The sequence below is a fragment of the Helicobacter cynogastricus genome (genome assembly GCF_900197855.1).
Taxonomy (GTDB): Bacteria; Campylobacterota; Campylobacteria; order Campylobacterales; family Helicobacteraceae; genus Helicobacter; species Helicobacter cynogastricus.
Genome location: NZ_FZMQ01000008.1, coordinates 1 through 45,019, shown reverse-complemented (window position 1 = coordinate 45,019; position 45,019 = coordinate 1). Strand labels below are relative to the sequence as shown.

Annotated in this window: 37 protein-coding genes and 1 rRNA gene; 5 read left to right on the top strand and 33 right to left on the bottom strand. The window is 45.9% G+C overall.

The genetic code is table 11. The features are described from left to right. The 9 genes from C6H00_RS04895 to flhA form a co-directional block, all read right to left on the bottom strand. The coding region (locus C6H00_RS04895; RefSeq protein WP_158655731.1) for a hypothetical protein at window positions 1–323 on the bottom strand (323 nt) is incomplete at its 3' end. Then, window positions 320–634, bottom strand: a complete 315-nt coding sequence (locus C6H00_RS04890; RefSeq protein ID WP_104749901.1) for a thioredoxin family protein — start codon at window positions 632–634, stop codon at window positions 320–322. The genes C6H00_RS04895 and C6H00_RS04890, both read right to left, overlap by 4 nt. 14 nt (window positions 635–648) lie before the next feature. Continuing rightward, the gene (locus C6H00_RS04885; RefSeq protein WP_104749900.1) at window positions 649–1,473 is read right to left on the bottom strand and encodes a 4-hydroxy-3-methylbut-2-enyl diphosphate reductase; all 825 of its coding nucleotides are present in this window, start codon (window positions 1,471–1,473) and stop codon (window positions 649–651) included. Next, complete coding sequence (aroA, locus tag C6H00_RS04880; protein WP_104749899.1) at window positions 1,454–2,773, bottom strand: 3-phosphoshikimate 1-carboxyvinyltransferase; 1,320 nt, start codon at window positions 2,771–2,773, stop codon at window positions 1,454–1,456. The genes C6H00_RS04885 and aroA overlap by 20 nt, the downstream gene beginning before the upstream one ends. After that, window positions 2,770–5,073, bottom strand: coding sequence for a YtpR family tRNA-binding protein (gene ytpR, locus C6H00_RS04875; protein WP_199769190.1), 2,304 nt, complete (start codon window positions 5,071–5,073; stop codon window positions 2,770–2,772). Before ytpR ends, aroA begins: the two co-directional genes overlap by 4 nt. Next, window positions 5,073–6,071 carry a phenylalanine--tRNA ligase subunit alpha gene (gene pheS / locus C6H00_RS04870; protein WP_104749898.1) on the bottom strand — a complete coding sequence of 333 codons (999 nt, stop codon included), beginning with the start codon at window positions 6,069–6,071 and terminating at the stop codon, window positions 5,073–5,075. The genes ytpR and pheS overlap by 1 nt, the downstream gene beginning before the upstream one ends. A 6-nt stretch (window positions 6,072–6,077) precedes the next feature. Continuing rightward, window positions 6,078–6,758 (bottom strand): hypothetical protein, encoded by a 681-nt coding sequence (locus C6H00_RS04865; protein WP_104749897.1) that lies wholly within the window; start codon window positions 6,756–6,758, stop codon window positions 6,078–6,080. An 11-nt stretch (window positions 6,759–6,769) separates the two neighbouring features. Next, window positions 6,770–7,864, bottom strand: a complete 1,095-nt coding sequence (locus C6H00_RS04860; RefSeq protein ID WP_104749896.1) for a DHH family phosphoesterase — start codon at window positions 7,862–7,864, stop codon at window positions 6,770–6,772. Between the two features lie 8 nt (window positions 7,865–7,872). Further along, window positions 7,873–10,071, bottom strand: coding sequence for a flagellar biosynthesis protein FlhA (gene flhA / locus C6H00_RS04855; protein ID WP_104749906.1), 2,199 nt, complete (start codon window positions 10,069–10,071; stop codon window positions 7,873–7,875). Window positions 10,072–10,176: 105 nt separating this feature from the next. Between flhA and rpsO the strand changes: the two genes are divergently transcribed. Continuing rightward, a complete protein-coding gene (gene rpsO, locus C6H00_RS04850; RefSeq protein WP_104749895.1) occupies window positions 10,177–10,449 on the top strand; it encodes a 30S ribosomal protein S15 in 273 nt (90 codons plus the stop codon). Further along, complete coding sequence (locus C6H00_RS04845) at window positions 10,449–11,699, top strand: O-antigen ligase family protein (protein WP_104749894.1); 1,251 nt, start codon at window positions 10,449–10,451, stop codon at window positions 11,697–11,699. Before rpsO ends, C6H00_RS04845 begins: the two co-directional genes overlap by 1 nt. Here C6H00_RS04845 and C6H00_RS04840 read toward each other — a convergent pair whose 3' ends face one another. The 15 genes from C6H00_RS04840 to glyS are packed head-to-tail and all read right to left on the bottom strand — an operon-like array spanning window position 11,700 to window position 27,901. Continuing rightward, window positions 11,700–12,743 (bottom strand): sensor histidine kinase, encoded by a 1,044-nt coding sequence (locus tag C6H00_RS04840; protein WP_104749893.1) that lies wholly within the window; start codon window positions 12,741–12,743, stop codon window positions 11,700–11,702. It abuts the gene before it with no gap. Between the two features lie 2 nt (window positions 12,744–12,745). Then, window positions 12,746–13,048 (bottom strand): hypothetical protein, encoded by a 303-nt coding sequence (locus C6H00_RS04835; protein ID WP_013469404.1) that lies wholly within the window; start codon window positions 13,046–13,048, stop codon window positions 12,746–12,748. Further along, window positions 13,045–14,082 carry a flagellar basal body P-ring protein FlgI gene (locus C6H00_RS04830; protein WP_104749905.1) on the bottom strand — a complete coding sequence of 346 codons (1,038 nt, stop codon included), beginning with the start codon at window positions 14,080–14,082 and terminating at the stop codon, window positions 13,045–13,047. The genes C6H00_RS04835 and C6H00_RS04830 overlap by 4 nt, the downstream gene beginning before the upstream one ends. 24 nt (window positions 14,083–14,106) lie before the next feature. After that, window positions 14,107–14,940, bottom strand: a complete 834-nt coding sequence (gene lgt / locus C6H00_RS04825; RefSeq protein WP_104749892.1) for a prolipoprotein diacylglyceryl transferase — start codon at window positions 14,938–14,940, stop codon at window positions 14,107–14,109. Further along, a complete protein-coding gene (locus C6H00_RS04820) occupies window positions 14,937–15,680 on the bottom strand; it encodes an RluA family pseudouridine synthase (protein WP_104749891.1) in 744 nt (247 codons plus the stop codon). Before C6H00_RS04820 ends, lgt begins: the two co-directional genes overlap by 4 nt. Continuing rightward, window positions 15,664–16,836, bottom strand: coding sequence for a lipid IV(A) 3-deoxy-D-manno-octulosonic acid transferase (gene waaA, locus C6H00_RS04815; RefSeq protein WP_456077563.1), 1,173 nt, complete (start codon window positions 16,834–16,836; stop codon window positions 15,664–15,666). Before waaA ends, C6H00_RS04820 begins: the two co-directional genes overlap by 17 nt. After that, window positions 16,826–17,551: a zinc ribbon domain-containing protein gene (locus C6H00_RS04810; protein WP_104749890.1), complete on the bottom strand. Its 726-nt coding sequence runs from the start codon at window positions 17,549–17,551 to the stop codon at window positions 16,826–16,828. The genes waaA and C6H00_RS04810 overlap by 11 nt, the downstream gene beginning before the upstream one ends. Next, on the bottom strand, window positions 17,548–18,300 hold the full coding sequence (locus C6H00_RS04805) for a Nif3-like dinuclear metal center hexameric protein (protein WP_104749889.1): 753 nt from the start codon (window positions 18,298–18,300) through the stop codon (window positions 17,548–17,550). The genes C6H00_RS04810 and C6H00_RS04805 overlap by 4 nt, the downstream gene beginning before the upstream one ends. Continuing rightward, window positions 18,294–19,199 carry a glycine--tRNA ligase subunit alpha gene (glyQ, locus tag C6H00_RS04800; RefSeq protein ID WP_104749888.1) on the bottom strand — a complete coding sequence of 302 codons (906 nt, stop codon included), beginning with the start codon at window positions 19,197–19,199 and terminating at the stop codon, window positions 18,294–18,296. Before glyQ ends, C6H00_RS04805 begins: the two co-directional genes overlap by 7 nt. A gap of 9 nt (window positions 19,200–19,208) precedes the next feature. Further along, window positions 19,209–20,144 carry an NAD(P)H-dependent glycerol-3-phosphate dehydrogenase gene (locus tag C6H00_RS04795; RefSeq protein WP_104749887.1) on the bottom strand — a complete coding sequence of 312 codons (936 nt, stop codon included), beginning with the start codon at window positions 20,142–20,144 and terminating at the stop codon, window positions 19,209–19,211. A gap of 37 nt (window positions 20,145–20,181) precedes the next feature. Continuing rightward, on the bottom strand, window positions 20,182–20,454 hold the full coding sequence (locus C6H00_RS04790; protein ID WP_104683035.1) for a DUF3240 family protein: 273 nt from the start codon (window positions 20,452–20,454) through the stop codon (window positions 20,182–20,184). After that, window positions 20,454–23,516, bottom strand: a complete 3,063-nt coding sequence (locus C6H00_RS04785; RefSeq protein ID WP_104749886.1) for an efflux RND transporter permease subunit — start codon at window positions 23,514–23,516, stop codon at window positions 20,454–20,456. Before C6H00_RS04785 ends, C6H00_RS04790 begins: the two co-directional genes overlap by 1 nt. After that, complete coding sequence (locus tag C6H00_RS04780) at window positions 23,516–24,574, bottom strand: efflux RND transporter periplasmic adaptor subunit (RefSeq protein WP_104749885.1); 1,059 nt, start codon at window positions 24,572–24,574, stop codon at window positions 23,516–23,518. Before C6H00_RS04780 ends, C6H00_RS04785 begins: the two co-directional genes overlap by 1 nt. Next, on the bottom strand, window positions 24,571–25,860 hold the full coding sequence (locus tag C6H00_RS04775) for a TolC family protein (protein ID WP_233704425.1): 1,290 nt from the start codon (window positions 25,858–25,860) through the stop codon (window positions 24,571–24,573). Before C6H00_RS04775 ends, C6H00_RS04780 begins: the two co-directional genes overlap by 4 nt. After that, window positions 25,835–27,901 (bottom strand): glycine--tRNA ligase subunit beta, encoded by a 2,067-nt coding sequence (gene glyS, locus C6H00_RS04770; RefSeq protein WP_104749884.1) that lies wholly within the window; start codon window positions 27,899–27,901, stop codon window positions 25,835–25,837. The genes C6H00_RS04775 and glyS overlap by 26 nt, the downstream gene beginning before the upstream one ends. A 102-nt stretch (window positions 27,902–28,003) precedes the next feature. Between glyS and C6H00_RS04765 the strand changes: the two genes are divergently transcribed. Together C6H00_RS04765 and gpmI are read left to right on the top strand one after the other, a co-directional pair. Then, the gene (locus tag C6H00_RS04765) at window positions 28,004–28,810 is read left to right on the top strand and encodes a hypothetical protein (protein WP_104749883.1); all 807 of its coding nucleotides are present in this window, start codon (window positions 28,004–28,006) and stop codon (window positions 28,808–28,810) included. Then, window positions 28,811–30,298 (top strand): 2,3-bisphosphoglycerate-independent phosphoglycerate mutase, encoded by a 1,488-nt coding sequence (gene gpmI / locus C6H00_RS04760; RefSeq protein ID WP_104749882.1) that lies wholly within the window; start codon window positions 28,811–28,813, stop codon window positions 30,296–30,298. A gap of 939 nt (window positions 30,299–31,237) precedes the next feature. Here the strand turns inward: gpmI and C6H00_RS04755 are convergent. The 9 genes from C6H00_RS04755 to C6H00_RS04715 all read right to left on the bottom strand — a co-directional run bounded on the left by C6H00_RS04755 (window position 31,238) and on the right by C6H00_RS04715 (window position 42,777). Continuing rightward, the gene (locus C6H00_RS04755) at window positions 31,238–33,604 is read right to left on the bottom strand and encodes a hydantoinase B/oxoprolinase family protein (protein ID WP_199769189.1); all 2,367 of its coding nucleotides are present in this window, start codon (window positions 33,602–33,604) and stop codon (window positions 31,238–31,240) included. 10 nt (window positions 33,605–33,614) lie between these two features. Beyond that, window positions 33,615–35,756, bottom strand: a complete 2,142-nt coding sequence (locus tag C6H00_RS04750; protein ID WP_104749881.1) for a hydantoinase/oxoprolinase family protein — start codon at window positions 35,754–35,756, stop codon at window positions 33,615–33,617. A 9-nt stretch (window positions 35,757–35,765) separates the two neighbouring features. Then, window positions 35,766–36,185: an acetone carboxylase subunit gamma gene (locus C6H00_RS04745; RefSeq protein ID WP_053941622.1), complete on the bottom strand. Its 420-nt coding sequence runs from the start codon at window positions 36,183–36,185 to the stop codon at window positions 35,766–35,768. 10 nt (window positions 36,186–36,195) lie between these two features. Further along, window positions 36,196–38,106 carry a hydantoinase/oxoprolinase family protein gene (locus tag C6H00_RS04740; protein ID WP_104749880.1) on the bottom strand — a complete coding sequence of 637 codons (1,911 nt, stop codon included), beginning with the start codon at window positions 38,104–38,106 and terminating at the stop codon, window positions 36,196–36,198. A 57-nt stretch (window positions 38,107–38,163) separates the two neighbouring features. Continuing rightward, window positions 38,164–38,781 carry a 3-oxoacid CoA-transferase subunit B gene (locus tag C6H00_RS04735; RefSeq protein WP_104749879.1) on the bottom strand — a complete coding sequence of 206 codons (618 nt, stop codon included), beginning with the start codon at window positions 38,779–38,781 and terminating at the stop codon, window positions 38,164–38,166. Then, on the bottom strand, window positions 38,782–39,477 hold the full coding sequence (locus tag C6H00_RS04730; protein ID WP_104749878.1) for a CoA transferase subunit A: 696 nt from the start codon (window positions 39,475–39,477) through the stop codon (window positions 38,782–38,784). 9 nt (window positions 39,478–39,486) lie between these two features. Beyond that, window positions 39,487–40,671, bottom strand: a complete 1,185-nt coding sequence (locus C6H00_RS04725; protein ID WP_104749877.1) for a thiolase family protein — start codon at window positions 40,669–40,671, stop codon at window positions 39,487–39,489. A 112-nt stretch (window positions 40,672–40,783) separates the two neighbouring features. Further along, window positions 40,784–41,455: a potassium channel family protein gene (locus C6H00_RS04720; protein WP_104749876.1), complete on the bottom strand. Its 672-nt coding sequence runs from the start codon at window positions 41,453–41,455 to the stop codon at window positions 40,784–40,786. Next, window positions 41,452–42,777, bottom strand: a complete 1,326-nt coding sequence (locus C6H00_RS04715) for a TrkH family potassium uptake protein (RefSeq protein ID WP_104749875.1) — start codon at window positions 42,775–42,777, stop codon at window positions 41,452–41,454. The genes C6H00_RS04720 and C6H00_RS04715 overlap by 4 nt, the downstream gene beginning before the upstream one ends. A gap of 415 nt (window positions 42,778–43,192) precedes the next feature. Here C6H00_RS04715 and C6H00_RS04710 point away from each other — a divergent pair. After that, window positions 43,193–45,019, top strand: a 23S ribosomal RNA gene (locus C6H00_RS04710); the annotation flags it as partial.

Here is a 45,019-nt window from a genome sequence, read left to right as displayed (position 1 = left end):
GGGGGGGGGGGTAGAGAGCGCAAGATGAGAGAGCGAGGACCGGGAGTGTGCACAAATTGCTCAGGAAAACGAGGACCGGGGGTTTTTCCTTGCGCTAAAGTTTTGTTAGCCAAGATAAAATCTTGGTTGTCAAGAGGGGCGATCTCAGAAAAAACGCGAGTTTTTTGAGGGTGATAAATAGGGTTAAAATGACTTGGACGAGGAGGAGTCTTTATAAGAGCGCGTATAAAAGCGCGTACAATGTTATAAAAATAACGCAAAACACCATAGAGGGGGGAGGGCAAGAAATGCTTTAGCGATAGAACAAATGTGTTAAATCTCATAGGAGTGCCTTGATCGCATTTTCAATAGGCCCACGACTTCCTGGCTCTACCAAGCGATCCCCAACTTCTGTACCATTTTTATAAAAAATCAAGGTTGGAATACGCCTAATGCCCAGCTCCTCTTTGAGATCCTCGCTTGCATCAAAATCCACCTTATAGAAATTCACACGGCCCGCGTAATCCTTGGCTAATTGTTGCATAATGGGTTCTATCCTACGACAATCCGGACACCAAGAAGCCCCCACATCAACCACCACAATCCCTTCTTGAACTTTTTGTTTGTAGTCCGCACTGGTAATACTAGCAATCATCTGATCTCCTTTGTTTAAATTTGAGCAATTTGAGTTTTTACTTTTTCAATGATCCAATCTGGAGTGGAAGCTCCTGCGCTAATCCCGCAGAGTTTTTTACCTCTAAACCACTCTAGGTTGAGGTCGTTAAAATCCTCTACCAAGTAGCTATCCGTGCAAAATTCTTTAGCGATATGAAAAAGTTGCTTGGTGTTTGAAGAGGTCTTGCCCCCCACAATCACCATAATATCCACTTCTTGGCTGAGTTCTCTGACCGCCTCTTGGTTATCAAAAGTGGCGTTGCAGATGGTGTTAAAAATGCGCACCTCCGCACAGCGCGCGATGAGAAAACTCGCAATTTCTAAGAGTTTAGGAGTTTGTTTGGTAGTTTGAGACACTAGCGCGATTTTTTTGCCCAATTTTTGGGTCTGCAACTCCTCTAAGGAGCTTACCACTAAGGGGGGCGTGCTAGAATAACTAATCACCCCTTTGACCTCAGGATGATCGGCATCTCCAAAGAGCACGATCTGATAGCCTTGTGCGCTCATTTTCTCTACAATCTGCTGGGGTTTGATCACATAGGGACAAGTCGCATCAATGATCTGTGCACCCTTGTCTTTAAGCTTGGCTAAATCGTTTTTAGGGATTCCATGCGTGCGGATGATCACGCTTTTATGGAGTTCAATGCCTTCTACATCTTCTTGTACGCGCACATTGTAATCTTGTTCTAGGCGTTTGATCTCTTTGGGGTTGTGGATGAGCGAGCCTAGAGTGAGACTATTTTTATTCTTTTGGGCAATCTCAATGGCGCGCTTCACCCCAAAACAAAAGCCATAATTCTTAGCCATTTTCACTTGCATAAACTTCCTTAAGGGAGGTAATACCTCTTAAAATCTCTATAAAATTGGGGAAGGAAACCCCCATACAATCGGCATTTTTCAATCTGCCCCCACAAGCGAGCAACGCCACTGCAAGGCTTAACGCAATGCGGTGATCTCCAAAACTCTCTAGGGGCTCTTGAGGGCTTTTAAGATACCCCCCTTTAATGCCAAAACCATCTTCGTAAGCTTGGCATTCTATGCCCATTTTGGCTAAATTACTTAAAGTAGTGGCGATTCGATCGCTTTCTTTGACGCGCAATTCTTGAGCATTGCGCACGTGGCTAACTCCTTTAGCCACACTCATCGCCACTGCTAGGGCGGGCAATTCATCAATGAGCGAGGGGATATTTTCTGCAATCTCAAAGGCTTTTAGAGGGCGGTGTTCCACATAAATATCTCCCACAGACTCGATCTGCGCGCTATGTGGGTGAAACTCCACATGCAAGCCCATCTTTTTTAACACTTGAAAAGCCTCTATGCGCGTGGGATTAAGCAGGACATTTTTTAGTAATACTGCGCTTTGAGGCACGAGCGCGGCCGCTAGGGCAAAGTAAAACGCGCTAGAAGGGTCAACAGGGATTGTCCAAGAAAAAGACTCTAGGGGTTTTTGCAGGGGTTCTAGGGTGATGTGCTGATCACCAATTTGGATATTTGCGCCCAAAGCCTCTAGTATGCGCTCAGTGTGATCGCGACTCAAAGAGGGCTCGCTAAAAATAAGAGAGTCTTTGGCCTGCAAGGCAGCTAAAAGCAACGCGCTTTTAACTTGAGCTGAAGAGAGAGGGCTAGAGTATTTGAGTCCACTTAAAGGCGTGCTAAGAATGCTCAAAGGGGCTAGGGTGTTTTGTACGCGCGCGCCAATGCGCGCGCCCATTTGTTGCAAGGGGGCGATCACACGCCCCATAGGGCGTTGACTTAAAGAAGAATCGCCCACTAAGATATAATGATTTTTCTGGTGTTGGCTACTAGCAAGCAAACCGCTAAAAAGACGCATGGTTGTGCCTGAATTGCGGCAATTTAGGGGCTTGGCAGGCTCGCTAAATTGTAAAAAGCGTTTAGGGGGGGTGAATTTCAGGGTATTTGCGCGCGCTTGCACCCTAAGCCCTAGAGCTTTAGCAATATTAAGAGTGCTTAGGCAATCCTGCCCTCTGAGAAAATTTTGTACATAACAAGGTTTTTGGCAAAAAAGCGCGAAAATCACGGCACGATGACTCAAAGATTTATCAGCGGGCAAGTGTTCTAAGATCAGATCAAAGGCAGGGGCGGGGGTGATGTGTATCATTTGAGTTTGGCCTTAAAATCGTGCTCTAGCACGCCTAAAGCTTGCTGCGTGATAGCCTGTAATTGTGTGTCTGTCAAGGATTCTTGGGATTGGATTTTTAAGCGCAGACTCAAGGCGATCTGTTCAGAATTTTCCGTGTAAATGTCTAGGGGGAAGACCTCTTTTAAATGCGCAATACGCGCCCCTAAAAGACATTGCTTAAGGGCACTAAAAGAGCAATTTTTATCAACGATCAAGGTCAAATCTCGAAAGCTGGTAGGGAGCTTAGAAAAGCTTTGTGCTTGGTAGGGCTTTTGTTGCAAAGCTGTGCGATCTATTTCGGCAATAAAACCCTCTAGCAAGTCCTCTTTTTGCACCAATACCGGATTGATCGCTCCTAATACTCCAATCCTGCGCCCCTCTTGGATCAGCCACGCGCTTTGGTAGGGGTGGTAGACAATCTTTAAATAGGCATGCTCTTGGGTTTGCTCTTGCATGATGGGTTCTAGCTCAAATGCGCCAATCACGCTAGAGAGGGCATGGGCAAAGGCGTAAAAGTCCCATATCTGCCCCTTAGGGTGGGGATAGTGGGGCAGAGTTTTAAGCGTGGTGGTTAAAAAGGCAAGGCTTTGGCTTTCCTCACGCTGGGCATTATAAACACTCCCTAGCTCAAAAAGAGCAATACTCTTAAAGCCTAAGTTTTTATTGCGTGCAACAGCTTGCAAAAGTCCAGGAATTAAAGAAGTGCGCAAGGTGCTCATGTCAGCATTAATAGGGTTGAGCAGGTCTAGGTTTTCTTGCAAAGTGGGGTAACCCAACACCTCTAAATACTCTTTTTTGGCAAAGAGATAATGCGCCACCTCTTTAAAGCCCAAAGCCAAAGCTTTTGTGGCTAGAGCTCTCTCAAAGCGGTAGCGGGCATAATGAGGATTGGCGTTATTAGTTTCTGTGGTATGCAAAAGGGCTTTAGGGGCGTTGTCAATACCCACAAAGCGCAAAATCTCCTCAGCGATGTCATGCACGCCTTCAATGTCATGGCGGTAGGGGGGAATGTGCAGAGTGAGCGCATCCCCTACTACTTCTACCCCAAAACCCAACCCCTCTAAGATCGCACACACGCGCTCTAAATCCACTTGCATGCCCAACACTTGGGTGATCTCTTGGGGCGTGATTTGAAGAGCTTGAGGGACTAGCGTGCTTATAGACGCGCTAGTCTGTAAGCTAGCCTTTGGATAAAAGCGCGCGAGCAACAAGGCTAGCCACTCTAAGCCCTCTTGCACCTGTGGGTTGCTCCCGCGCTGGGTGCGGTGGATGAGGGCGAGGGTGGTCTCTTGGGGTTGCTTGTGCAGGCTTTGGCATAAATGGCCGGGTTCTATAAAACTGGCTTCTAGCAAATAGGGGGAGATTTGGGGGGGATTGGGAGGGGAGCTTACCCCAATAGTAGCTAGAGTCTTGTTAGCATGTTGAGTGTATAAAAAACCCTCTGAAGACATGCGCACTTCTAAAGACACATTTGGGTAGGCCTGCAAAATCACTCCGCTTAAATAAGTGGCGTATTCAAGCAAATTGGCGATCAAACTTTCTTGCAAATTATGTTGCAAAGCTAGAGTAAGCGCGATTTCTAGGGGTAGAGTGTGTTCCTCTAACTCTAAGGTAGCATATCCCAACGCGCAGGGGGGCAGGCTTGCAGGGAGAGTGGGGGAGGTTTTCAGGGAGCTACAAGAGAGTTTGGGGGGCTTTTTCAAGCGCAGGGCATAGAGCGCGCTAATTTCGCGTGCGATGCCCAAAGCACTTAAGCAGTCTCCCCGATTAGGAGTGAGGGCGATCTCTAAAAGCGCGCCTTTAAAAAAGGGCAAATCTTTTAGAAGGGTACCTAGTTTTAAGGGTTCATCTCTATTTAAACTGCTATCTAAAATCAAAATCCCTTCATAAAGCTTGGGTAAACCTAGCTCAACACTCGAGCAGAGCATGCCAAAGCTTTCCACCCCTCTAAGCGTGCTAGGCTGGATATTCAAGCTGCACGCGCTCAAATGCGCCCCGGGCAAAGCTAGCGCGACAAATTGCCCCGCGCACACATTTTTAGCCCCACAGACAATTTGAAGAATTTCACCCCCTCTATCCACTTGGCAAATGCTAAGTTTCTGCGCATTAGGGTGGGGCTCTTTGCTAATCACTTGAGCGATCACCACCTCTTGAGGCAGATCAAAAAAGTGTACACCTTCTACTTCCAAGCCCACACGACTCAAATCCGTGCACAGGGCAGATACATCGGGCAAATCCCCCTCTAAAAAGTCCTGTAAAATATAAGTGTTGAGCAACATTAAAAAGCCTCTAGCAATCTCAAATCGGTTTCAAAAAGACTTCTTAGATCGTTGATTGCGCAGGTGAGCATGGTTAAGCGTTCAATGCCCAATCCAAAAGCATAACCACTCACCCCCTTCAAACCCGCATGTTTAAAGACATTAGGGTGCACACAGCCTGCCCCTAAAATCTCTAACCAACCGGTGTGCTTGCACACTTTGCATCCTTCTTGAGCGCAGAACACACAGCTGATATCTACCTCTGCGCTAGGCTCGGTAAAAGGGAAAAAGCTAGAGCGCCAGCGCACATGGACATCCCCAAAGAGATGGTGTAAAAAGTCCTCTAAAACCTGTTTGAGATGCCCAAAATGCACCCTGTGTTCTAAATCCACAACCAATCCCTCTACTTGGGAAAACATGGGGGTGTGCGTGGTGTCATAATCGCGCCGAAAAGTAGGGCCCACTCCAATCATCTTAATAGGAGGTTTTTGGGTCTGCATGGCATGGATTTGAGTGGGGGAAGTGTGGGTACGCAAAAGTTTATGATCTTTAAAATAAAAGGTGTCTTGCATGGCGCGCGCGGGGTGGTAAGCGGGCATGTTGAGCGCGTCAAAATTATAAAACTCTTCTTCTACTAATGCCCCCAAGTGCAATTTAAAACCTAGCTGGGTGAAATAAGTGATGATGCGATCTTTAGTATAACTCAAGGGATGCCCCAAACTCGCGCTAGATTGGGTATAGGCCAGCGTGGGGTCGATCTTTTCTGCTTTTAGGCGCGTTTCTAATTCGCAATCTTGTAAAATCTGTTTGCGTTCCGCGTGTGCGCGAGTAAAAGCTTCTTTAAAGTGGTTGAGCTCTTGGGCTTTTTGGGCTTTTTCCTGTCCGCTTAGATTCTTGAGCTGGGCAAATTCTTGAGTGAGGATTCCCTTTTTGCCTAAAGCCTGTAAACGCAGGTCTTCTAGGGCTTTGAGAGTAACAACGCTAGAAACCTGTTCCAAAAGAGTGTATAAAGTTTGCAAGTAAGCCTACCTGATATCTAGTTTAAAAGTATGCACATCCTTATTGAGCGCAATCTTAACCACAATTGTTCCAGGAGTAATGTGCTTAGGATCAATCACCACAAAGCCTCCTCTAGCCTTGCCATCGGGTTTTAAGGTGGAGCGTCTTAAATAGTTAATCGCCATGATTTTAAAAGCTTGGCGTTCATCTTGCATGATCGCTTGGGTCTGCGCATCATCCATCATCATAAAGGGTACGCCCATCATCATGTCATAGGCCAAGAAAGCCCCTTGTCCATAATAAAACATAGGTGAGGGAATATTGTCTCCTGTGATGGGCGTAGAGGGCACGGCGATATTAAATTTTTGCAACACGGGATCAAAATCATAACTTGATCGCACCATCTGTCTGAAATTGAGTACAGGAAGATTTATTTGTCCCTCAGTGGCCGTAATGTGGCTACTATCAAAGTCAACCGGACTACCACCAGTAATCTGTGCTCCTACATAAATCACTAGGGGGGGATTGTCTAGTCCCTTAAGTTGTTTTTGTGCCACCTCAACTTGTACTTTGGAATTTGATTGGCTGGAGGTGAGCACTTGCACCCCGTTATTATACCTAGTTACATTTTCAGGAATCACGCTGTATTTCGTGCACCCTGTAGCCAACCCCAAAGCTAAACAAGAAGCGACAACCCATGACCTCATGAAGACTCCTTTTAAATATTAAAACCAAACCGATTGGCAAAAAAACTATCAGAACCGCCCTCGTTTTTTCGCGCAAAGACCCCCTCTAATTGTTCTTTGATGTCATAATAGCTAAAACTTTCTTTAAAACCCTCAATTTTGCCCCCACTGGCGTTTTTATGCCCTCCGCCATTGAAATACTGCTTGCTAATGCTACTTACATCGCATTTATTATTAGAACGCAAGCTCACGGAACCTCTAAAACTCACATCAATATAAAAATCAAATTCGGGATTTTCGCGTAAAAAGAGATTGGCTAAAACGCTAATGCCTCCCATGTTGTAGCTCAAAAACCCTCTTTTACCATCGCAAAGCACAGTACAAATCTCTTTATTTTTAGAGAGTAGAGCAACTTGAGCGTTAGAGGCGATATTATCCATAGTTTCCATATCAGGGTTCCCTCCTAAAGCAATCTTTTTAAGCTTAAAGAGATCATTGTCAAATAAAACCGCGCCTCTCTCTTGATGGATATAGGCGGGCACATGTTCTAAAAGTGCGAATTTATAGGCGCGGTTTTGCGCATCAAACATGGAGCGGTTGAGCTCATGGGTGCTTGCAATCATGCGCATACACACCTTGCCCAGTTCAAAACCAAAACCCTCTTCTTGCCAAATATCAATAGAATTAATCATCTCCACCATGGGAGCGAGCTTTTCTAACGCGTCCTCTTGAAGGGGCTTAAAACGCTCTTTAAGGGTTTCATAGGTGATTTTAGAGGCACTCCTTTCTACATCCAGATGATACCAAGAATAGGCCTGCGCAGCATCTTGTCCGGTGATATGGTGATCTAAGAGCAAGATTTCTACTTCTCTACCCTGCAGGCGCAACGCTTCGCATTCCTTTTGCAAAAACTCCGCCTCACCTAAAGTGAGGTTGAGATCGGTAACCAAGATCAACGCCTTTTGAAGAATGGGCTTGTTAAGCGCATTGATAATTTCCTTGAGTCGTGCGGAGACTTCCTTGCCATAGTTGGCGTTGTAATAACTGATTTGCTCAAAAAAATGGCGGCTGATAAACTGGCAACCATAGCCGTCTAAGTCAGTATGGGATAGGTGAAAGACCTGCATGAATTTCCTTAAAAATTAATATTAATTGTGCCCAAAACTTCGTATTTGGCATTGGTGTCTAGCTCGGCATGGCTTAAGACCACAATGTCAATCTTGAATTGTTCCATTTTAGTAGAGAGGGGGCGGCGCAACTCCGGATCAACAATGAGAATCACCGGAGCAATCCCGCGTTGTAAAATTTTCATCGACTCAGCAGAGATATTTTCAATGAGTTGCTGCATTTCGGTCGCGTTTAGCAGTAAGAATTTTCCCGAGGTCTGATCTTTGAGCTTATTGAGCAAAAATTGCTCGGTGGCTGTGCCTAGGGTGAGTAATTTAAGCGTGCCGTCCTCAGATTTAAAAATATTAGTGATGACTCTAGAGAGGCGCGCGCGCACCTGTTCGGTCAAGATGGTGATGTCATTTTGCACGCTAGGGGCGATGTCAGTGATAGTCTCTAAAATGGTGAGCATGTCCCTAATGGGGATTTTCTCATGTAAGAGTTCTTGCAACACAGAGCGAATCACTCCAGTAGGGATTTTCTTAGCCTCCTCAACAATGGCAGGGTAGTCATTAGCCAAGCGTTCTAAAAGGGATTTGACTTCATCTTTTGTAATAAACTCTTCGGCGTAATTTTTGACCAGCTCGCTAGTGTGTGTGGCAATCACCGTGGAGGGGTCAATGATGGTATAACCCTGAATGATCGCCTCTTCTTTGTCTTTGGGCTCAATCCAAAGCGCGTCCATGCCAAAGGCGGGCTCTTTGGTAGGAATGCCTTCAATTTCCTTTCCTGCAAAGCCCGTATTCATGGCCAAGAAACGATCGGGCATCACGCTCCCATCTCCAATACTCACTCCTTTAAGCTTGATCTCATAGTGGGTGGGGGGGAGTTGGAGATTATCTCTAATACGGATTTGAGGCATTAAAAAGCCGTAATCACTGGCAATTTTCTTACGAATGCCACGAATGCGCTCGAGCAAATCCCCCCCCTGCTTGACATCGGCTAGGGAGATAAGTTGGTAACCCAATGCCAACTCCAAAAACTCAATTTTAAGCACCTCATTAATGGCTTGCTCTTCTTCTTTTTTGATTTCCTCCGCGCTTTTTTGGGGGCGCGTTATGGGGGCTTGCTCTACCTGTGTAGTAACTCTAGTAGAGAGATCTACCCCCGTTTTTTTACTCAACCACTTTTCGAACTTACTAAAGAGGTTGTCTTTGCCTTCGCGTGAAATCAGCCACGCAATGAATAAAAACAAACTCCCCACAAAGGCAAGCGAAAAGGTAGGCAAGCCGGGCACGCTCGCAAAGAGCAATAAGATACAGCCCACAATGACCAAAGTCTTACTTTTATCGGTAAGTTGGGTGATGAGCTTGCTAGCAAAATTCTCTTCTTCGTGCTGAGTGGTGCGTGTGGCGACAATGCCCGTAGCCGTGGCGATGATGAGCGCAGGAATTTGTCCCACCAAGCCATCTCCAATGGTTAAAATCGTGAAAGTAGAGGCACTATAAGACATGGTCATGTCCCTCTGGAAGACTCCTACCAAAAAACCCCCGATAATATTAATCAAGGTGATGATAATTGAAGCGATCGCATCGCCCTTAACAAACTTGCTTGCTCCATCCATCGCGCCGTAAAAATCCGCCTCTTGAGTGAGGGCCGCACGGCGTTTTTTGGCCTCATCGCTATCAATGAGCCCGGAGTTTAAATCCGCATCGATGGCCATTTGTTTTCCGGGCATCGCATCCAAAGCAAAGCGCGCGCGCACCTCAGTAACCCGCGTAGAGCCATTAGTTACTACCAAAAGATTAACCAGCACCAAAATACTAAAAATGATCGTCCCAATAACATAATTCCCACTGACAGTAAATTCCCCAAAGGCACTAATAATATCGCTGACCGCACTAGGTCCTTTGTAGCCCTCTGTTAAAATCATGCGTGTGGTGGCGACATTGAGCGCGAGGCGATAAAGCGTTACGATGAGCAGCAAAGTAGGGAAGGCGCTAAAATCGGTGGGCTTGGTGATGTAAAGTCCGATTAAAATAATGAGCACAGAAAGGGCGATAGAAATAGTGAGCAGAAAATCCAATAAAAAGGGAGGCAGAGGCACGATGATGATCCCCAAAATGGCGATCACAAAGGCGACCACGGTCAAATCTTTAGAGCGAGACAGCTCCCTAAAAAAAGGAAAGGCTTTTTTTAGAAGACCCTTTTGTTTGTCGCGCGCCAACTCTACTCCCTGCTTGTAAATTTGCACTATTTTACAATTTTTCGTGTAAATTTTGACTTTTTAGGTTATAATGCCCACTTATCTAAATTCCTATAGGAGGTCTCCATGGCTTTAAATACGGAGAAAAAACAAGAAATTATTAGGCAGTTTGCCCGTCAGGAAAATGACACGGGTTCTTGTGAAGTGCAGATCGCACTTTTGAGTCGTAGAATTGCGGATTTAACCACCCATTTAAAACATAATCCCAAAGATCATTCCAGTCGTTTAGGGCTTCTTAAGCTAGTGGGGCATCGCAAAAATCTTCTTAAATACCTTAAAAACACTCATCATGATCGTTACATGGAGCTTATTGGCGCGTTAGGTATTAAGAATCGTTAATGCCTTGGGTTTCTCATGCCTTTAGTTTTCTCTTTTCCCTATTTTTCTTACTCTCTTTTAAAAGGGCTGGTGCTCACGCCCTGATCGTTGTACTTGTGCTCAGTGCGCTTGTTTATTATTTTACCTGGAAACCCCCCTTAAAACTTTCTAAGGGTCTTAGATGGTTAGCACTGGCATGTGTACTTATGTTCTTAAGCGCACTGCCTCCTCTCTTTATTCAAGGCGATTTGGCTAGTTGGCGTTACAATTTGCCTACCTTAGAAATGCCTTTAATCTATGTTTTTGGGGCGGTTATTTTGGTGTGTTTGAGTGGGGCTAATTTAAATCTCAAGCAAACATGGATTTTTCAAAGCATGGCAATCGCTTGCGCGCTCAATGGAAGCATCGCCCTGATTCAAAGGATTTTTTTGGATATAGGGCGGGTGAGTGGTTGGAGTAGCATCATGGCTTTTGTTGTGCTCACCAGCATCGCCATTTTTGGGTGCTATATCTACGCACTTTATTCTGAAAAACGCCATGAAAAGATACTTTTTAGTGTAGCCCTCTTGTTAGGTTTTGTGGTCGTGCTTTTCAGCGGAACTCGCAGTGCGATGACCGCCTTTTTTGTCGGTTTTTTCGCCCTTTCTGTGTTGGTGTTGTATGTCCAAAAATCCTTGCGCGCCTTACCCTACATGCTAGCCATTATTTTAGGTTTTGCTAGTTTGTTTGCTCTTGATCATTTCCTAGAAAACCGAGGGGTTTTACAAACTGCTAGGTCAGCCACCGATTCGTTTAGCTACGATCTCAAACTCTATGCCCAAAAAGACCCTAATACCAGCACGGGTCTACGCCTCGCGCGCTGGAAAGTTGCTATTGCTATTATGCGTCTTTCGCCTATTTTTGGCATGAGTCCGAGCACCAAGTGTAAACGACTATCCGAGATTTTAGCTTTGGCGCATTCCTATAGAAAAGCAGAAGATATTAATTGTGCGGAAAAGTATGAAAATGAGATTCTCAACACTTTGGCCGGTAGGGGTTTAGTGGGTGTGGGGGTGCTTCTTTTATTTTGGGCAGTGGTGTGGCTTTTTTTTTGGCGACGAGTCACCATTAATCCTCAAGTTTCTTTGCTTGTGTTAAGCATGTTGGTCTTTTACATGGTGTTTGCTATGGGTTTTGATCCCTTCTCCTTTTTTACTGAGGGGAGTTTTTTTATAGGTATTGTGGCTTTGGGTGTTATAGCTACACAATCTGCCAAGCCACAACGCGCCTGATTAGTGATTTTCTCCCTTAGAGGATTGCTCCAAATCCCTTAAAAAGCGGATTTCAAAAATTTTCTCTTCTGTATCTAGCAAGGTGATCTTGCCTCCATGCGCTTCTACAACTTGCAAAGAGAGGGCCAAGCCTAAACCATTGCCCTTTAACTTGGTGGTTTCAAAGGGCTCAAAAAGCAATTCTTTATCCAACACTTCCTTGCCATCATCTTGAATATGGCACACTATCCACTCTCCCTCTTCAAAAATCCGCACCTCAATCACCCCCTCATCTTGAGCTCCCTCTTCAATGGCATCAATGGCGTTATAAAGGAAATTTTGCAAGGCGATACTCAGTAAGCTCAGGTCGTAGTGCGCGCTGATGGGAGCGATCTGCGTTTTTAGGGTGATCTCTTTAGTGTAGGTGTATTGATTGAGTGCTTCTGTGATCTCATCTTCAAGTAAACTTAGACTTTGGACCACCCTATTAGCATGCACACCTTTAGAAAAAAGCAAAGTAGCCTTGATAATGCGCTCCACACGCCAAAGGGATTTTTGTAACTCAAAGACAATGGGTTGTATTTTGGGGTCTACTTTTTTGAGTAATACCGAAGTCAGCAGAGAAATAGAGCCTACAGGGTTACGGATTTCATGGGCTAAATGGGCGGAAATCTTGCCCATAGAAACTAATCTCTCTTGGCGTTTTTGCTTGGTAATGTCTGTAGCAGTGATGATCTCTTTACCCTGTATCTTATTATGCTGAAAAAGGTAGTTTTTGCCCTCGTGTTCGATTTCTGTATTAAAATCCAACGCCCGCGCTTTTTCAAAGATGTCTTGATTCTCTAGTGCTTTACTATTCTTATAGAAAAAACTCTTATTTTCATTGAGCACCCAAATGGCTTGGGGCAGAATCTCAATCACCCACTCATATAGGGCTTTATAATCTTTAAACTCCTTTTCAACGCGATAACTCTGCAAAATAAACTCATTGAGCAAAGCCAAGAGCTCTTGGCGATCGCCAATCTTATGTAAAATTCCCTCTTCTTCATGGTTGTCAGATGCCACTCTCAACCTTTCTTCTGCTCTTCTTGTGCCTTAAGAAAATTAAAAAGAAGTTCGCTATAGCCAAAGTGTCCGCTGAGTTGGTTAGATAGAGAATCTTTGTACATAGACTCGTAAATCTCGCTCCCGGCTTGTTTGGGGTAGAGAGGGTTATCTAATTTGAGAGCCGTATCGAGCATAAATTTGAGCAACAAGGACTCAAAGGCATCGGTTTGCTCCTTAAGCTTGCTATCATCACCCTTTAACTTTTTAGCATCGAGTTTATTGGCTAGGTAGCTGTTATAAATATCTAAGTTATTTTTAATCATATGACCTCCATTTCTGCACTGATGGCCCCCCCTTTTTTCATCGCCTCTAAGATGGAGACAATCCCCTTAGGACTCACCCCAATTTTTTGTAAGGCTTTGACCACGCTTGCAATGGTCGCTTTTTGCGCACTTAGGATATTTTCTTTTGTATCAAACATGGTTTCAGGCCCTAGCTTTTGAATATCCTTTTTGGCCTTGCCCTTCTTGGGCTCTAAAAGCTCATTAGTGATTTTAATGGTAACATCCCCACTGGTTACCACCACCGGGTGCACCACAATGTCCACTCCAGCAACAACGGTGCCAGATTTTTCATCGATAATAATCTTATTTTGGTGGCTGTAATTGATATTCACCTCTTGAATCAAGGCTAAAAACTCCACCATTGTAAGGTTTTCGGGTTTTTTAAGTTTGATAGTTTTGGGATCGATAGCTAGGGCTACCTTTTCTTTAAAGGTTCTATTGAGTGCTTCTTGGATTTTAACCGCGTTTTTAAAATTAGGTTTTTTAAGACTCAAGGTCATACCATTTTTATGGTAGAGATCGTAAGAAACTTCGCGCTCAATGGTCGCTCCATTGATGATGATACCCGAGAGTTGATTAGCCGAGTTGCCCAAACTCACGCTTCCTTGAGCAATAGCATAAATGTTTCCATCAATGGCTGTCAGGGGAGTCATCACCAAAACCCCATGATTGATAGATTTAGCATCCCCTATAGAAGAGATTTGAATGTCAATTTTATCCCCCTGCCGTGCAAAAGAGGGCAAGGACGCGGTGATCATCACCGCAGCCACATTTTTAGAAGCGATATCATTAGGCGAAACTTTAACATTCACGCTCTCTAGCATATTGGCGATAGACTGCATGGTGAATTTAGAGCCGGATTTATCCCCCGTGCCATTCAAGCCAATCACAAGCCCATAGCCCACCAGCTGGTTATCGCGCACACCCACGATGTTAGCAATGTCTTCGATCTTTTCTGCTTGCAAACTCCCCAAGCAAAGCACAAACACCAAGAAGTATTTTAAAAATTCCATGCCAGACATTCTAACTAAACTTACTTAATCTTTTTTCCACGCAACATAACCCCACAGCCCTAAAGAAATCCCGGCCATCACTAGGCTTAAAATTTGTCCCATGCTCAGATGCCAAAAATAATACCCCATTTGCACATCTGCTTCGCGGTAATACTCAGAGACAAAGCGCGCAAGCGAATACCCCAAACCATAGACCACCATGAGCATGCCCGGAGCAGAAGTAAATCTTTTAGCCACCATCACCACAAAAAAGAGCACTACCCCCTCTAAAAAAGCCTCGATGAGTTGGCTAGGGTAGCGCAAAACCCCATCGACTAAAATCCCAATCTTCTGCCCAAAAGCATCCCCTTGAGGGACAACGCGCCCAAAGAGCTCTTGATTGAGAAAATTGCCAATGCGCCCAAAGACATAGCCTAGTGGCAAGGAAATGGCGATGAGATCCAGATAGATCAAAAAATTCTGCTGTTTGATCTTGCTAAAAAGCAAAGAAGCGATCAAAAACCCCACCAAACCCCCATGGTAACTCATCCCACGAATCCCTACAAATTCTCCCTCATAAAAGGGGTTAAAAATTTGCCAAGGGGCTTTGAGATAGTAGAGTGTGTTGGGGTCATAAACTAAAATATAACCCAAGCGCGCCCCCAAAATCACGCCCACTTCTGCATAGAGAAAATAACTCTCAAAAAGAGACCTAGAGACGGGAAAACGCACGGGGTCTTTTTTGATAGCGCGCAAAGCCACAAAAAAAGCTATAAGCAAGGCACTCACATAGGCAATTCCATACCAATGAACATTGATCCCAAAGAGACTAAAGGCGATCGGACTAAAATGGCTATAAATTGTGTTCCAAAAGCTCAAGGGGCTAACTCCTCTTCAAAATAAAATGGGAGCGGGGCTTCTATTTGGTGGTCTAAAATCTTTAAGCGGTGGGCATGCAAGAAAAAATATTGATGAGACCTGCCCCCATAGAGCACATCCCCCACAATGGGACAACCCAGCGCGCTCAAATGCGCGCGGATTTGGTGCGTGATCCCAGTTGTAATCACCACTTTAAGCAAGGTTTTATTTTGGCATTGCTTCAGGGGGGTGATTTTTGTGCAAGCAGGGCGACCAGCAGGATCGAGCAAGGTTTTTACAAAACCCTTATGATCTTCTGTATGGCTCTTTTGCACTTTTAAGGGCATGCGCAGAGTTTGGGGCTTTTTAATCACACCCTGCACTAAAGCGATGTATTCTTTATACACGGCTCTTTTTTTAAAGGCTTCTAAGCCTTGCGCGTGGGCGTGGTTTTGGGCTAGGGTGAGCACTCCGGTTGTGGGCAAATCTAGGCGGTGTAAAAGTTTGTAGGGGGGGTGTTGTTTTTCTAAAGCGTAGCTATTCACTCCAGCAGGCTTATTTAAAAATAACCAGTCTGTATCTTGATAAAGAATTTGCACCTTAGAGTTTTGCACCTCAAATTTGCTCTGCAGAGGGCATAATTGGCGCGCGAGTGTGAGTTTACACCCCCCTAAACACACACGCCCCAAATCGATGAGTTTTTTCGCCTGTTTGTGTGAAATGCCCATTTGTGCGCTTAGAAGCTTATAGGCTACTTGCATAAATTGCCTTACTCAGTGTTTGGATCGAATGCCCTTGTTGGTCAATGTAGCTAGGGCTTAGTTGATCGACACGCTTTAAAGTTTCTTCTAAGGCGTTTTGCTCGATCAAAACATAATTTTGCACGCAAGCAAAAAGGGCTTGTTGGTTAAAAATGTGCTTGCCACTAATAAGTTTGGTGTGAAAAAAGGCAGGCTCAAGCGGGTTATGCCCCCCCACAGGGACGAAAGAGCCCCCCAAGATCACCACATCAGCAATAGCATAAAAATCATTGAGCACCCCTAGCGCGTCTACAAGTAGAATCTGCTTGCTCCAAGTAACCCCTTCTTGCAAGAATGTCGCAAAATCAAGGTTTTGACTTTGCAAGAGTTCTTTAACTTTTAAAAAACGCTCAGGGTGGCGCGGAACAATAGCCAAAAAAGCCGAAGTTTGCAGAGCAAGAAAAGCCTTTAAAATCAGAGTCTCTTCGCTCGGGTGCGTGCTTGCTGCTAAAAATAGAGGTTTAGGGGGTTTTGGGTGGTGCGTGGTGATTTTGGGGGTGTTAAAAAGCTTGAGATTGGGGAAAATTTTGAGGTGTTGTGCACCCAGTGCGCGCAATCTCTGTAAATCTTGGGGGGTTTGGGCGTAGATTCTATCTATCTGCTTGAAGAGTTGGGTGTAAAAAGCCCTAAAGCGTTGGTAACGCCCATAGGAGCGCGTGGAAATGCGCGCATTGAGCAAGAATGTTTGCGCCCCCACTTGTTTAGCCAAACTAAACACCTGATACCATAACTCAGCCTCAGTAACCACAAGACTTTGGAGGCGATCTAAATCCTTGCGCCAAAGCCATAATAAAGTCTCAAAGAGCAAAAAACGCACTTGGATATGGGAGTTGTTGGCATAAGTGTTGCGCGCAAGATTGTAGCCGGTTTGGGTGGTAGTGGTGAGTAGAATGGGGGTTTTGTCAAAATTAGCCAACAGAGGCTCTAAAGATTTGATCTCACCAAAAGAGCAGGCATGAAACCACAAAATGGGCTTAAAATCCAACGCATGCCCTTTGGCAAAAAAACGCGCTGTTAAAGAGTGTTTGTATTTAGCGCGCAAGCGTAAAAGCGCGATAAGGGGCAAAGCGATCGCATGGGCGATACACAACACGCCCAAATAGACTTTATTGAGAATTAGCGCTCACTTCGCGGTTAGCATAAAGAATGCGCCCACAATGTGGGCAGGTTAAAATGTCTTGACTGCGCAAAATTTCGGCGTAAGTTTTATCATTGATACGGATAAAACAACCCCCGCAGGCTTGCTTGCGCACATGCACCACGCAAGTATTGCCCGCCCAACGGCGAATCCTCTCGTAAAAAGCGATGAGCTTGCGATCCATTTTTAAAACCAAATTTTGCTTGTTTTGAAAAATCTCTTGCTGTTGCGCTTTGATGGTCGCCGTGTCCTCCTCTACGCGTTGCTCAAGCGCGCTAATCTGCTCTGCTAACTTTTCTAAGTCCTCTTTTAACTTCTCTTGCAACCTGTTTTTATGCGCGATCTCATTTTCTAGCCGTTCGATCTCTTTGTTAGCTTGATTAGCCCGCTCTTTAGTGATGTCTTCCTCAATGCTCAAAGAGCGCAATTCGCGCTCAGACTTGATTTGGGCAATCTTTTTTTGAATGCTATCAATCTTGGCGTTGATCTCATGGAGGGTTTGCTCATTTTTGTTAATTTGGAGCTTTAAGCCTCCTTTTTCTTCTTCAAGGGCACTATACTCGGCTTGTTGTTTTTGGCGTTGGGCGAGGGCCTTATCTAAATCCGTGCGTTTGGCTTGAATCTGTGGCTCTAAAGCCTCGATATCTTTATCTAAATGCGAAATTTCAATAAGTTGCTTGAGATGTGCGTTCATGCCATGCCTTTAAAATCGAAGGGGTTTTTGCAATCGTGCAGTCTAACATGCTTTGCCTGAGTTTGCAACCAAGTTGCTAGCAGAGAGTGCAACAAGGGCACAAAATATTTTTCACTCTCATAATGCCCTACATCAATCACACTCACGCCCATGCTCTTTGCTGCCATCGCGTCATGGTGCTTGACATCCCCGGTGATCAGACAAAGACCTTTGGGGATATGGGTTAAATCCTGCAAATAAGACGCGCCTGCCCCACACACGATTGCCACATGTTCGATGTTGTGATCCGCGCACACATAGCGCACATAGGGGAGCTGTAGCCTCTCTTGGACGTGGTGGAGTAAATCCTCTAATTTAATGGGTGCGATCGCACCCATTAGAGCAAAACCCTCAGACTCAAGGTTTTCAAAACCTAGCAAGCTAGCAAAATGGGCGTTGAGGTGGGTTATATCAAAATTAGTATGGAGTGCTATGAGCGCGCAGGATTTTTGAATAAGAGGGGTGGCGATGTTGTAGGGATAGAGAGTGGGGTTAAAATTCTTGAGCACCTTGAAAAATAGGGGGTGGTGGGCAAGAATGCAGGTCTTGGGGGGGACTTCTAGGGCGAGCTCTAAGGTGGCTTCTAAGCTGATCACTACTTGCTCAAAGGGCGCGCTCAAATGCCCTAGATTGATCCCGCTATTATCCCATGGGGCTTGCAACTCAAAGGGGGAGAGTTGGTTTAAGAAGTTGAAAAGATGGGCTAACATGGGAGTAGGGGCGCGCTAAAATCCCCATTTAAACGCTCTTGTCTTTGATCTTCTTGGGACTTGTAGAGGGTAGCGCAGGCTTTGACTAGAGTGCGGATTTTTAAGATAAATTCCTGTCTTTTAGCCACAGAGAGGGCTTTTCTAGCGTCCAAAACATTAAAAAAATGCGTGCTTAGGATCACAAAGTCATAGGCGACTAAACTCAAGCCCTGATCTAAACAACGCTGGGCTTCCTGCTGGTTTCTCTCAAAACTCTCGAATAAAAAATCCAAATTGGCATGTTGAAAATGGTAATGGCTAAACTGGTATTCGCTCTCGGTGTGCACTTCTTTATAGTAGATGGGTTTGCCCTCTCTATAGCTCCACACAATGTCTAGGACACTTTGAGCCTTTTGTATGTAGGTGGCTAATCTCTCTAGCCCATAGGTAATTTCAACTGGGGTCGGATGGCAGGGCAGACCGCCCACTTGTTGAAAATAAGTAAACTGGGTGATCTCCATGCCATCTAGCCACACCTCCCAGCCCAAGCCCCAAGCCCCCAAAGTGGGCGACTCCCAATTATCCTCCACAAAGCGAATGTCATGCTCTCTAAAATCAATCCCTAGCACTTCTAAACTTTTAAGATAGAGCTCTTGAATATTGAGCGGGCTGGGCTTGATGAGGACTTGGAACTGGTAATAACTGCCTAAGCGGTTGGGGTTTTGGGCATAACGCCCATCGGTAGGGCGGCGTGAGGGGGCGACATAGGCGACACTCCAAGCCTGGCTATCCAAACTTCTAAGTAGAGTAGCTGGGTGGAAAGTGCCCGCCCCTGCTGGCAAGTCGTAGGGCTGGAGCACTAAAGCCCCCTGATCCTGCCAAAAATCCTGCAATGTTAATAGAATGCGTGAAAAAGTCATGGCAAACCTTTATGATCGTTGTAAAAGTGCCCCCATGCTCTCTAGGGGGTTTTTGCCCTGCAAGAGGGCATAGAGTTCTGTAGCAATGGGGGTATAGATATTTTCTTTAGCCGCAATTTGGATAATTGCCTCCGTAGTTTTAACCCCCTCAGCCACTTCGCCTAATTCTTGTAAAATCGCCTCAAGGCCCTGGTGTTTAGCAAGCCCTAATCCCACGCGATAATTCCTAGAGAGCACGGAGTTTGCGCTCAAAAACAGATCGCCCGCCCCTGAGAGCCCTAGAAAAGTCTGTGCCTTGCCTCCAAAATGCGTCCCAAAACGGCACATCTCCACTAACCCCCTAGAGAGTAAGGAAGCCTTAGCACTCTGTCCTAACTCCAAGCCATCACACACTCCTGCTGCAATGGCGATCACATTTTTATAAGCCCCAGCGATCTCGCCCCCGATAATGTCTTCTTGGATGTAGGTGCGCATAAAACTAGGGAAAATCTTGGCATAGGTTTGTGCTAACTCTGCATTTGTGGAGTGCAGGGCTAGCGCGCATGGCAGGCTTGCGCTCACATCCTTAGCAAAACTAGGACCAGCTAGAAAACAAAGATTTTCAGAGGGTAGAAAACTTTGAGCAATGTCGCTCACAAAAGCCCCCCCAAGCTCAATCCCCTTACACGCCATTAAAACCCGCGTGTTAGAGGGGAGCTTAGTTTGCTCAAACCAAGCGCGCAGGTGTTGCACGCTGATAGCTACCACACACAAAGAGGCTTGAAGAGCTTCTTGCAGATCGCATTGTGTGATGAGAGAATGCCCCTTAAGCACCAAATTTTTATTTAAAGGGAGCAAAACCTCGCTTAAATCCCGCCTAGAGACAATTTTAGTCGGGGTTGTGTGCCCAAAGGCAAAAGCCAACGCCCGCCCCCAAGCCCCGCCCCCAAAAACTACAACACTCATGCATGTCCTTTAAAAAGTGCCATTCTAGCATAGCTTGCTAAATTGCAATATTGGAGAAAAGATAGGGCGCGCTTTGAGGATAAAGTTTTTTGATCTCTGTGGCTAATTGCCTAGCTTCTTGCTCGGGCAAGAATAAACGCACCAAAGCGCATTCCTTGCGCCCGCTCACTTGCTCGCAAATATTCATCTGTGCTTGGGGTGTGCCATAGACAAAGGCGGGCAAGAGGTAAAAATGCGTGTAGCCTTTCTCTAAGAGATAATCTAGCAGGCTATCTTGCACAGAGGAGGGGGTGTAGATTTCTAATAACATCAAATGACCTTGATTTTTTTAGCAAGTAACATAAACATGGGTGGGAGCAAGAGTAGAGTTAGCGTGCTTGAGGTAACAAGCCCCCCTAAAACAACGATTGCTAAGGGTCTTTGCACTTCTGAGCCCACCCCATGGGAGAAAAGAAGGGGGATAAGCCCCAAGCCGGCAATGCAAGCAGTCATAAGCACGGGGCGTAAACGCCTTGTTGCTCCCATAAAAACCACCTCATCAAGGCGTTTGCCCTGCATCAATAAATCCTTAAAATACCCCACCATCACCACGCCATTGAGCACGGCAATTCCAAACAGGGCGATAAAGCCCACACTAGCAGGCACTGAGAGATAGGCATGGCTGATAAAAAGGGCAATGAGTCCGCCTGTGGTGGCAAAGGGGATATTACAAAGAATGAGCAGAGCTAAAGGGACATTTTTAAAGGCAAAAAATAGAATAAAAAAGATGGCTAAGATACTTAGGGGGATGATGGTTGCCAAGCGTTTATTAGCCCGCTCTTGGTTTTCAAACTGCCCACCATAGGTGATGTAGTAATTAGGGGGCAAGTGGACTTGATTGTGAATTTTAGCCTTGATCTCACTCACAAAGCTTCCTAAATCGCGTCCCACAACATTACTGCGCACCACGCTTAGGCGTTTAGCATTCTCGCGCACAATGGACACTGGCCCATCCACTTCTTGCAGTGTCGCAATGGAGGTAATAGGAACAGGGACATCGCGGCTAGAAGTCATCTCCAAGCTTTTAAGTAAAGTGATATTAGTTGCGACATCTTGGTTTTGGCGAATAATCACAGGCGTGCGCGAAATGCCCGTAGGGATGAAGGCAACTAACAACCCCTCCAAAGAGGATTTGAGAAATTTAGCAAACTCATCGCTAGTAATCCCCACATTAGCCATCGTGTCCCGATTGGGTTTGATATAAAGGTAATTAATACCCTTATTGAGCTCTGTTAGCACTTCACTAGACCCGCGCACACTTTTAATGATTTCTACAATCTGTGCGCTAAGGGCGTTGAGAGTGGGGATGTCATTGCCAAAGATTTTCACCGCCAAATCCCCACGCACCCCTGTAAGCATCTCAGAGATACGCATCTCAATAGGCTGGGTAAAGGTAAAGTTAACCCCTTTAAAACCCTCTAGGGCGTTGAGAATTTTTTCTAATAACGCCTCTTTACTAGGCACGCTCCATTGATCTTTGGGGATGTAGGAAATAAACATATCTGTTTGGTTGAGCCCGCCTAAATCTAGCCCCAGCTCATCAGAACCCGTGCGCCCCACTACAGATTGAATCTCTGGAACGCGCGCTTTGAGGGTTTTTTCAATGTCCAAAATTAAGGCGCGCGATTGGGCTAGAGAGATGGAGGGGATGCTCTCAATGGTGAGCACGGTATCCCCCTCATCTAAATTAGGCATAAAAGCTTTCCCCACAAAAGCAAAAAGAGACAAACTAGCCACCATAAACACCAACGCCCCAATGAGCATGCGCTTAGGGTTATGTAAAGCAAAGTTTAAAAGAGGGGTGTAAGTTTTGTGCAAAAAGCGCACTAGAAAGGTTTCTTGGTGTGGCTGGCTTTTGAGCACTAAAGAACTCATCACGGGTATAATGGTGATGGAGAGAATTAAAGTTCCCAAGAGCGCAAAGACAATGCTTAGAGCCAAAGGTCTAAACATCTTGCCCTCAATGCCTTGCAAGGATAAAATGGGGATGAAAAACACGATGATAATGATGATCCCGCTCACCACAGAGGGGGCGATCTCTTTGCATGCCCGATACATCGTGTTTAATTTAGGGCTTGTCTTGTTGTGGCTAAGTTTTTCAAAGGCGTTTTCAACCACCACCACCGCCGAGTCAATGAGCATGCCAATGGCGATGATGAGCCCCCCCAAACTCATCAGATTTAAGGAGAGACCGCTTAATTTAATCCCAATAAACGCCACACTCAAGCTCAAGGGCAAGATCACCCCCACAGCCACACTTGCCCTAAAATTGCCTAAGAATAAAAAGAGGGTAGCGATGATGAGCACGATCGCCTCAATAAAAGTCTTGCCCACGGTGCTAATTGCCTTGTGTGTAAACTCAGAGCGATCGTAAAAAACATGGATATGCACACCTGCTGGCAGTAGGGGCTTGATCTCATTGTCTATTTTAGCGCGCACGCGCTGGATAATATCCCTAGAATTTGCCCCCTTTAAAGAAAGCACAAGCCCTTCAGTGGTCTCTCCCACTCCATTTTTGGTAACAAAACCCAAGCGGGTGCGATGGTGAGCGATCACCTTAGCAAAATCTTTAATGTGCAGATGCCCCATTGTGGTAGGGATGGTGATATGAGCAATCTGCTCAGGGGTGCTAGCCATCGTTTGGATTTTGACTAAAAAAGTCTCTCCCTCCCGGTCAACCCGCCCCGCCCCGCTATTGCTCAAATTAGCTCTAAGCGCGTGTTCCAAATCGCTAATGCTCACACCCAATCTAGCCATATCATTTAAATCCGGAACCACAACAAAGGCGCGACTAAAGCCACCTATGGAATTTACATCGGCTACTCCCGGAATGGTGCGCAGTAAGGGGCGGATCACAAAATCTAGCAAATGGCGTTTGCTTGCTCCATCTAGGCTACCATCAATGGTAAACATAAAAATATCTGAAAGAGGGGTTACAATGGGCGCGATACCTCCATCCACCCCCTCAGGCAAATCGGGCAAGACCAGGGCTAGTTTTTCATTTACCATGTTGCGGGCTAAATAAATGTCCATCCCCTCTTCAAAATCAATGGTGATGTCGCATACAGAGTATTTAGAAGTGCTTCTAAGGGATTTCTCCCCTTGTAGCCCCAAGAGTTCTAGCTCTAGGGGACGCACCACATTATTTTCCATCTCTTCAGGCGAGCTACCCGGAAGTTTGAGAATGATTTTGACTTGAACCGGGGCCATATCCGGGAAAGCGTCTATGGGCGTGTTTAAAAAGCTATAAAATCCAAAACCCACAAGGGTTAGAGCACACAAAATCACCAAAAGGCGTTGTCTTAAACAAAAGGCAATGAGGCTATCTAGCATTAATCCTCCCCAAAATGATTCAAAATACCCTTGAGATTGACCAACGCTCCGGCGGCAATTTTGCCATGCGGATCAATTTGCCCCTGCTTGATGAGAAAGGCATGGCTACGCTCTTCGAGCACTTTTACAGGGGTAGGTAAAAAGCCCGCAGGGGTGCGCACAAAGATCAAATAATCCTGATCGTTTTTAATCAATGCATCTGAGGGGATTAAAAGCGAATTAGCGGGTCTAGCCCCCTCTATAAAGAGTTCCACCATCTCACCCACATGGTAATTTCCTTTGATGCGTGCAGTGGCTAAGATAGTGTTGGAATTTTTATCTAACACCACAGAGACACTTTGCACATGTCCGATGGGTTGAGCGTTTTTATTGAGCACCACCGCGCCCTGCTTGATGTATTTAGAAAGATCCACAGGGATACTAATGCGCGCAACCAGATCGTTATTTTCAGAGATACGCATAAAGGGCGTGAAAGCGCGGATACGCTCCCCCAACATTTTAGGGGCTATGGAGAGAATGCCCCCTTGCCTTGCTACAATTCTAAACCCATAGCTCCCTTTAGGGTGCTTGGCATCGATGCCAAAACTCTTAAAGGTATTTTCTAGTTGGGCAACTCTTAGGCGAAGTTCTTCACTAGCTAGGTGGCTAGTTTGGTATTCTCTCTTGGAGATCACGCCTTTTTTATAGAGCTGTTTGTCTTTGGTGCTGACATCTAGGGCGACCTTGAATTTATTTTGATTATTTTGGAGCTCAAAATAAAGATTGCTCAGATCGATCGAGCTGATCTCACAGATGAGATCGCCCTTTTTCACCCGTTCGCCCTCACTCTTGTAAATGGCGACCACACTCGCATTAAAACTCAAACTTTGCACAACCGCGTGTTTGAGATTGAGATTGTCAAAATCAATGCTGGCATTAAAGGGTAATCCTCTTGAGCCTAAATCTTGATCAAGAGAGATGACTTGGACATTCAGATTTGCAATTTCTTTAGGTGTGAGCTTGATCTCTTCATAGGCGTGCAAAAACAGCGCGCAAATAAAAATGAGGGCCTTTTTCAATGTATATTTCCTATTATGGTCAGACTTTCCCCCAAAGTTTCCTCTAAGAGCGCGGTGGTGTCTACATATTTCATCTTGGCTTCTGCTAGAGCGATGAGAGCATCCATATAGGCATTTTGATAAAAAAGGTATTCAAAGAGACCAATTTTTTGAGCTTCATAAGCAACACGCCCCATCTCCATTAACTCTTTTTTATTGTCAATGGCTTGGATTTGGATACGCATATAGCGTTCTGTTGTCTTGAGCTGGTTGAGGTAGGCGTTGGCGTTAATATGAATATTGCGCTTTGTAACTTCATTTTGTGCCCGCGCTCCATTTTCTAGGGCTAAAAACTTGCGCTTCATATAAATATTCTTAGGTGTGAGGGGGAGGGGAATAGTAAATTCCATTGAGAGATTAGTCGCTGAGTTATAACTCTCTGCACCCAAACCAAATTCAAAATTTTTAAAGACATCGCGATTAGCTAAGTTGGCGTTCACGCGGTAATCTTTGGCACTCAAATCCAAGACCTGCACATACAAAGACCGATCTAAAATGCGCTCTAGAGCATGTTCGCCCAAATGCACATAGTCAAATTTGAGCTCAGGGATTTTAACCACATGAGCAGAATCGACAAGATCGCTAAAGGGAGCATCGTCCTCAACGGGTGCGACAATAGCTAGCAAGGTGTGCAGCAAGCGTTCTTGATTGATGATGAGGTTTTGAATATTGATTTTGGCAAGCTTAGATTCCAAATAAGAATTTTTGAAGTTAATATAATCCTTTTTAGACATACTCCCGGCAGCGACCTTGCTCTTAGCAGCTTCAAGTTGGGAAAAAAAGATCGCCTCTCTTTGGGCGTAAATTTTATGCTTCTCAATATTGAGCGTGTAATTGAGATAGAGTCGTTTTGCCCCAATGAAGGCAAGATTACGACTAAGCTCGTAACTCTTGCGGTATTGCACATTTTTAATGGAGAGACTTCGGGCTAAAAGACGGCTAACCCATGGAAGTTTTGGCTTGATCATTAAAACCGTGCGGGGCTGGGCTTCGGCGATGCCTTGAAAGTTGCGCACAATGGAGGTTTCCTGACTAATAAAAGGAAAATCCCAAGAATTGGTGGATTTTTGTTCCTCTAACAGACTAATAAAGGTCGCTTTCTTTTGGATCAAATCAAGCGAATTATGTTCTACGCGTTTAAAAAATTCTGCAATAGAAAAAGTGCGCGCGCTCAGGCAAAGGGAATACAACCCGCATAAGATGAGAAAGCGAATCCACACTCTAAAGGTCTTTAATGTCCGCCACATTCAAGAATGCATGGTAAATTAGTGCTAATAAGCCCTTGCGGTTATTCTGCACCTGCAAGTTTGGATCATTAACAAGCACCCTTTCAAAGAAACTTTCTAGGGGTTGTTTGAGATGGCTGAGGGCTTTGAGCTTATCTAAAAAATTGCTAAATTCCATGCGCACGATGTTCTCATAAGTTTCATAGAGAGCATGCTCACTAGGGTCTGTAAAGAGCGCGGGGTTAGTTTGGGGCAAGGTGTCTAATTGCGTGATATTGGCGACTCGCTTAAAAATAGCCACTAAATCAGCTGTATTTTCTTGGGCAAAAAAGGCATGCAGGGCTTGTACTTTGTGAGCAATTTGGCAGACTCCATAATTTTCACTTTTAAGAGTTTGAAGTCCCTTCAAAACAGCTTTATAAAAAGAGGGATTAAAGTCGCCTAGCACATGTGTAAAACGCTCTAAGATGAAGTCTTGCAAGAGTGTCCACTCAAAGGGGGCATAAAAGCGCGCGATCGCCTGCAAATCCCCGGATAAATTGAAATCTAATTGGTAATGCAAGCAGATACGCAAGATTCCATTGCAAGCACGGCGCAAAGCAAAAGGGTCTTTAGAACCTGTGGGGATTTTGCCCACGCTAAAAAGAGATAAAAGGGTATCTAATTTGATAGCCAATGCGCTTAAAGCTGCTAGCAAACTAGAGGGCAGGGGCGCGTTTTCAGAAGTGGGGAGATATTGCTCTTGGATGGCTTGGCACACTTCTTGGGGGTGGTTGTGGTGTTTGGCATAATATCCCCCCATGACCCCCTGTAATTCGGGAAACTCATAAACCACTTCGCTACACAAATCCGCTTTGGCTAATTCTAAGATTTTTTGTACAAGGGGGCGCATAGACTCCTCGCCATAGCGATCCACTAGCCACGCGCCCACGCGCTGCTCTCTCTCTACCTTATCTTTTAAGCTACCAAGCCCCTGCATAAAGGAAATTTGCTCTAACTTAGAGCTCACTACCTCCCACTCTAAAGAAGTTTGCAAATCGTTTTGATAAAAAAAGATCGCATCACTCAAGCGGGCTTTTAAAACCTTTTCATTCCCCGCTATAATTTGGCTAAAATCCCCCTTGCTTGGCAGATTACTCACAACCACAAAACCATGGTGCAAGCTAGAATCTTTGAAAGTGGGGAAATAGCGTTGGTGGGTTTGCATGGAGGTAGTGGCGATCTCAGCGGGGAGTTGTAGAAAATGCGCCTTAAATTGTCCATAAAGCGCGGTGGGGTAGGCGGTGATAGCTATGATCTCCTCTAGCAATTCAGGATCGACCTCAACGCGCATATCATGCTGACTCTCTAGCGCGTGGATTTGATCTAAAATTCTAGCCCGGCGTTTTAGAGGGTCTAAGATAACAAAACCCTCTTCTAGGGTTTTAAAATAAGTAGAGATGTCCGGGGTGTTATGGTAGTCAAACCCCTTAGAGAAGTGTAGTTTAGTCGCGCGTTTAGCACTACACCCATAGGTGCTTGTGCATGCTGATAAATCAATGTCCTCTGAGCCAAAGATTACACAGAGATTATGAATGGGGCGAATAAAACGCGCTTTGAGTGCGCCCCAAGCCATGCTTTTTCCAAAATCCAGCGCGCCTAAAAAATGCAACAAAATATCATCTAATAGAGTGGCTGTAGGAATGGGCTGCGTGCGCTTGGTGGCGTATAATACTTCTTTGTTATTTTTCATGCCCACCTCAAGATTGGGGGGTAGGTTGAGCTTGGCATAGAATTTAAGCCCAACGGGGTTTAAAGTTCTAGTTCCTTCTTTTTCTATATTTGTGCCGATGTCCAAAGGGGGACCAAAAAATTCCTCTGTAATGCTAAGCGTGTGAGTTGGGAAGCTAGGCGCGTAGAGCACTAATCTAGTGGGCGTGTAAAAGACCTCTAAAGCCGTGCTACCTAACCCATGTTTCTCTAGGGAATCGTAAAACTTCTGGGGGATATTGGGCAATTCATGCAAGAGCGGTTTAGCAGGCATTTCTTCAACTAAAATTTCTATGAGTAGGGCTTGGTCCAAGCGGTCTCCTCTTGATTTGGCGATAAGTAAGGGCAGTGCTTAAAGGGTTTTTGTAGTATTATATCCAAATTATGGAAACAAGTATGCTTAATAGGGGTTGGGATGGATAGAGTGCATGGGTGGCGGGGTGTGTTGTTAGGGCTTTTAGGTTTTTGTAGTTTGCTTGGAGCTCAGAGGGCAGACTTGGCTGAATGCAATGATCCCATGAAGTTTAACGATAAACAAAAGGACATTGTAGTTTACGCCTACCGCTACGGCTTTAAGCAAGAATTGGGCTATGAGATGGCCGCTATCGCTTGGAAAGAATCGTGTGCCGGCATGTACCGCGTAAATTTTGGTGATCCAAGTGCAGGAATTTATCATGCCTATATTCCTGCAGTGATCAAGCTCTACAACGAGCGGGACACCCGCTTTATGCAAAATGTTTATGGGGATATGCTGATTCGCGATCGGGCTTTTGCCTCCAAAGTGGCGTTAGATATGTTGGTGAGTTGGCGGCGCACCTATAAGGGCAATTTAAAAGACATGATCAAGTCTTACCATAAGGGCTTGCGCTGGCAAAAAAACGACTATTTGAATCAAGTAGCTACAGAATATTACCAAGATATTTTGGCTAAAATCAAGGTGTTGCAGGGTGTGATGCCTGCCTTAGAGCAAAGCGTAGATGCCCACAATAACCCCGGAGCTAAACACCTCACTTATGCGCAAAATCATCGCCCTATAGAGATTCGTCCGCAGAGCAAGAACACCAAAAAACGCCCCTCTTCTCCCAAACACAACACACATAAAAAACCCACGCCTCCCCCTCCCCCTCCCCCTCAAAAGATCGAAACTAAACCTCAACCCGAACCGGTCAAAAAGCGTAAAGACGATTCTATTTTCTTACTCCAAGAAGATCCGGTGTTTTAAATGCAAAAGACTTTGTTGATTATCACCGATGGTATTGGTCATAACCCCTTTGCTGAGGGCAACGCTTTTTATCATGCTAAAAAGCCTGCTTACGATTGGATGTTTGCAAATCTCCCTCATAGTCTGCTTAAAACGCATGGCTTAAGTGTGGGCTTGCCCTCTGATCAAATGGGTAATTCAGAGGTAGGGCATATGTGCATTGGAGCGGGCAGGGTACTAGATCAAGATTTGGTGCGCATTTCTAAAGCCTTTGATCAAGAGCTCTTAGAAGATAATCCAGCTTTTAAATATGTGATTGGTCAAAGTGAGGTAGTGCATGTCTTAGGACTCATGAGTGATGGAGGCGTGCATGCCCACATCGATCATCTCATGAGCATGGCCCTCTTGTTGGAGCGATCGGGCAAAAAGGTTTGGTTACATTTGATTAGTGATGGGCGTGATGTTCTCCCTAAAAGTGCTTTAGAATATCTGACACTCGTGGAGGGCATTTGTAATGAAAATATTACCATTGCCACTCTTTCAGGGCGTTTTTTTGCTATGGATAGAGATAAACGCTTTGAGCGCACTCTAAAGGCTTATGAGAGCATCGCCCATGCGCGCAACAAAAGCACTCTCAACCCTGAAGAGTACATTCATAACATGTACGCGCAAAATATCAGTGATGAATTTTTTGAGCCGGCCAGTTTTGGCAATTATGCAGGCATGTTTGATGGAGATGGTTTGATTATGATCAATTTTCGAAGCGATCGCGCCCGCCAGATTATCCAAGTGTTGGGGGGAGATTTGGAAGTCTTTGAGGGTCTTTGCGAGTGTGGAGCTGGTGCGCCCGAGTTGAGCATAGCTACCATGACTTCTTATAGCACTTCTTTTAATTATCCGGTTTTATTTCCTAAAGAGGAAATCAAGGAATGCCTAGCCTCTATAGTGGCTCAAGCGGGTTTGAGCCAGCTTCATACGGCCGAGACAGAGAAATACGCCCATGTAAGCTTTTTTATTAATGGAGGCGTAGAAACCCCTTTTAAAAATGAGCAGCGAGTCCTCATCCCCAGCCCCAAAGTGAGCACCTACGATCTCTGCCCACAGATGAGTGCCCCTGAAGTGGGGGAGGCTGTGCGCGCTGGGATGCGTGCAGGCAAGGACCTTATTATTGTTAATTTTGCTAATGGAGATATGGTGGGGCATACGGGCAATTTAGAAGCAGCAATCAAGGCGGTAGAAGCACTAGATACAGAGCTAGGGCAGATTTTAAACTTAGCTCAAGAGCTAGATTATGCAATGTTGCTGACCAGCGACCATGGGAATTGTGAGCAAATGCGCGCTAAAGATGGAGGCATGCTGACCAATCATAGTACTTTTGAAGTCTATTGTTTTGTGTTAGGGCGGGGAATCAAGCAGATTAAAAACGGGGGGTTAAACAATGTGGCGGCTAGCGTGTTGAAATTGATGGGTTTACCTGTCCCTAAGAGTATGGATGCTCCGCTTTTTTAAATAGGTGGCATATCCTAAGCAGTTTTTATTATTTTGTGGTGATTTTCTATTTAAGTTTTATTTATGTAACCCGACTACAATGTTGATCTCGGTTTTTATGCTATGCTTTGGGAGACTGCATGCCGTTTTTCTCCTCGAACAAATACCAAGTCAGGATTATTCAATAAAAATTTTTTAGACTAGGGGCTATGCCCTCTTCAGGGATTTATGACTATGCTTTGCCCAACACGCTTTTTAAGTAGATTAAACAAAGAGAGATTGGAAAATTTGTTTCTCTTTGACAATGTAATTTCTGCCTTTGGCAGTACTGCGCTCGTTTCGCAGACTCTTCTAATCGTCTAATCGTCCAATGCGCGCAAAATCTCCAAGTGGTAACTTGTGTTGCAAAGAGTGTAAGAGAGCGTTTTTTCAAAAAGCATCAAGCCCAACGGTGCAAACTTTAATATTTTTTATAATGGCATTCCTGTTTTATAATCAATGTTATTAAAATAAAAGATATTGGCATAACCTACGCCACACTCATGTTTATACATGACACAATCACATTTATCTTGCTTTTTGGCGTGTAAGTTATTTCTCAAGACTTATTCATAATGGGAAAATCTTGTATGTAAATGTAATCTTATTGAAGTCATGTGTGAGTAAAATCTTAAGGTACTCTATTTTGTTCTAAACTATCTCTACCTACACTTGGGTTTATGAAGTGTTGGTATTCCCTTAAAAAACTTTCATGTAACAAGATGCCATTGTAGAACCAAAGATATCATGTAGAACGATTACAAGTTTTTCCACATCACGAGATTCAATGCGGGGTAATACACTAGGATTGCCACTCTCACAAAATAACAATCGACTTAAACACCCTTTCTCGTGCGTGCTTCGGATTTTAGATAACAAGATTGACCGTCTCCACCGAGTAGCTACGCGGTGGATATGATTTTATACCAACTTGGGGCTAACCCCGCCCTCGTATTTAATCTCCAACTCCTCCACCCTTTTTTCTAGCTGGGCGATTTTGAGCACATGGCGGTTGGGCACGACCACTAGGGGAATTTCATGCACCTTGCCCTTAATGCGTTTGGGTCCATGGTGATCCCATACAGTGGCGATCAACTCTTCAGGGTTTTCTTCACCCCAAGAGCCGTAATAATAAAGGTCTTTAGGCGGTTCGTCCTTGACATGTTTTTTCACAAACTCATCATAGGGCAGACCTCTTTTTAGGCGGGCTTTGCGCTCATCCGCGCGTAGCTTTTTAGTCGCCTCTTCATCTACAACAAAGGTTTCTTTATCCCACACGACTTTATAAATTTCAGAGGCGACATGCTCAGAGATGCGCCCAATTTGCAAATCCTCCATCACTAGCTCAGGGTCGCGCTCTAAAACATCCCCATAGCCGCCCCCACAGCCCTGGGCAATCATATACAACTCGCCCTCTTGGGAGCGGTCAAATTGCAAGCCCATGTGATAGGTGGTATAAACCCCGCCTTTAAAGGGGCGTTCATTCATCACGCGCTCCATCGAGAGGTCAAACTCTTCAGGGTTCTTTTTGATGATCTCAAAAATATTGATCCCTTTGACCATGGCTAGAGGGTAGGTTGCACACCCATAGCCCCCAAAGAGTCCGGGCACGCTAGAAAACTTCGCCCCAGAGGTTACGGTCATAAAGCCCCATTCCGGCGTGTTGCGCGCAGCTACGATCATCTCATAGCCCATGCCTCCGCGGTATTTGCCAAAGCCCTGATTATCGCGCACCACGCGCTTACTCACTAGTTGCAAAAAGGGCACTTCTTCTTCCATGACCTCTTGCTCGCCAATGTCTGCCATTGCGCAAAACAGAGGCGCGACCGCGTCCTCGCCATCTCTAAAGGCCTTAGCTCCCCCGCCCATGCCATTTAAATCGGCGCACAGGTTGCCCACCTGCTCGCCATGTTGGGTTTCCCCGCCCCAAAGAAAGTCATTAATTTGGTTAAACCAAGGGGCAAGCACATTGGCGTATTTGGTGTGCATGGAAAATTGCAATTTGGCATAGGCGATTTGCAAGGCACTAAAGGCGCGGAAAGAGGCTTGCAGGTTTTGCCCATTGGGCGCGTCATAAGAGCAATCCCCCCAAGTACCCTCATCTGAGATGATCTCAATGGGAGAGAGCGCACCGGTGGAGCGGGGCAGATCGGGCCACCAGTGGTTTAAAATCGCTTGGGCAAAAAACGCCTTAGTGGAGGCTAAAGGGGAGTTGATCGCGCGGTTGATGATCTCCTTGCCAGAGCCTCTTAAATCCACGGTCATGTGATCGCCTTTAACTGTGATTTTGCAGGCGAATTTGATCAAGATATTTTCTTTAAGCGTGGAGTCGACAAATTGTTGCACAGTTACCACGCCATCGGGCATGGCTTTAATGCGGCGGCGCACTTCATTTTCTACATCCTCCACAGTCATGCGAATTGCACCCACGAAAGCATCGATCCCGTATTCATCAATCATGCGATCCACAATGTCCATCACGCGGCGCACCGCCCCCATTTTGACCTTAATGTCAGCTAGCATCAGTTTTGGATCGCGCGTGGAGTGCTGTAAAAAGGTGAGCAAATCGCGGCGCAATTTGCCCCGCTCGACAATTTTCATGGGACTCCCACGCAGGCCATCATCAAAGGGGGTTTCAGAACCTGAGGGCATGCCTCCGGGCTCACATGCTCCATTTTCGCCCTCATGGATGGTTGCGCCCACCCACGCGATGATCTCCCCATTGCGAATCACGGGGGTTAGCATGGATTGATCGGTGTTATGCACACAGCCAAAACGCGCGTCATTGTGGAAAAAACCATCCCCCTCGTGGATGCCCACCGTGGGCTCATCTTTCCAATATTTCATGATGTAGCGAATCGGGTGGTGCAAGACGGCCGCAAAGGCGATCACCCCGCGATTAGACATGTAGCACACATCCCCACTAGCCGTATACACCGCCACGGACAAATCCGCCCACTTAGCCCCAGGTGCTGCGCCCATGCTCTCACACATTTCAAAAGCCTCATCTAGCGAGCCACTAAGGCGGCGGCGAATCCTATCATAAAGCAGAGGATCGCCCCCTTTTTTGAGCACTTCATCCTCTAAAGGGGTGCGCTTGGCAATGGAGTGGTGGCGCATAATCTCTGGATCAGGGCCTAAAAACAGCGTGGTTTCATTCATAAAATCATCTACCCAAGCCTGCTCCTCTGCGCTCAATTCTTTTTTAGACCCTCCATGCGCGTGGTGGCTGTGCGCGTGGGGGTGGTTGTGGGCGTGGACATGAGTCCCTTTAGTGTTATCTGGCATGGGATTCTCCTTATTTTGCATTGATATTATCTTTTAGCAACCAAACCGCGCCCTGTGGGGTGGGCTCTACGCGCCAATTCTTTTCCACAAGGTAGGTCGTGCTCTTGGTGGTGATGATAGCAGGGCCATGGATGACATATTCTGCGCTTAAAACGCTCTCATCATAAATAGGCGTTTCAATGGGTTCTTTTTCGCTCACATAGTGCACTTTGCGCGTGCTTTTAGCGCTAGGGACGCGTCTTTTATGATCGCTATAGAGTTCCTTAAAGTGCACCACATCGGTTTCAATATAGGTCGCCACGCGCACGGTTTGCACGCGTACACCCGCTTCAGGAGCTTCAACCCCCTTGCCATAGCGCTGGGCGTAGACTTCTGAGAAGGTGCGAATCGCACGCAACACATCCCCCACGCCATTAAAGCGGTTGATGTCTAGAACTACAGAGGTTGTAACCCGCTGGTTGCCATAGCGCATGTCCATCTCCAAGCGGTGTTGCACGCCCGAAATATCATAACCTTGACGGCGCAAGTCTTCCTTACCGCGTCTTTCTAACTCCTCAATGTATTCATTTAGGCGATCGTATTCATCAAAGAGTTTGCGCGCGATGGGTTCATAGAGCACAATATACCCGCTGCGTTCATGGATGTGCAGGGGTTTCATATTGCCCGCCCCAAGGGCTGAAAAGACTGAGGCAAAGGGGGGAAAAAGGATTTTATTAATACCTGCATGGTAGGCGATCCCACAGGCATGTAAAGGCCCATTGCCCCCATAGGCAACCATAGTAAATTCATCCACATTGCCCCCATTTTTGCGTAGCTCCATTTCAATACCAATCGCCATTTGCTCATCTACAGTGCGCTTAATGACCTTAGCGACTTCAATCACATCCAAATCAAGGGGATCGCAAAGCTTGTCTTCAATCACAAATTTAGAGCGTTTGGGGTTGAGCTTGATCACCCCATTGGCGTAGTTCTCAGGGTCTAAATAGCCTAGCAGAAGGTCTGCATCCGTTACTGTGGGATTAAGTCCGCCCCGATCATAACAAGCAGGCCCGGGATCTGAGCCCGCGCTCTCAGGACCGATTTTAACCGCCTTGTGGATGCGATCGTAAGTGGCAATCGAGCCACCCCCCGCCCCTAAGGTGTTGAGGTGAATCATAGGCAAAGTTACTAACCAGCGGCAGATCACGGGCTGGAAGTCATAGTGTTTAACTCCGCCCTTGGGCAAAATCCCTATATCAAAGGAAGTCCCGCCCATATCCATACACACCACATTACCAATATCAGTAGTTTCTGAGAGGTGCTGAGACGCGCTCACCCCACTTACTGGTCCGGAGTGGATGGTTTGCAGGCTATCAGTGGAGTTGCTCTGTGCCATCCCTCCGCTATTGTGAATCACTAGCATGGGTTTAGCATACCCGCTATCGCGCAGGTTGGAGCTGAGTTGACTGAGCGCATGGAACATGATTTCATATAAAAACGCGTCAATAATGGTTGTGTTGGCGCGTACATATTCGCCCTTGCGCCCGGAAACCTGAGAGCTTAAAATCACTGGGATCGCGCCTAATTCATGCGCGGGGTATTCCTCTAAAATGGTCTCTAACACTAGTTGCTCATGGCTGGGGTTTTCAGTGGCATTGGTGAGCGCGACCACGATCGCCTGCGCGCCATTATCCACCAGATCGCGCACCTGCTTTCTGACATCCTCTTTTTGCAAAGGCACTAAGATTTCCCCCACACTATCTACGCGCTCCTTGACTGAGCGCACCATACGCCTAGGCACTATTGGGTCGGGGCGTTGGGCATTGGGCATATTGCCCTGCTCGGTAACATCTAAGCCCTCCCCATATCCCTTACCACGGGATAGGTGAATGGTGTCCTCAAAGCCATGCGTAACAATCGCGCCCACTCTAGGGCCCTTGCCCTCAATGAGCGCATTTGTGCCCAGAGTGGTAGCATAGCGCACGCTGTCCACTTCTTTAAGCACTTGTTCGCGTGTGAGCCCTGCCATTTTACAGGCGTTATCCAGCGCAGCATTAAAGCCCAAAGAGAGGTTATGATGCGTGGTGAGGGCTTTAGATTCAATATACTTGCCATCCCATGCAAAAAAGCAGTCGGTGAAAGTCCCGCCAATGTCTACAGAAATGCGTTTCATGCAACCTCCTTACTTTTTATCAAACTTAGCGCGCAAATCCGCTTGGGCGTTCTCGCCCGGGCCATAGTGGATTGAAGTTTCCGGATCTTCCCCGATCTCTTTCCAGCGTCTTTTTAAGTCGTCAATGTCCCAAAGCATGTCAATGGTGGGGGGGTAGTTGGGGGGAACATATTCGGTTTCAATCTGAGTCCCGCAGGTGGGGCAATAGTATTCATAGATTCGGCAGAATTTGGGATCGGGCGAAAAGGTGTATTGGTAGCGTTTGGGGTCTAAAATAGGGGGGTGAATCTCCTCCGGATTGCGATCGTAAATGAGCGTGCCTTTTTTATAAGTGTCCCGGGCATCCCCAAAGTCATGCCCACACACACGGCATAGCCACCTCTCGCTATTGAGATCGATCATTAGGTATTCTGTCATTGGAACGCGCATGGTTAACTCCTTAAGCTTTGTCATCTAAAATCAAATCGCCATTATCTGTAACAAGCAAACTCCACCCCTCAGGCACGCGGGCGGTGAAAAAAGGCCCTTCTACAATGGCTGGCCCTTCCGTATGCGCGCCTGTTTTTTGCTCCAGCAACACCACTACCGGGTTATGGTGGGGGCCTTTTTCCTCAAGCACTTCACGGCTACTATGCACGCGGGCGGTAGAAGTGTGCTTGGGCAGGCTAGCGCGCAAACTCGGATGGGAGAGCTCATAGCGCACATGGTAGGCTAAAATGCGTTTTTGATCCTTGTCAATTTGGGCGGTGTCATCTAGGTGGGTTACATGATCTTCAGAACCATCGGCATTTTCTATAATCACCTTCCATTCATGTTTGCACTCGCTCCAATTATAGCCCTCTTGATACATATGCCTTTTAGCCTGTTCGTGCATTTGCTCTTGAATGGCTTGAATTTCTGGCTTGCTCAAATCTGTAATGTCGCGCTCAAAGGTTTGCGCCACATCAGAGAAGCTAATCCCATAGGCAGAGAACACCGCAGCCAATTTAGGCACAATCACGCGTTTAATGCCCGCCTTGCGCGCAGCCAAACACGCGCTCATAGGTCCCCCGCCCCCAAAGGCAGCTAGCACCGTGTCTTTTTGCACATGTCCTTTTAAGCAAGCGGCCAAGCATTCTGCGTACGCATCTTGCATCGCAAAAAGGGCTTTTTCTAGGCTCACACCTAAGGGTTTGGCGATCTTTTCAGTAATGGCTGCAATGGCGCGCTGTTTGTCTAGCTTTTGTTGCCCATTTAAATAGGTCTCTGGATCGATGATTCCTAAAGCCACATTCACATCAGTCATAGTCGCCTCAGAACCCCCAAAGCCAAAGCAAGCAGGACCAGGAGCTGCTCCCACACTATCAGGGCCTACAGTGATTGCGCCCTTATTATCCACGCGCAAGATCGAACCCCCGCCCACGCCATAGGATTTCACATCGCTAAGTTCAAAGGAAATTTGAATCCCCTCCACACTCCCACGCCTTGCAGTCTTGATCTTGTGGGCTTCCACCTGCCCCACATCTGAAGTTGTGCCCCCCACATCCACCATCAAGACATGGTTAAAGCCATAGGCTTTAGCTAGGGCTTTTGTGCCCTCAATGCCCCCTCTGGGTCCTGAAGAGTAGGTTTTTAAAGCCACAGATTTAGCCACCCGCGAAGATGCCCCGTCATTGCGGTAAATTAGTAAGGGGTTTTTGACTTTGTGGGCTTTGAGGCGGTGCTCTGCGGAGTATAAAAAGCGCTCCATTGTAGGGTGTAAGAAGCTATTGAGCAGGGCCGACCAAATGCGTCTAACACGGCTGGTGTCATGGGTGAATTCCCAAGAGAAGAGCACGGGGACAGAGCCTAATAGGTGGCGGGGGAATTGGAGCAAGAAGGCATGTTTGAACGCCTTTTCCATCTCTTTATCTTTGATCGCCACAATGAGGCGTTCAGCCCCCTTATTTGTAAGGGTATTCACCGCACCCACTAATTCCTCTTCCATTTTGCGGGGGTCTTGGACATGCTCTAAAAGGCTCAAGCGCGCGCCAACCAAACTACCAAATAAATCTTGTTGGTGGAGGGTTTTCGTAAGCTTGGTTTGTAAATGGGGGTCATCTGTGATGAGTCCTAATTTGGGGCCTTTTCTTTCTACCAGCGCGTTAGTCCCCTGCGTGGAAGAGTAGCGGATAAGCTCGGTCGTGTGTAAAAGCTTGGTAAAGCCATCCTTGCCATAAATTTCCTCGCTGGCTTTGGTGATTCCTTTAAAAAAGCATTCGGATAAATCTATAGGGGTGGTGAGGGTTTTAGTGTAGGTAACCTCAGAGCCACTCACCACACAAATATCTGTGAGCGTCCCGCCATTGTCCAAATTGACTAAGTACTTCATGTTAACTCCTTTTCTTAAGGTTTTTAAAAATGCGCGTCAGTTTGAAAAACACCTCCTTTAAGGCAGGGGCGCGTGATCCACACCCGGAGCCAACTCTAGAGGGATGAATTTCCCCCCCTTGATCTCAAAAACGCCTAAATTAGTGATGACCTTTGAGACACATTGAGGGCCTGTGAGGGGCAAGCTACACTCTTTGACCAGCTTTAAATTGCCCTTTTTATCCGTGTGTTGCATGATCACAATGACTTTTTTAGCGCTCGCCACTAAGTCCATCGCCCCGCCCATGCCCTTAACCAATTTTCCGGGCACCATCCAGCTGGCTAAATCCCCCTGTGCGGAAACTTCCATAGCCCCTAAAATGGTCAGATCGATATGTTGCCCCCTGATCATCGCAAAGCTTTCTGCTGAGCTAAAATAACTCGCGCCCAAACTTTGGGTAATGGTCTGCTTGCCCGCATTGATCAAATCCGCGTCCACTTCCTCTTTAGTGGGAAAAGGCCCCATGCCCAACATCCCATTTTCACTTTGTAACATCACGCTGATATGTTTGGGGATGTAATCGGCTACTAGAGTAGGGATACCAATCCCTAAGTTGATCGAATACCCATCTTTAATATCCTCTACCGCTTTTTGCGCCATTTGCTGGCGATTCCAACCCATGTTCATGTAATCCATTTATTCTCCCTTTTTGAGTGTGAGTTGTTCGATCCGCTTTTCAAAACTCCCCTTGAAAATGCGATCCACAAACACCCCGGGGACATGGATAAAATTGGGATCAAGTGCGCCCAATTCTACGATCTCCTCCACCTCAACTACAGTTACTTTGGCAGCTTTGGCCATCATCGGGTTAAAATTCATCGCGGTTTTATTAAAAACAAGATTACCGTAGGTATCCGCCTTGTGGGCTTTAATAAAAGCAAAGTCTGCTTTTAGTGCGCTCTCTAAAATATAAGTGCGCCCTTCAAACTCTTTATGCTCCTTACCCTCCGCGATAATTGTGCCTACACCCGTGGGGGTGTAAAAGCCCGGAATGCCCGCCCCCCCTGCTCTAATGCGCTCAGCTAGCGTGCCCTGCGGGTTAAATTCCACCTCTACCTCTCCGTTTAGAAATTGTTGTTCAAAGGTGGCGTTTTCGCCCACATAACTAGCGATCATCTTTTTAATTTGTTTGTTTTTAACAAGCCAGCCTAGCCCAAAATCATCCACCCCGGGATTATTAGAAATGCAAGTGATATTTTTTACCCCGCTTTTGCTTAAAGCCATGATCGCATTTTCTGGAATGCCACACAGCCCAAAACCCCCAAACATGATAGTCATGCCATCTTGCACGCCCGCAATGGCTTCCTCAATACTGCCTACAATCTTGTCCATGCGCTCTCCTTAAAGTCTCTCTACTAGCATCGCCACTGCTTCGCCCCCGCCCACACACAAACACACCACGCCCAAATGTTTGTTATGGCGGTGCAAGGCGTGTACTAAAGTCGTGAGCAAGCGCGCCCCGCTAGCCCCAATGGGATGCCCTAAGGCGATCGCGCCTCCATGCACATTGATCTTTTCATCGGGCAATCCTAGCTCTTTTTGGGTGAGCGTGCCCACCACCGCAAAGGCTTCGCTAATCTCATAAAGATCAATATCGCTAGTCTTTTTGTGGTTGCGCTCTAAGAGGGCTTTAATAGCTGGAGCGGGGGCTGTGGGGAAGAGATGGGGATCATGGCTAAAAGAATTGTAATCTAGGATTTTAGCTAGGGGTTTAGCAGAAGTGTCTTTAGCTAGCTCTTTGCTAGCCAGAACTAACATGCTCGCCCCATCGCTAATTTTGCTGGCATTAAAGGCGGTGATTGTGCCTTCTTTATCAAAGGCGGGTTTGAGCTTTAAGCCCTTTTCAAAGTCCACGCGCCCGGGCTCCTCATCCACACTAACCACCACTTCCCCCTTTTTGTTAGCTACACTAATGGGCACGATCTCAGAGTCAAAAGCCTTCATTTCAAGTGCTTTTAACGCCTTTTCATAGCTATGTTTGGCAAAATGATCCTGCTCTTCTCTGCTTAAGCGATGGGCTTTAGCGCACGCTTCGGCAAAATCTCCCATTAAGGCCTTTTGATAGGCATCTTGCAACCCATCTTTAAACAAGCTGTCTTCTAATTTGGCATCTCCCATTTTAAAGCCACCACGCGCGCCCATGAGCACATGGGGGGCTAGACTCATGTTTTCTATCCCGCCTGCCAGCACCGCGCGCGCACGCCCTAAAGCGATTTCACTCGCCCCCAACATCACCGCCCGCAAGCCCGAACCGCATGCCTCATTGACCAAGAAACACCCAACAGACTTGGGTAAACCCGCATGCAAGCCTACTTGCCTAGCCGGGGCTTGTTTGAGTCCAGCGCTGATCACATTACCCACAATGCACAAATCCACCAAAGAGGAATTAAATCCACTTGCATGCAACGCCTGCTTGCTCACCTCAGCCCCCAAAGCGATCGCACTCACACTGGATAAACTCCCATTAAACGAACCAATAGGACTGCGCTTTGCGCTATAGATATAGACTTCGTGGAACTCTTTCATGACAATCCTTTTAAAACTCTTGCGTGCTACTCTAACAGCAGACTAGATTGTGTTTGATTAATGAAAGAATGTAGAAGTAGAAAAAATGACTACAACGATACGCCCTGTAACACTATTTGTTGAATTTGGAGGTTTCCTTGCTACTCATAAAAATCTTTGCCTCCTTAGCATGCCCAAAGAGCAAGAGAATATCTCCATCTTGTAACACCAATGCTGAATCTGCATTGTATTCCCACTTACTGGATCGCTTTAGTGCGACAATTTTGAGATCAGCCCTGAATAGACTTAAAAAATGTTGCGCCGTCATGCCATGATGAGCATGACTGACATTTAAGCGTATCATTTTCATGCTGTTGGTGATGTCAATCACCTCCAAGTTTGGATTGAAAGAAAGTCCTTTAACCAACCTTTTAGCTGCATCGCGTTCGGGATAAATCACGCGATCTGTGCCAATTTTAGAAAGAATTTTGCCATGGATGAGAGTAGAAGCCTTGGCTATAACTTCACTTACTCCAATCTCTTTAAGTGCCATCACACTTAAAATCGAAGCCTCGACATTTTGCCCTATACTTACAATCGCTGTATCCACCGATCCAATTCCGGTATCTCTTAGAGCATTGATATCGGTTGTATCAATGATAAAGAGATTATCGCAGATTCCCTTGAAAGGTTTTGTGCTCTCTTCATTAATATCTACTGCAATCACTTGCTCACCATTTTCTAGGAGACCATGGGCCACATGTCCTCCAAATTTTCCCAAGCCCAAAACGGCATAAGTTTTCATAAAACAACTCCTTCTTCTGGATAACGCACACTGCTTTTTTTGCCTTTGCGTACCAAAGCCATACTAAAAACCAAAACACCCACACGCCCCATAAACATCAAGGCAATAATGTAGAGTTTGCCAAAATTGCTAAAGGTAGCAACAAAAGAAAGATTGCCCCCATCTCCTGTACTTGCTCCCACCGTGCCAAAGGCAGAACAAATTTCAAATAACAAGGGTAAAAAATGTTTGTTCTGCGTGTCATCTGTCGCGCTCAAAATCATGGTTGAAAATACAATGTAAAAAATGGTAATGATAACAATCAAGAAGGACTTTTTGACAATGGAGGCAGGGATTGTTCTTTGAAAAAGCACGACTTCTTGATCCTTAAGGGCGCAATAAGCATAAAACAAGAGTATCGTAACCGTAGTAATCTTAATCCCCCCAGCTGTACTCCCCGGGGCCGCTCCAATTACCATTAGCAAAGAGGAGAAAAACAGACTTTGGTCATGCAAGCCTGCCATATCGATGGTATTAAAGCCAGCTGTGCGCAAATTTACGGAAATAAAAAAAATACTCAAAATTTTATGGGGCCAGTCCAAATGCCCCACACTCTTAGGGTTATCCCATTCGAAAATGAGCAATACGGCAACCCCTATAACAAGACAAATCGCTGTGGCAACAAGCACAATGCGTGTATGTACACTCAAACGAGGACTACAACGACAATTGTAGCATTCACGCAACGCTAAAAAACCAAGACCGCCTAAGATGATGAGCGCGCAAATCGTTAAATTAACTATAACATCATCCCGATAATCTGATAAATTGCTTTCAAAAATGCTAAAACCGGCATTGTTGAAAGCTGAAATAGCATGGAATATTCCAGCCCACAGGGCTTTGTGCCATGTCGTATGCGAGAGAAAATGCAAGGTGAGAATAAGGGCCCCAATACCTTCAATAGCTATAGTAAAAAATAAGATTTGTTTGAGGTAACGGATAATACCCTGCATGTTAGGATAGTCTAAAGATTCCTTGAGCAACATGCGGTTTTTAAAATCAACCTTTTTACCAATAAAGAGGAATAAGAGGCCAGCCAAACCCATGTAGCCAAAACCCCCAGCCTGAATTAGGGTTAAAATCACCGCTTGTCCATAGATACTAAAATCGCTGGCTGGGTTGGCCGTGATCAAACCTGTAAGACAGACCGCTGACGCAGTTGTAAAAAATAAATCCAAGAAAGGGATAGCTTTAGTGCGCATAGGCTCCAAACTTAATAAAAGCGCACCTAGCAATGCCAAGAGGACATAGCTAATGACAATAGTGCTAAAAGTCTTATTCATAGGGAGTATCTAAGACCAAGAAACTGCCCCAATATCTTTGGGAATTGTAAAATCAAACCATTAGAATTCATTTATGCTTCCTTTGTTAAATTATACCTAATCTAAATTGATACATTTTCACAATTTCCAAAAACAACCACCCCCCTAAGCCCCCCTTAAGCTTTCCACCGATATAATGCGCTTTTGCCTAAGCAAATGTGAATGGCTTGAAGGCTTTTTCTTGAAGCGTGTTTTTGAGGTTTTGCCTAAGAGGTGCGTTTTTGGAGTGTGTCGCTGGAAAGTCTTTGCTTAGTGTTTTTTGACTTGTTATTGTCAATAGCCTATGTAAAGGTAAAAACTACAAAGCCAAAGAATTATACTCAATAAGGCGGTAGAAATCTTATCAAGGCAGTTTAGCGGATATGCTAACTGAAACAAACAAGATGTTAAGAGTAGATGGTGGATGCCTTGGGTAGTAGAGGCGATGAAGGACGCACTAGACTGCGATAAGCTGCGTGGAGCTGTCAAGAAGCATTGATGCGCAGATGTCCGAATGGGGCAACCCAATCCATAGCAATATGGATTACTCTATTTTTAGAGAGCGAACCTAGCGAAGTGAAACATCTCAGTAGCTAGAGGAAAAGAAATCAACGAGATTCCCTGAGTAGTGGCGAGCGAAAGGGGAACAGGGCAAACCGGGTGCTTGCACTCGGGGTTGAGGACGACAACATTCAAGGGGTTTATCTAGCAGAGTTGCTTGGAAAAGCAAGCCATAGAAGGTGATAGCCCTGTATGCGAAAGAAAAACCCTAGATAGTCGTATCCAGAGTAGGCCAGGACACGGGAAATCCGGGCTGAAGCCGGGGAGACCACTCTCCAACCCTAAATACTACTACTACACCGATAGCGCACAAGTACCGTGAGGGAAAGGTGAAAAGAACCGTGGGTAACGGAGTGAAATAGAACCTGAAACCATCTACTTACAATCATTCAGAGCCCTATGATTTATCAGGGTGATGGACTGCCTTTTGCATAATGATCCTGCGAGTTGTGGTGTCTGGCAAGGTTAAGTGAAAACGAGCCGTAGCGAAAGCGAGTCTGAATAGGGCGCTTTAGTCAGACGCTGCAGACCCGAAGCCAAGTGATCTATCCATGGCCAAGTTGAAACGAGTGTAACAGCTTGTGGAGGACTGAACCCGTGCCCATTGAAACGGGCTGGGATGAGCTGTGGATAGGGGTGAAAGGCCAAACAAACTTGGTGATAGCTGGTTCTCTTCGAAATATATTTAGGTATAGCCTCAAGTCATAACAAGAGGGGGTAGAGCTCTGATTGGGCTAGGGCTGCTCGCCGCAGTACCAAACCCTGTCAAACTGCGAATACCTTTTGTTGTATCTTGGGAGTCAGGCGGTGGGTGATAAAATCAATCGTCAAGAGGGAAACAACCCAGACTACCAACTAAGGTCCCCAAGTTCTATTCTGAGTGGAAAAAGATGTGTGGTTACTCAAACAACCAGGAGGTTGGCTTAGAAGCAGCCATCCTTTAAAGAAAGCGTAACAGCTCACTGGTCTAGTGATCATGCGCTGAAAATATAACGGGGCTAAGATAGACACCGAAGTTGTAGATTGCTCTTAGGAGCAGTGGTAGAAGAGCGTTCTGTGCAGCGTTGAAGGCATACCGGTAAGGAGTGTTGGAGCGCACAGAAGTGAGCATGCAGGAATGAGTAGCGATAAGATGCGTGAGAATCGTATCCGCCGTAAATCTAAGGTTTCCTACGCGATGTTCGTCATCGTAGGGTTAGTCGGGTCCTAAGCCAAGTCCGAAAGGGGTAGGCGATGGGAAATAGGTTAATATTCCTATACCAATTGCAATGTGCGATGGGAGGACGCATAAAGTTAGGTGAGCTAGCTGATGGAAGTGCTAGTCGAAGGGTGTAGATTGGGAGAGAGGCAAATCCGCTCCTGTATTTGAAACCTGACAGGCTCTTTAAGGTCTTCGGACTAAGAAGAGAATCACTGATACTATCGTGCCAAGAAAAGTCTCTAAGTTTAGTTGCAATTGTCCGTACCGCAAACCGACACAGGTAGATGAGATGAGTATTCTAAGGCGCGTGGAAGAACTCTCTTTAAGGAACTCTGCAAACTAGCACCGTAAGTTCGCGATAAGGTGTGCCTACGCAAGTAGGTCTCAGCAAAGAGTCCCTCCCGACTGTTTACCAAAAACACAGCACTTTGCCAACTCGTAAGAGGAAGTATAAGGTGTGAC

What these genes read in the sequence shown, in the direction of transcription:
- C6H00_RS04820 (WP_104749891.1), bottom strand. Translation starts at nt 15,680, where the DNA reads ATGCAAGTAGCCTATAAGCTTCTAAGCGCACAAATGGGCATTTCACAC.
- C6H00_RS04805 (WP_104749889.1), bottom strand. Translation starts at nt 18,300, where the DNA reads ATGTTAGCCCATCTTTTCAACTTCTTAAACCAACTCTCCCCCTTTGAG.
- gpmI (WP_104749882.1), top strand. Translation starts at nt 28,811, where the DNA reads ATGCAAAAGACTTTGTTGATTATCACCGATGGTATTGGTCATAACCCC.
- C6H00_RS04790 (WP_104683035.1), bottom strand. Translation starts at nt 20,454, where the DNA reads ATGTTATTAGAAATCTACACCCCCTCCTCTGTGCAAGATAGCCTGCTA.
- C6H00_RS04830 (WP_104749905.1), bottom strand. Translation starts at nt 14,082, where the DNA reads ATGGAATTTTTAAAATACTTCTTGGTGTTTGTGCTTTGCTTGGGGAGT.
- C6H00_RS04835 (WP_013469404.1), bottom strand. Translation starts at nt 13,048, where the DNA reads ATGATTAAAAATAACTTAGATATTTATAACAGCTACCTAGCCAATAAA.
- C6H00_RS04720 (WP_104749876.1), bottom strand. Translation starts at nt 41,455, where the DNA reads ATGAAAACTTATGCCGTTTTGGGCTTGGGAAAATTTGGAGGACATGTG.
- C6H00_RS04890 (WP_104749901.1), bottom strand. Translation starts at nt 634, where the DNA reads ATGATTGCTAGTATTACCAGTGCGGACTACAAACAAAAAGTTCAAGAA.
- C6H00_RS04755 (WP_199769189.1), bottom strand. Translation starts at nt 33,604, where the DNA reads ATGCCAGATAACACTAAAGGGACTCATGTCCACGCCCACAACCACCCC.
- C6H00_RS04730 (WP_104749878.1), bottom strand. Translation starts at nt 39,477, where the DNA reads ATGGACAAGATTGTAGGCAGTATTGAGGAAGCCATTGCGGGCGTGCAA.
- aroA (WP_104749899.1), bottom strand. Translation starts at nt 2,773, where the DNA reads ATGATACACATCACCCCCGCCCCTGCCTTTGATCTGATCTTAGAACAC.
- C6H00_RS04810 (WP_104749890.1), bottom strand. Translation starts at nt 17,551, where the DNA reads ATGAACGCACATCTCAAGCAACTTATTGAAATTTCGCATTTAGATAAA.
- C6H00_RS04885 (WP_104749900.1), bottom strand. Translation starts at nt 1,473, where the DNA reads ATGCAAGTGAAAATGGCTAAGAATTATGGCTTTTGTTTTGGGGTGAAG.
- C6H00_RS04795 (WP_104749887.1), bottom strand. Translation starts at nt 20,144, where the DNA reads ATGAGTGTTGTAGTTTTTGGGGGCGGGGCTTGGGGGCGGGCGTTGGCT.
- C6H00_RS04775 (WP_233704425.1), bottom strand. Translation starts at nt 25,860, where the DNA reads ATGTGGCGGACATTAAAGACCTTTAGAGTGTGGATTCGCTTTCTCATC.
- C6H00_RS04750 (WP_104749881.1), bottom strand. Translation starts at nt 35,756, where the DNA reads ATGAAACGCATTTCTGTAGACATTGGCGGGACTTTCACCGACTGCTTT.
- C6H00_RS04725 (WP_104749877.1), bottom strand. Translation starts at nt 40,671, where the DNA reads ATGAAAGAGTTCCACGAAGTCTATATCTATAGCGCAAAGCGCAGTCCT.
- C6H00_RS04715 (WP_104749875.1), bottom strand. Translation starts at nt 42,777, where the DNA reads ATGAATAAGACTTTTAGCACTATTGTCATTAGCTATGTCCTCTTGGCA.
- glyQ (WP_104749888.1), bottom strand. Translation starts at nt 19,199, where the DNA reads ATGACTTTTTCACGCATTCTATTAACATTGCAGGATTTTTGGCAGGAT.
- C6H00_RS04745 (WP_053941622.1), bottom strand. Translation starts at nt 36,185, where the DNA reads ATGCGCGTTCCAATGACAGAATACCTAATGATCGATCTCAATAGCGAG.
- C6H00_RS04865 (WP_104749897.1), bottom strand. Translation starts at nt 6,758, where the DNA reads ATGAGGTCATGGGTTGTCGCTTCTTGTTTAGCTTTGGGGTTGGCTACA.
- C6H00_RS04785 (WP_104749886.1), bottom strand. Translation starts at nt 23,516, where the DNA reads ATGCTAGATAGCCTCATTGCCTTTTGTTTAAGACAACGCCTTTTGGTG.
- ytpR (WP_199769190.1), bottom strand. Translation starts at nt 5,073, where the DNA reads ATGTTGCTCAACACTTATATTTTACAGGACTTTTTAGAGGGGGATTTG.
- C6H00_RS04845 (WP_104749894.1), top strand. Translation starts at nt 10,449, where the DNA reads ATGCCTTGGGTTTCTCATGCCTTTAGTTTTCTCTTTTCCCTATTTTTC.
- C6H00_RS04735 (WP_104749879.1), bottom strand. Translation starts at nt 38,781, where the DNA reads ATGGATTACATGAACATGGGTTGGAATCGCCAGCAAATGGCGCAAAAA.
- C6H00_RS04765 (WP_104749883.1), top strand. Translation starts at nt 28,004, where the DNA reads ATGGATAGAGTGCATGGGTGGCGGGGTGTGTTGTTAGGGCTTTTAGGT.
- C6H00_RS04740 (WP_104749880.1), bottom strand. Translation starts at nt 38,106, where the DNA reads ATGAAGTACTTAGTCAATTTGGACAATGGCGGGACGCTCACAGATATT.
- C6H00_RS04860 (WP_104749896.1), bottom strand. Translation starts at nt 7,864, where the DNA reads ATGCAGGTCTTTCACCTATCCCATACTGACTTAGACGGCTATGGTTGC.
- rpsO (WP_104749895.1), top strand. Translation starts at nt 10,177, where the DNA reads ATGGCTTTAAATACGGAGAAAAAACAAGAAATTATTAGGCAGTTTGCC.